The sequence below is a fragment of the Salegentibacter profundi genome, assembly GCF_054121475.1.
Genome location: NZ_JBSYGG010000001.1, coordinates 102160 through 159830 on the forward strand (window position 1 = coordinate 102160; position 57671 = coordinate 159830).

Below are 57671 nucleotides of genomic sequence, written 5' to 3' on the forward strand. Positions count from 1 at the left end.
TGTAGTCCGTAGGGGAATCGAACCCCTGTTACCAGGATGAAAACCTGGCGTCCTAACCCCTAGACGAACGGACCATTAATCTTCAATAAAAACCTTTTCAGGTTACAAAACATTCTTCTGTTTCTTTTGTAGTCCGTAGGGGAATCGAACCCCTGTTACCAGGATGAAAACCTGGCGTCCTAACCCCTAGACGAACGGACCATTTTTTCTTTAAATGCGGATGCAAAAATACAACTATTTTTCAATGCCGCAAATCTATGCTGAAAAAAATTAAAATTTAATAGGCCTTAGCAAAAAGTACTCTTCCGGCAGAAGGTTTTCCAGTGAGAATACAGCTACCCGCCTCTTCTTTCCTGTCAAAGGGGATACATCGAATAGTGGCTTTGGTAAGGTCTTTTATTTTATTTTCAGTTTCTGAAGTTCCATCCCAATGCGCTGAAATGAATCCGCCCTTTTCCTTCAGTACTTTTTTAAATTCATCAAAAGAATCTACACGCGTAATATGCTGGTCTCTAAAATTCTTTGCCTTATTAAAAAGATTCTGCTGGATCTCTACCATCAGCTCTTTAACTTTATTTACCACTTCGGTCTGCTGAACAAATTCCTTGGTCAAAGTATCTCTCCTGGCCAGCTCTACAGAGCCTTTCTCAAGATCTTTAGGACCAATCGCCAATCTTACAGGAACTCCCTGCATTTCGTATTGTGCAAACTTCCATCCTGGTTTTTGCGTATCTCGGTCGTCGTATTTCACGGAGATACCTGCAGCCTTTAATTCATCTGCAAGCTTGTTGGCCACCCCGGAGATCTGATTCAATTGCACTTCTCCTTTGTAAATTGGAACTATTACCACCTGTATCGGTGCAAGATTTGGTGGCAAAACCAAGCCATTATCATCGCTGTGGGTCATAACAAGGGCTCCCATTAACCTAGTGGATACACCCCAGGAGGTCGCCCAAACATATTCGAGCTTTCCTTCTTTTGAAGTAAACTTTACATCAAAAGCCTTTGCAAAGTTCTGACCTAGAAAATGCGAAGTTCCTGCCTGTAAAGCCTTCCCGTCCTGCATCATAGCTTCTATACAATAGGTTTCTTCGGCCCCCGCAAAACGTTCACTCTCTGTCTTACTCCCTTTTATTACAGGCATTGCCATAAAATCCTCAGCGAATTCAGCATAAATATTATTCATCTGCATTGTCTCATCAAGAGCCTCCTGTTTAGTGGCATGAGCGGTATGACCCTCCTGCCATAGAAATTCGGCGGTTCTCAAAAATAGACGAGTTCGCATTTCCCATCGAACCACATTAGCCCATTGGTTAATCAAAAGAGGTAGATCGCGGTAGGACTGAACCCAATTTTTGTACGTATTCCAGATAATAGCTTCTGAAGTTGGCCTTACAATAAGTTCTTCCTCAAGTTTTGCTTCAGGATCCACAATCAGTTTGGAAGTATCGTCAGGGTTTGTTTTCAACCTGTAATGAGTTACTACAGCACATTCCTTAGCAAATCCTTCGGCATTCTTTTCTTCTGCTTCAAATAAACTCTTAGGAACAAAAAGTGGGAAATAAGCATTCTCATGCCCGGTATCCTTGAACATTTTATCCAATTGAGATTGCATCTTCTCCCAAATGGCAAAACCATAAGGTTTAATTACCATACAACCTCTAACCGCAGAGTTTTCAGCCAGGTTAGCCTTAACTACCAGTTCATTATACCACTTTGAATAATCTTCGCTTCGTGTAACTATGTTCTTCCCCATTCCAATGATTTGGCACAAAACTTGTGCTATATTTAACACTTATTAATATACAGTTAGTCAGTGTATAACTAACAATTAGCGCAAAACTAACTATTTTTGTAATGTTCAACAATAAAATAAAGGCTAATGATACGCAATTACAACTTTCCGAAAAAAGCAGGGGTCTTAATAACTCCTCTAATATTATTGCTATTGTTAGCATCTTGTGGTTCCACACAGTATTCCGGTTATGAAGACGGAATCTATGGTGACAGAAGTGAGACTTATCCTTCTGAAACCGATCAATCTCAATATGCTACTCAAGACAATAATGCAAGTACTTATTATAAGAATCTCTTTGCTGAAAAATCTGCAATTTATGGAGAAATGGCAGATCAAATGATCTTTACTGATGTGGAGGAGTATACCTCTACAGGCGAGTATGAAGATGAAAGGTATGAAGAAGAAGCAATAAGTTATACGGGCGGATATGCTCCATGGGGAAACGACCCAGACCAATATACAATAAACATTTATAATACCGGATGGCATAGTGGATTCTACAATCCATACTACTGGGGTTGGGGCGCCTCATACTACAATCGCTGGTATGATCCATTTTTTATTGATCCTTACTGGGGTCCCGGCTATTACTATCCCCATTGGGGTTCAAGATTTGGCTATAGCCCTTGGGGCACTCGCATAGGATGGGGCTTTGGCTTCGGTTCTTACTGGGGTAGCTGGTACGGAATGGGATATGGAACGTATTATGGACACCCCTATAATAGATGGGGTTATAATTACCATTTCCGCTCTCCATACGATGATGTGGCCTACAATACCGGTCGCAGAAATTCATATTCCGATTATACCTCAACCCGAAGAGATGCTTCATTAGACAGGGTAAATTCATATTCAAGGAGTATTCGACGAATTAGAGATAACGATGCTTCTGCTCGTAGACAAGCAATCAGCAGAGGTGATAATTCAAGAATTTACAGTAGAACTGCCAGGAATTCAGAACCAACCCGTGTAAATTCAAATGTTAACACACGACGTTCTAACTCTAATTCGACCTATAATAGAAGTCGTACCACTAGAAGCAATAACACCTATAACAGGTCTTCTAGGAACTCCTCGCGTAGTAGCGGCGCAGTAAGAAGTTCATCTTCTTCCAGCCGAAGCTCTGGAACTACAAGGAGTTCAGGCAGCTCACGTAGAAGTGGGGGCGGCAGAGGATAATTTTAACCAGGAATTTGACATACATCACACAACCTTACAGGACTAATCCTGTAAGGTTTTTTTAAAATTTTTCAAGACAAAAAAACAAAATATCGGATATGAAAAAGTTAGCCTTTTTACTAATAACCTTACTGGGTTTCTCATATACCCAAGCCCAAAATATAACCGATGCTTACAGATATTCCTCTGAAGATCTTACAGGAACAGCACGCTTTCGTGCCATGAGCGGGGCTTTTGGAGCACTTGGTGGAGATATGTCAGCGATATCAGTGAACCCTGCAGGATCGGCGGTCTTTCTTAATAGTTTTGGAACAATTACCCTTGATTTTAACAATAGGAACAGCGATGTAAATTATTTCAATAGCTATACCACCACTGAGGAATCTGATGTTTATTTTAATCAGGCCGGGGGAGTTTTGGTTTTCGAAACTGCTCCTAACAGTTCCTGGAAAAAATTCAGCCTTGCCATGAATTATTCTAAAACAAAAAATTTGGATGATAGTTTTATGGTCGCAGGTACAGGGAACACTTCGATTGATCAATATTTCTTAGGGTATGCTGATGGAATTCCATTGGATTTACTACAAACCATGGACGGGGAATCGGCTTCAGAACTATACACTTATTTAGGGGAGAACGAAGGTTTTGGAGCCCAACAGGCAATGCTTGGCTACCAGGGCTATGTTATTGACCACGATCTTGATGATCCTAGTAACACTACTTACAATTCTTTTATTGCTCCTGGAAATTTTAATCAGGAATTTGCTTCTTATGCCACAGGTCTCAACGGAAAGTTCACTTTTAACTTTGGCACACAGTATCAGGATTTTCTATACTTAGGTGCTAATCTCAATACGCATTTCATCAACTACGAAAGGGCTACACGATATCTTGAGACCAATAATAACAGCGGGAGCGCGACCAACGAAGTCCTTTTCAACAATAATTTAAGTACCAATGGAAACGGATTTTCCTTTCAACTTGGGGCTATCGCCAAGGTAAATGAAAACGTTCGGGTAGGAGCTTCGTACGAATCACCAACCTGGTTCAATATCGAAGAGCAAACTACTCAATATCTTGAAACAAATAACGACCAGAACGAAAAAGTCACAGTAAATCCTAATGTGTTAAATGTATATCCAGATTATACCTTGAAGACTCCTTCAAAGTTGAACGGGAGTATTGCCGTGTTATTTGGACAAAAAGGGCTTATAAGTTTTGATTATTCCTATAAGGACTACTCCACCACAGAATTCAGGCCGAAGGAGGATCCCGATTTTAGCTATCAAAATTCTCAAATTGCCAATAACTTAAATTCAGCTTCCACTTTTAGATTCGGAGGGGAGTACAGAATTCAAAATTGGAGTCTACGTGGTGGTTATCGCTTTGAGGAAAGCCCATATAAGGACGAAATCACAGTTGGTGATCTTACTGGTTATTCAGCAGGCTTAGGGTATAACTTTGGAAATATAAAATTAGATCTGGCGTACACCAATGCGCAGAGGGATGAAAATCCCCCAATGTTTGATGTGGGTCTAACAGATACTTACCGAATAAACCGCGACCTTTCCAGTGTGGTCTTATCTCTTAGTTTCGGACTTTAGGAGATAAAAAATAAGAATCCAAAGCGCCTTCTGGGCGCTTTTATCTTTTAAGGGTAAAATGAGATTTAAACTTGTGGGTTTTTCCGGTATTTTCATTAAGATATTCCAGCTTAAACCAATAATCATTCGCTGGTAATTCCCGGTCTCCATAGGTGCCATCCCAACCGGCACCGTTTGGATTTAATTGCTTTAAGAGTTTTCCGTATCGATCGAAAATAAAAAGCTTGAGCACTTTAATACCCTGACCTTCTCCAATTTTCCAGGTATCATTATAACCATCGGAATTTGGAGTAAAGAATCTTGGGTAACCCACCAGGTCAAAATTTGCTGAAGTAGTTGCCCCGCAACCATTAATTTCTTTAGCTGTGATATGGTGCGGGCCAGGAGGAACATTTTTAAATACATTACTTTCCTGCCAGGCTCCGTTATCCAGCTGGAACTCATAAACCGCATTAGCTGAAATTCCAGCGATGACTTCTGCAGTAATGGTGTAACCCGTCTCAAAATCATTTCCTTGAATTTCTATTTCCACAGCTTCCGGAGCAGAAAATGCTAACATTTCTGCTTCAAAATTCCGTGAACATCCTCCTATATTATCAGTTATTCTAAGCTTAAGTTTATCCCCAGGAGAAATTTCATCCAGTACAAGAATTGCCTGGGTTGACACCAATTCTTCTTCTAAGAACCATTCATATTCATAGTTTGGTCCAAGATTCTCTCCTAGTGCAATATTTTCCAAAACTTCCCCCTGAAGATCTGTACATATTATTAGGGTGTCCTCCAAAATCCCATCAGGAATTATATCCACTTGAATTTTAACTTTAACCGGATTGGAATAACACCCACTTTCGGACCTAATCCTAGCGAATAGCTCCTGGGCTTCTACCTTAGCATAATTTTCTGGATCAGCAATAGCCCTATCCTCTTCAATATGTTCTTGAGATTCATAAAAAATCACTTCCAGGTTTTCGGTTGATGAATTACCGGAGGTTATCTCAGGATTTAACCCCGTGAGATCTATATAATCCTGGTCGCTATCACAGATATAAAGATCTTTAGGCTTGTTGGCAACAGGTTTGGGATAAAAGCCTACAAAAACGGTATCTTTAATAACTTCTGAAAACCTATTGGAAACGCTAAGTTGATAGGTTCCCTCCTCTACAACTTCCAAATATGCATCGGTTTCCCTCTCCATTTCTATAAAGGATCCATTTTGTTCTACAAACCAGGCATATTCATCGGCAAATAATACCGTCCCGTCTACTAGAATCGACTCTCCCTCACATCCATAAATCTCATCTTCGAGTCCTCCTTGAAAACAATCGGTGGACCCGGCACCTGGCTCGCCGGCATTCACCTGTTCAAGCTTTATATAACCCTGGGTCTCACTAAAGTTTGTGATGACCACAACATAGATTTCTCCAGCTTTAGTTTCTCCAAGATCCATCCTTTCAATACTATCGGGTTCGTAGGAACTTCCAACAAGATTTTCCTCACTGAGCATATCGTAATCACAGATATCATCAGAAGGAGAGAATGGACCCCATACCGCATAATCCACATCCAAAATTTTACCGCTGCCATCATCATTTTCGGTTTGAGAGATCAGGAATTCAAGCTTCCCACTTTCCTGGACTTGTAAGAAATACCAACTTGGATATGGTTGCGTAGTGAGATCACCATAATATGGACCTTCCTCAGCATATTCCCGCTCACTATTATCTTTATGGCTATTTTCAAAAACATATTCCTCACCTCCAGCACAAAAAGGCTCAATATTTGCACAAACTTCTCCCTGAGCCCATACTGAAGGAAGGCTTATTAAAAAGAATACGAATAGCGTTAAGACATGTTTCATAGCTACTACAGCAAGATATATAAATTTAAAAAATAAGGAAGAATCTTCAGATTATAGGACGAAGGGAAAAAACTATTAAAATTGTATCTTTGCAAGCTGAAACCACTGATTACGACAATTATTGTAAAACGGGATGAAAATAGACAAAATTTTGACGGAAATTGATGAAATGGGGGATGCCCATGCGGGCAGCAGTGCAAACACACCAATACGCGAAGATGCTTTTGAACTCAGTAATATTGAAAAAGTTGCCCTCATCAAGGATGATGTAAAAAAAATCATGGAAACTCTGGGACTGGATCTAACAGATGACAGCCTTCAGGGGACCCCCCAACGGGTGGCTAAGATGTTCGTGAACGAAATATTTTCCGGACTTGATCCTGCTAAAAAACCTAAGGCCTCCACCTTTGAAAACAAATACAAGTATGGAGAGATGCTGGTAGAAAAAAATATCACCGTTTATTCTACTTGTGAACACCATTTACTACCTATCGTTGGAAAGGCACACGTCGCTTATATCTCCAAAGGAAGAGTCATAGGGCTTTCCAAAATGAATCGTATCGTCGATTATTTCGCCAAACGCCCACAAGTTCAGGAACGAATGACCATGCAAATAGTTCAGGAACTGCAAAGAGCTCTTGGAACACCTGATGTTGCTTGCGTGGTGGATGCTAAACACCTGTGCGTTAACAGTAGGGGAATAAGAGATATTGAAAGCAGTACTGTCACCAGTGAGTTTGGAGGAGCTTTTAAAAATAAAGAAGTAAAACGTGAATTCCTTGATTACATCAAACTAGACACTTCTTTTTCATAATATTATTTTTCCATTTTAATTAACCAACTACCTATGGCGCTTTTTGATGAACAAGGCTTAAAACTGTATAATTCAATGAGTGGGGAGAAAGAAGTTTTCACCCCAATTAATCCGGGAAATGTAGGCATGTATGTTTGCGGTCCAACTGTTTACAGCAATGTTCATTTAGGAAATTGTCGTACTTTCATTTCTTTTGATCTTGTCTTCAGATATTTAAAACATCTGGGGTATAAAGTAAGATATGTAAGAAATATAACCGATGCAGGTCATTTAGAAAATGATGCCGACAGCGGGGAGGACCGGATCGCCAAAAAAGCAAGGTTAGAACAAATTGAACCTATGGAGGTAGTACAACGGTACACCATAGATTTTCACAGTATCCTTCAAAAATTCAACAATTTACCTCCGAGTATCGAACCTACTGCTACTGGCCATATAGTGGAACAAATAGAAATTATAAAAGAGATCCTAAATAAAGGGTTTGCATACCAAGCTAACGGATCGGTATATTTTGACGTGATGAAATACAATGAAAGTCATCACTATGGAAAATTGAGCGGACGTTCACTTGATGATATGATCGCCAACACCAGGGAACTTGCCGCTCAGAGCGACAAAAAGAATCCACAGGATTTTGCACTTTGGAAAAAGGCAGAACCCCAACACATTATGCGCTGGCCTTCACCCTGGAGTGACGGATTTCCTGGCTGGCACTTAGAATGCACGGCCATGAGCACCAAATATCTCGGAGAGGAATTCGATATCCATGGGGGTGGAATGGATCTTAAATTTCCGCATCACGAATGTGAAATAGCCCAGGGAGAAGCCTCCACAGGGAAAAACCCGGTTCATTACTGGATGCATGCCAATATGCTCACTCTTAACGGCAAAAAAATGGCTAAAAGTACCGGGAATAACATTTTACCTGAAGAGATATTTTCTGGCAATAATAATATACTGGAAAAACCATTTTCTCCAAATGTGACAAGGTTTTTTATGCTCCAGGCGCATTATCGAAGTGTACTGGATTTCTCGAATGAAGCCCTTTCTGCAAGTGAAAAAGGTTTTAACCGGCTGATGGATGCCTATCATCAAATAAAAAAACTGCCGGTTAGCAAATCATCATCTATCTCGATCAGCGATTGGAAACAATCCTGTTACGATGCTATGAATGACGATTTTAATAGCCCTATCCTTATCGCAAAACTATTTGATGCCGTAAAATTCATCAATAGTGTTAAAGAAGGTAAAGCCGAAATCTCTTCGGAAGACAAGGAAACTCTGCTTCAAACCATGAAAGCTTTTATGTTTGATGTTTTAGGACTTCTGGACAAAGCTGCAGCCAATGAAGAGAGCACGCAAAACCAACTTTCAGCAACCATCGAGCTTCTTATAAAACTGAGAGCCGAAGCCCGGATAAATAAGGATTTCGCTCTGAGCGATAAAATCAGGGATCAGCTACAGGATATTGGTATTCAGCTAAAAGACGGTAAAGAAGGTACGACTTTCAGTCTAGATTGAAAATGCTAAAAAAAATACTCGCATATCCTTTTATATTATTGGTGAAATTTTACCGCAATTTTATTTCGCCAATTACCCCGGCGAGCTGTCGCTACACGCCTACTTGTTCGCAATATTCCCTGACTGCTTTAGAAAGATTTGGAATATTTAAAGGAGGCTGGTTAAGCATTAAAAGGATAGCTAGCTGCAATCCATGGGGAGGGAAAGGCTATGATCCTGTTCCACCAAAAAAGGATAAGTAGCTACCTTCAGAAAGCTTCAAATATGTATCTTTACCTTATTAACAATTAAATCTACTTCATGTATTTAAATGCAATTACCTGGAACCCATCTGAAGGTTTAGATTTAGGGTTCTTAACCCTTCATTATTATAGTTTAATGTTTCTTATTGCTTTCGGATTAGGATGGTATATAATGAAAAGTATCTATACGCGGGAAGGTATTGCAATTGAGAAACTGGATTCTCTATTTATTTACACCGTACTGGCAACCCTTATTGGAGCGCGACTGGGGCATGTGATCTTTTATGATTGGGACTACTTTCAAGACCATTTACTAGAGATCTTTTTACCCGTAAGATTTGAACCGGAATTTGAATTTACTGGTTTCAGAGGACTGGCAAGTCATGGTGCTGCCATTGGGATTATTATAGCAATGTATTTATACCGCAGGAAGGTCCTTGACAAACCAGTTCTCTGGATTCTCGATAGAATAGTTATTCCAGTTGCCAGTGGTGGTATTTTTGTAAGAATAGGTAATTTTATCAATTCTGAGATAGTAGGAAAGCCCACCAATTCAGATTATGGGGTCATTTTCGCCAAACTCGGGGAAGATTTTCCGAGACACCCCGCCCAACTATACGAATCGGTTTGTTATCTTTTAATCTTCATATTACTATGGTATCTATACTGGAAAACTGAAAAGCGATTTAAAGTAGGCTATATCTTTGGTTTATTCCTTGTCCTTCTATGGACAGTTAGGTTTTTTATTGAGTTCATCAAAGAAGCGCAGGTAGAAGAAAGAGCAACCTGGTTATTAAATACCGGGCAATGGTTAAGTATTCCTTTCATAATTGCCGGATTCTATTTTATGTATCGTCCAACAAAAAACCGCAGCCTATGATACACAAAAATCTTATCCTAAGCCTAGGTCTGGCTTCGGCACTCATTTTCTCTTCTTGTAAAGAGGATGGTAAGCCAGAAGAAAAAATAGTCGAAGAAAATATCGAATTTAATAAAGAAGGTGAGCTAAGTCTCATTAAACCCGAAGGGGATACTATTAAAAAATTAAGTATTGAAATTGCCGACAGCCAATACGAACACGAAACGGGTTTAATGTACAGGGACAGTATGGAAGAACTCCAGGGTATGCTCTTTATATATGAAGATGCTCAACCAAGATCCTTCTATATGAAAAATACCTATATTCCATTGGATATTATTTATTACTCTTCAGACAGCACTGCAGTGAGCTATTACGAGAATACGGAACCCATGGATGAAACCTCATTGCCCTCAGGCGAACCAACTCAATTTATCCTGGAAATAAATGCAGGTCTTATTGAAAAATGGAATATTGAAATTGGAGATAAGATCTTTTTTAAAAGAATAGACTAATCCCCGTTATTTTCACTAAAACCGAAACTTCCCTTAGCTGTTATTTCCAGAATTATCTCCAAAGAGAAGGCTCTTAATCTAAAAAATAGGGCTTTCAGAAATAATAGAAACGAGAAGAAGAATAGATAATAGCTCAGGTGGATCTCTTTATAAAAACTTCATGTAAGTGTCTTGTACTTCCAATTGGATAAGGTACGACCTTAGTTGCTGACTTGAATCTGTCAGTAAATCCTGCTTTATCCCCAATTCTTTGATTGGTTCGAACCCTGGTCAATTGGACCTCTGGATTAAAGCTTATCACTTTTGCCTGGTATCAACCTCACTTCCCTGTCACTTCATTTTATTCTGGCCAGCTTAACCCATTAGATAATCCGTTTTAGGTGCTCCTACCATTCAGGTAAAAAGTTTACCCCTCAAGGTAATCCTGATCCCAGACTAATTAGAGACTATACCATATGAAGTGCACCCCATATGAGATCCCAACAACAGGCAAAAAAAAAGCTTCCCATAATGGAAAGCTTTTTCTATAGATATCAAATTTTTCTTTAAACCGTTTGTTCAGTTTCCTCTTCAAGTTTCTTTTTCTTCTGAATCTTCACCTTATCGGTTACACTGTCAAACATAACAGGTGTCGCTATAAATAATGAGGAATACGTTCCTACAATAACCCCCACAATCAAGGCAAACATAAAGCCTCTGATGCTTTCTCCCCCAAAGATAAATATGGCGAGTAGTACAATTAAGGTGGTTAGCGAGGTGTTCAGGGTACGACTAATCGTACTATCCAAAGCCTTGTTGATCGTCCTGTCAAGATTCCATGAAGTATGCTCATTCACATATTCCCTGATCCTGTCAAATACCACTACGGTATCGTTAAGAGAATACCCAATTACAGTAAGTATTGCGGCGATGAAGGCCTGGTTTATTTCCATACTGAAAGGCATTACCTTGTAAAGCAAAGAGAATACACCCAATACAATAATAACATCATGGGCAACAGCAGCCACAGATCCTATACTAAACTGCCATTTTCTAAATCTCAATAGAATATACAGGAAGATTACCACCAGTGATCCTAATATAGCCCAGAAAGAATCATTCTTAATATCATCGGCAATGGTAGGACCAACTTTCATCGATTGCATTATCCCAAGACTTCTATCCGTTCCACCGGCAGCGAACTGCTCAAAACTGAGGTCAGCAGGTAGATAGTCCTGAAGAGCTTCATACATTGTTCTTTGAATCTCTTGATCCACCTCAGAGCCATCGTCATCTACACGATAATTGGTAGTGATTTTAAGCTGGTTATTTGGACCGAAAGTTTTAGCCTCTGCACTTTCAAAAACTGCTACCAGGTCATCCTGAACATCGGTTGGAGAAACATCCTGGTCAAAACGAACAGTATAAGTTCTACCACCCACAAAGTCAACTCCGAGATTTAATCCCTGAACGAGCAAGGATCCTAAACTTATTATGATTAATATTCCAGAGATAACATAAGCAAGTTTTCTCTTTCCTAACCAATCTATTTTTACATTTCTGAAAAGGTTTTTAGTTGCGGAGGTCGCGAACGGAAGTTCTTTTCCACTCTTTGCATAACCATCAATAAAGAGACGGGTTATAAAGATAGCGGTAAATAAAGAAGTTGCAATACCAATTAATAAGGTAGTAGCGAATCCTTTAATGGGACCGGTACCAAGGATCAAGAGTATAAAACCAGTTAAACCTGTGGTGATATTCGCATCAAGAATTGATGAGAGTGCATTATTAAAACCGTCCTTAATAGCATCCTTCTGCATTTTACCTTTTGCAAGTTCTTCTCTAATCCTTTCAAAGATAAGCACGTTCGCATCCACTGAAATACCGATGGTCAAAACAATACCCGCAATACCTGGTAAGGTCAGTACCGCGCCAAGCCCAGCTAATATCCCGAAGATAAAAAGGATGTTAACCGCCAAGGCAATATCCGCATAAATACCGGCTTTCCCATAATAGAAAATCATCCAAAGAAGTACAAAGATAAGCGCTATAGCAAATGACATAATTCCGCTATCGATAGCTTCCTGACCTAAACTTGGTCCAACGATCTCACTTTGAATAATATCCGCTGAAGCAGGGAGTTTACCAGCCCTGAGTACATTAGCCAAATCCTGTCCTTCCGTAATGGTAAAATCCCCTGTAATCTCACTTCTTCCACCTGGGATTGGTCCACTGGAAACCCCTGGGGCCGAATACACAATATTATCTAATACAATAGCAATCTGACTCTGATTGTTGGATGCATATCCGGTCATTTCTTCCCAGATCTTTGCTCCCCTCCCATCCATCTGCATGGATACTGCTATTCGACCTACCTGGTCGAAAGTCTGCTGAGCATCAGTGATCACATCCCCGCTTAATGGCGGAGTCATATTCCGGTTTCCTTTCAGGGCATAAAGACCTACCAGATCAGAATCTCCTTCAGGAATTCCCCATACAAATTTAGCATAACGCTGAGCTGCAGGAAGAAGAGATCTTACCTGAGGTTTATTAAGGTACTCCATGGCCTTAGCAGTATCCCTTGCAGAGAAATAGGCTAAAACCGGACCTCCTTGCGTGCCTGGAGATTTAATAAGGTCGAATAAAGGATTGTTGCCAGTGGCAATATCAGAAGAATCCTCTTCGGCTTCCGCTAAAAGCTCATCAATATCGCTATCCTCTGTAGCAGAAGTATCGATTTCGGCCTGGGCTTCCTCTTTATCTCCAACTAGATCTTTCAGTCGATTATTCGCCTGGGCGAGGAAGTTTCCGAATTCATTGCTTTTATATACATGCCAAAATTCTAATTGAGCTGTACTTTGGAGAAGGTTCTGAACCCTGCTGATATCCTTAGCGCCTGGTAGTTCGACAAGAATTCTTCCTGAATTCCCCAAACGCTGGATATTTGGTTGTGTCACGCCAAATTTATCGATACGCTTACGAAGGACTTCAAAGGCCGAAGTAATAGATTCATCTACTTTTCTTCTTATAATGCCTTCCACCTCCTCATTAGACATTTCTGAGGTAATCTCATCGCTAAGAGATTTATTAAAGAAAGCATCCGGAGAAGCCAATCTTGCATCCGGTATATTATTAAATGCTTCAAAAAACAGGTCTACATAATCTTCCTGACTATCCTTTTGAGCCGCATCGGCTTCATCTAAAGCCCGATTGAAGGCAGGATCATTGGTGTTATTGGCGAGTCCGTGAAGAATGTCCCTTACTGAAATTTGGAGAATTACATTAATACCTCCCTTAAGATCTAGTCCTTTGTTAAGCTCCTTATCCTTGGCGTCATTATAAGTTATGCCCGCAACAATATCATCACCTCCAATAGAGTCCAGATAACGTTTTTCTTCAGCATCTCTTAAAACTGAATAATTATCTACATCTTCACCAATTTTTTGAATGGCAAATTCTTCAGCTTCATTTTCAACTTTATTTGTGATAAATGTAAATGAAAGCTGGTAAATACATACCAGTCCAAATAAAATTGCAAAAACCTTAATCAGTCCTTTGTTCTGCATTATTCCTTAAATTATAATTAATTAGGTCGATTTTAAAAACGGACAAATATAGGGTTTCAAAAATCAAATCCCAATATTTTTTTTTGGAATAATTTAACTTTTAAACCCAAAAAAGGCCCCAAAAACTGAGGCCTTTTTTAAGAAATAATTTAAGCTTTTCTGGATTTAGACTTCCAGCAAAGTATTGGTCTTTTTAACGCCTTCTGCGCTTTCTTTCATTTTATCGCTTTCTGCATCGCTAAGTTCCAATTCAACGATCTTTTCAAGCCCTCCTTTTCCTAAAATAGCAGGCACGCCAATGCATATATCTTCAAGTCCATATTCTCCTTCCAACAATGCTGAACAGGGAAACATTTTTTTCTGATCACAGGCAATAGCCTGTACAAGCGCTGATACAGCTGCACCCGGCGCATACCAGGCAGAAGTACCTAATAATTTTGTCAATGTCGCCCCTCCTACCTTAGTATCCTCAGAGACCTGATCCAGTCGCTCTTGGGATAAAAATGCGGTTACAGGAACAGAATTTCTTGTCGCAAGTCGCGTTAGAGGTACCATTCCAGTGTCACTGTGACCACCAATCACCATACCGTCTACATCAGAAGGCGGACATTCCAAAGCTTCGCTTAAACGGTATTTGAAACGTGCGCTATCCAAGGCGCCGCCCATTCCAATGATCTTGTTTTTTGGAAGATTGGTGCTCTTATGCACTAAATAAGTCATAGTATCCATAGGGTTACTTACAACAATAAGGGTAACATCAGGAGAATGCTTAATGAGGTTGGAAGCAACTTCTTTTACAATCCCTGCATTAATTCCAATCAATTCTTCTCTGGTCATACCAGGTTTACGTGGAATCCCACTTGTTATTACGGCGACATCACTGTTAGCAGTTTTGGAATAATCTCCAGTAGTTCCGGTTATCTTAGTATCAAATCCATTGAGGGTTGCAGTTTGCATTAGATCCATGGCTTTACCTTCTGCATAGCCTTCTTTAATATCCAGCAATACTACTTCAGAAGCAAAATCCTTTATGGCTACATATTCTGCACAACTGGCACCTACAGCACCAGCTCCAACTATTGTAACTTTCATATTATTTTTGTTTTATATCGATTAATATTAATTCCTAGCGAAAATACGAAATAAGGGAAAGCTTTACTAATTCGGAAGAAGTAAAAAACAAGCTCTAAATCCTGAAATGCAGCCCGAGATTCATATTGAAGAAGCTTCCTGCGGTCACCATAGTGCTCACTTTAAATTTATTGAAGTATAAATTAAAACCTATATCTCCTTTGAACTGAAGCTCATTTTCTCCCAGGGTTTCCAGCGCTGTATTAATATCCCCTAAAAACGGTCCACTACCATCCATGGCATATGCAAAGTCGGAATTGGTGGCTCCCAAAGCTCCAAAAATCTCAAAATCCTCGTAACGTTTTGAAGCTAGAGCCTCAAAAAGCCACAAATCACCGTTAACATCAATGAGATCGAGAACAGCTACTTGAGGAATATTCACAGGATCAAAAGCATACTTCACTTCGAATTTACTATAAGTAATCAAAGCCGAAACTTGGAGGTCTTCAGGTTCATTGAATCTGAAATACTGGCTTAAATTATGTTTAACCCCTGCTCCGTAAGTACTAAAATTGACATCATCAACAGTCATTTCGGGAAGGGCCCTAACGGTAAATTCGGACTCCATAGGAAGTCCCATGGTAACCTGTACAAACGGGTGAGGAATTAGTCCTTTATCCACACCTTGAAGTGCCTGAAATTCGAAGGAATTACCCATAACACTACCCTCATAATAAACATCAGTGGTCTCTCCAAAGGCAGTAGGAACTTTAGCATTGGCGGCTCCCTTAATATTTAATAAACTGAATTCATTATTAGAAATAGTACTACTTTTTTTACTTGAAGGAACAATGAGACCATTCCCATGAACAGAAACCTCAAACTTCCAGGGATTAAGGCTTTGTGCAGAAGAAAACCATCCCGCACTTGCCTGGTAAGCGGCTCCGGAAGCAGCAGGACTTGCGAATTCATCAGCTATATGCAATAAATCACCTACTACGGCATCTACATCATTTTGGGCTGTAATAAGATTTGAAGAAAAGAATAAAAGTAGGGTGTAAATAGTTCTGGTTAAGATTTTCACTTGATCTAGGTTTAGTTAATGGAGTAAAAATAGCAAAAATACTTTTGCAGCATATGGATTAATCCCGTAAAAAGACTCAAATACAAAAAGTTTCTTAAAACAAAACACCCGTGATGATCACGGGTGTTTTTGGTTACTTGAGAACATTTTTTATGCATCTATATTTGCATATTTCGCATTCTTCTCTATAAACTCGCGTCTTGGTGGAACCTCATCTCCCATAAGCATGGAAAAAATCCTATCAGCTTCACTACTATTATCAATATTGACCTGACGTAATTTACGTCTTTCAGGATCCATAGTGGTATCCCATAGTTGTTCGGCATTCATCTCCCCCAAACCTTTATACCGCTGGATCTGAACTCCGCCGCTGTAACTTTCAGCGATCTCGTCGCGTTCCTCTTCACTCCAGGCATAACGTTTTTTACCTCCTTTTTTTACAAGGTATAAAGGTGGAGTTGCAATATAAATATGACCGCCTTCGATAAGCTCCTTCATATACCTGAAGAAGAAGGTAAGAATAAGCGTTTCAATGTGGCTACCATCCACATCGGCATCACACATAATTACAATTTTATGATACCTTAACTTATCGGTATTCAAGGCTTTACTATCATCCTCGGTCCCTATGGTAACCCCAAGAGCAGTATAGATATTTTTGATCTCCTCGTTATCAAAAACACGATGTGTCATCGCTTTTTCCACATTAAGAATTTTACCTCTAAGAGGAAGAATAGCCTGAAATCTCCGATCTCTACCTTGTTTGGCAGTACCACCCGCCGAATCACCCTCAACAAGGAATACTTCGCTCTGAACAGGGTCCTGCTCTGAACAATCAGATAATTTCCCAGGCAAACCGCCAATACTCATGGCAGTTTTTCTTTGAACCATATCACGGGCTTTCTTGGCTGCATTTCTGGCCTGAGCTGCAAGAATCACCTTTTGAATTATGGTTTTGGCATCATTAGGGTTTTCTTCAAGATAGTTCTCCAGCATTTCAGAGACTGCCTGAGATACTGCTGAAGTTACTTCACGATTACCCAGTTTGGTCTTTGTTTGACCTTCAAACTGAGGTTCGGCTACTTTCACCGAGATAATCGCAGTCAATCCTTCACGGAAATCATCACCGGTAATCTCGAATTTTAATTTGTCGAGCATACCGGAGGCATCTGCATATTTTTTAAGGGTAGTGGTTAAACCCCGTCTGAAGCCAGATAAATGTGTTCCTCCTTCGTGGGTGTTAATATTATTCACGTAAGAATGTAGATTCTCGTTGAATGAGGTGTTATACACCATCGCAACCTCCACAGGAATATCGTTCTTTTCACCTTCCATGGCGATCACCTCTGAGATAATAGGCTCGCGGTTTCCATCCAAGAATTTGATAAATTCCTTAAGACCTTCTTCAGAATGAAAAGTTTCACTTAAAAATTCACCCTCGTCATCCTTTTCCCTTCTATCTGTTAAGATGATGGTGATCCCTTTATTAAGAAAAGCCAACTCGCGCATACGACTGGCCAGGGTTTCATAATTATAGTCTACTGTTTGCTGAAATATAGAAGGATCAGGTTTGAAAGTAACCACTGTTCCCGATAATTCGGTCTCTCCAACTGGTTTAACGGGTGACATTGGTTTACCCAATTCATATTCTTGCTCCCATATTTGGCCATCACGAAAAACGGTAGCTTTGAGCGAAGAAGAAAGCGCATTTACACAACTAACTCCTACCCCGTGCAATCCCCCAGAAACCTTATAAGAGTCTTTATCAAACTTCCCACCAGCTCCAATTTTAGTCATCACCACTTCAAGAGCGGAAACCCCCTCTTTTTTATGTAAATCAATAGGAATTCCACGACCATTATCTTCAGTCTTCACTGAGCCATCTTCATTGATGGTAACTTTAATGGTATCACAGTGACCAGCCATGGCCTCATCTATAGAATTATCTACCACCTCATATACCAAATGATGCAATCCTCTTACCCCGGTGTCTCCAATATACATCGAAGGTCGCATGCGTACATGCTCCATCCCTTCCAACGCCTGGATACTATCAGCCGAATATTGTTTCTTGGGTTCTTCGCTCATATATTCTTTAATTAAATTCGTCTGTTTTTATATAACGAACAAATATAACAAAACCCTTATTTTCTGCTAGCGGAAGCCTTATTTTAAGCTTTTAAGTTATTAACAATTTGTGCAAAAAAAACCCGTAGCGCAGATGTTTTTTCACCATGCACTACGGGGCCTACAAAACACAGGCTTAATTTATGAAGCATTGGCTAATTCCTCCATTTCTTTTTTGGCTGTTGAGGCCACATGGGAAGTATTTGCCCGTCCACTTGGATCAAGATCCTCCTGCCATTTAGGAACCCATCTTTTTACGGTTTTGGCAGCACTCTCCTGAGGATAGTGGGTAGCAAAAATTTCTCTATAAAAATAAGCTTCTTTAGTTGCCGGGGTGTTATGAGGATATTTATCGGCCGCTTCAGCCATTTCCTGATCACTTACACGAGCTGAAGCATAAGCAATGAGTTCATCTATCCAACTATATCCAACACCGTCACTAAACTGCTCTTTCTGTCTCCAGAGCACTTCCTCAGGCAAAAATGGTTCATCAGGCGTATCAAAAGCTTTTCTTACAATATACTTTTCAACCCCATCATAGGTTTTTGGCATTTTATACTTTGCCTGGGTTTCCATAGCCACCTCTAAAAAATCCTTGTCTAGAAAAGGAACTCTGGCTTCCAACCCATGCGCCATAGTGGACTTATCTGCTCTCAAACAATCGGCCGTGGCCAATCGTTGCACCCTTCGGATCGTTTCCTTTTGGAATTCATCTGCAGAAGGAGCATTCTTAAAATAGAGATAACCCCCAAAGATCTCATCGGCACCTTCTCCAGAAAGCACTACTTTAACCCCTTTTTCCTTGATTGCTTTTGAGAGGAAATACATCGGGGTACTAGCCCTAATAGAGGTTACATCATAAGTTTCAAGATGCCATACAAGTTTTTTCAGGATTTCAATACCCTCTTCCACCGTAAAATATATTTCATGGTGTTCTGTTCCAAGGTACTCTGCCACTTTCCTGGCAGCTATCAAATCAGGAGCACTTGCATCCAGGCCTATTGAAAAAGAGTGCAATTTTTGTTTACTGTCTCTCATCAACCTGGCCGCTATTGAAGAAGTGAGAGAAGAATCCAGACCTCCACTTAACAAAACCCCAAGAGGAACGTCGGCCATAAGACGCTTTTTAGTTGCCGCGATAAGACTCTCTCTAAGCTTTTCTAAGTCAAGATCTTTATCTGCTTTGGTATAATCATACCAATCTGGCTTATAATATTCTACAAATCCGGTTTTTGGAGTATAATAGTGACCTGGAGGGAAAGCTGCAAAATTTGTACATTGGTCCGAAAGCGCTTTCATTTCACTAGCAAACCAGATTGCCCCATCCTCATCAGTACCATAATACAAAGGTTTAACCCCGATTGGATCACGTGCAGCGATGAAATCTTTTCCCTTCACAACCACAAAAGCAAAAACCCCGTCGAGTTTATCTACAAAATCATAACCATATTCTTCGTACATGTGAACAATGACTTCAGAATCTCCAGTTGTTCTAAATTGATGGTTTTTTAGCTCATTCTCCCTTAGTGCTTGGTGATTATAAATCTCCCCATTATGGATCATCCATGCTTCCCCAGTCCCTTTAATGGGTTGTTGTCCAGTTTGTAAATCCACAATAGCAAGCCTTTCATGACTTAACAAATAGCCTTCTTTTGTAATTTCCAGTCCACTTTCATCCGGTCCGCGATGAGACATCCTTTTAGAGATATCGCTCACTTTCTCTTTACTAAGTCGATCTCCGATTACTGCTAAAATTCCACACATAATAATTGCTTTAATATTTCAAGACAAATATGCGGTGAAGGTTTAAGTTTAAAAACAAAAAACCTTATTTACCTATTAATTAGAAACAAAAAAAGCTTTTTTTGCATTAACAAATAAGCATTAAAAGCAGATTTCATCAGAAAAAGTTTAAGTATGTAAATTTGGCAAGATATCTGTCTGAGAATTATTGATGTTTTTTACAGTTTCACTCTGTAATTATTACATTATCTCTTATATTTAATGAAAAAATTAATCAAAACAACTATGAGGAAAATTTTAATCGCAGTGCTTGGAATTATTTATTTAATGGGGATTCCACAAGTAAAAGCTCAGGAAAAAGACACCACCTCCCCGAGTTTCCCGAAAATGGATGCCAGTCCTATGGATCTTACAATCTATCGGGACAATAATAATGATGTAATCGCAAGGGTGCTTTACAGTCGCCCTAAAAAACGCAATAGGGTTGTTTTTGGAAAATTAGTACCATACGGACAAGTGTGGAGAACCGGAGCAAATGAAGCAACCGAGCTAACGCTCTATAAAGACATGAAAGTGGCTGATGTCGTTGTAGAAGCCGGAACCTATACATTATATTCTATTCCGAAAGAAAATGAATGGACTGTCATTCTAAACAACAAGACCCATACCTGGGGTGCCTACGAATATACCGACGAGGAAGATATTGTTAGAATAACAGTGCCTGTAAGGGAATCCTCCTCCAACATAGAGAACTTATCTATGGCTTTTGAGCGCGCCGGTGATAATAATGGAACTAATCTGTTAATAGGTTGGGATGATAAATATGTTAAGGTCCCATTTAAAAATGTAGAATAACCGAAACGAGTTATTAACCATAAACGCCCCTTCCGGGCGTTTTTTTATGGGATATTGAGGTATTTATGGGTTTGAAGAGAGACCTTCCACTTTGGATTTTTCATCACATAATCTACAATCAAGGGCATCATCTTCTCTCTTTTGCTCCATTCAGGCTGAAGATAAAGAATACAATTTTCACCGACTTTAGCGGCTTGCTCTTCAGCAAACTCAAAATCATGTTTGTTAAAGACGATCATTTTAAGTTCATTGGCTAAAGGATAGATCTCCTGGGTTGGAAGTTTTTTCTTTTTTGGAGAAAGACAGATCCAGTCCCACTGACCTGTTAATTTATATGCTCCTGAAGTTTCAATATGAATTTTACTGCCTTTATTTTTCAAACCTTTTGTGAGTTGACCCATATCCCAGGTAAGAGGCTCACCACCCGTAACCACTACAGTATCACTGTGTGCAGTAGCATTTTCTATAATTTCACCAATATGGGTTGGGGGATGCATGCCTGAGTCCCAACTTTCCTTCACATCACACCAGTGACATCCAACATCACAGCCTCCAATCCTTATGAAATAGGCAGCAGTTCCTTTATGGAATCCTTCTCCTTGTATAGTATAGAACTCTTCCATTAGTGGAAGCATAATACCTTCATCAACCAGCCTTCTTGTCTCTTCTGTAATCATAGCCTGCAAAGATAGGGAATATCCTTTTTTTCCTCTTTGCTTTACACCAGGATTATTTTCTGTTGGCTATCATTTAAGAATTAAGGCGTTTTTCACCGCAGAAGGATCTTGGCCAATTTCCACTAAAAATCCGTTGATAACAGCGTATTTGATTTCCCCCTCTTCCATTAAAAAAAAGGTAGGTGTAATCTCTTCTGGCACCTTAAAATTCGAAGAAACGATATTTACAGGGTAATTAGTAAAATCTTTATCTTCCGGCAACTTCTCTACTGGAACATAAGCATAAGCCTGTTTTAATAGCTCATTAAAATCAAGTTTTTCTATGGCTTCAATGTCTTCAAAAGTTTCGGGATAAACTTTTCCAGATTTCAATCTATAACCTGAAAAATCCCTGCTCTTATAAGCATAATTGGTAGAAAGGTCACCTTGGTCCGCCACATAGGCTCTATAGGAATATTCCTGAGGGGTATCGCCAGGCACTTCCCCATGGTTAATTCCAAGATCCACGATATAGTCATTACCCCTAAACTGGTAGGTCACCCGCTTTATTTTGAGGTCATAGAGTTTCGAATCATTTTGGGGAATATTTTCATATTCGGTAATATCAACCATCTTATATTCCTGTTCTGCGATCGCAAAAACTGCAGCTAGAATAGCTACGAAATTGAGTCTTCTTATTTCCTGTTTTTCAGGATCATTCGGATACCCCCCACTTTCAATTAAGATGGTACTTGTCCCCCACTTCTGAATGTTATCCCCGAAAGCACGAGGTTCAAAATCATCATTATAACGACCAACATGCCCAGGAGCATATTGCTGCAACACATCATTCATTAAGACAATGAGTTTCATCGCATTCCCCCTAACCTCATTAGTGGATTTTTTATAATCATAGGCAGGCGCTAAGAAAGAAATGGTTGCAGGTTTTTCAGTTCCTTCCGCATTATAATACCTGCTCTGATCATGTAGATTAAATCCAAAATCAGCATTTAGACTATCGCGGACTTTTTTAAGGGTTTTACTTTCCGGAGATTGTAATCGAAGCGCATCGCGATTGATATCTATCCCTATAGCATTTCTTCTTTGAAATTTTTCGGCACCATCAGGATTGAGCATTGGGAGAAAGTGCAAGGTAACCTTCTGCAGCAATGCTGTTTTTTCCTTTTTATAATCATCATCATTCAAAAAATTAAAAATATCAAATAGAGCCATAGTGGCCGTAGATTCATCTCCATGCATTTGTGACCATAAAAGCACATCGGTCTGACCGGACCCAATACTCACAAGATTTAAACTTCTCCCTTCTATGGACTCTCCTACTTTTTTAATCCGGAAAGCACTGTTATTTTCCTGTTTTTTAATCAGATCTAAAACCTGCTTATGAGTAAATCTTCTCTGGTTGATGCTTTCTTCCTTATAACTGGGGTAATTTTCATAAAGATTCTCATAAAATTTATCTTGTTGAGCCAAAAGGCCAAAGCTAATTAGTAGAAAGAAGATGGAAATAATTTGATTTCTTTTCATTTTTCTAAAGTTTTAGATTTGGGAACAGGTTTAAAATTAAATTTTTTTGTCTCATCTCTGACAGCATCCATAAAATCTATTCCCGGATCGGTTTTATGGGTACGGTATTGTCCATCTTGTTCCCTCCAAAGCGGATGATCTTCAAAGTTGGTATATTCATAATGCCCAATGAGATAATCGATATCATATTTTTCTGCTAAGTAATGCACTAAATAAATATTTGCATCGAGCTGCGCCGGAGTCAAAGGTGCATCCTTAGTGCCCCCCACGTTCTCAATACCTATTGCTACATGATTGAGTCCAATAACATGTCTGGCCATAAGGTTTTCGGGCATGAGGCGGTAAATCTCTCCGTTGCGATGCACTAGAAAGTGCGAAGAAACATTGAGAGCCCCAGCTTTCTTGATATCAATTCTTGCCCCGGGTAACCTTACAGGGTCAAAAGCGTTGAAAGAAGCCTCAAGACTTGGTATGGCTGTCCAGTGCAAAACGATCATTTTCGGTGTAATCTTCGGATTCCTTCTTTGAAGATTATAACGATCATTCATATAACTGAGGCTAAGTTCCCTACGCTCTTCATTAAAATTTATAGGCTTGTCTATAATAAAATACTCAGGATTTCTATTGGTGCCGCAGGAAACAAGTAAGATTATGATGCTGATTAACACAAGATTTTTCATTTTCTTCAGGGATTAAAAAAGGGCTACTTAGATAAGCAGCCCTTCTAAATTAATAAATTTAAATTTTATTCATCCCAGAAAATGCGATCAAGTAAAGTTACCGAAGGCACATTGCTTCCGTTTCTACCTAATTCTGAATCAGGATACCTTAGCCTTCTCAAGAATTGACCGTTAAGATTTGGGTTAAGGTTAGCCGGAAGTTCAAAATTCTCATAGGCATAATCAAATCTTCTTGCATCATTCCAGGCCTCCGGGTGTAAAAATAATGCCACCCATTTTTCCTTGAAAATATCGGCCATTGTAAAGGCTTCCACTCCCATCCCCACTTCTGGATTATTTAAGTAGACCTCAATTTCAGAACTTTCAACGCCTACCTTTGTCATATGCGCTCTGATTCCATCAAGATATGCTTGGTAAGCCCGAGCCTTATCTATACCGAAGGCAGCTTCAGCCTCGATAAATTTCTGTTCTGCGTAGGTCGCAATTAATACTGGAGATGTAGGCGAAGTATAAAAATCACCTGTTACCAGGGTTGAACGTTCACCTTGCTCAGAGGCACTACCCCTACCAGCACCGTTTGGTACTCCAATATACTCCCCTTCATCGGTGGTTCCGATCATATAGGGTAATCTCGGATCTTCAACGCCAAAAGTCGTTCCATCGGTTGCCTCAACAAATTGTTCAGATATCCAACCTCCAAGCAATAAATTCTCATTATTAAGAGCTACCTGGAACCAGGGGTTTCGGGCTTCCTCAAAATACTCAACCTGAGCATCATCTTCGTTAGATTCAAATCCTGAATCCAGGGCTGAAAGTACTTCGGAAGGACTGTAGGCTCCTGTTTTACTCAAATGGTTCAGATAGCGAGCTTTTAACATGTTAGCAAACTTAATCCATTGATCGGTATCACCTCCATAGATGAAATCATCTCCTCCCATAGTCAGGTCACTCTCCTGCGACAAATTAGCTATTCCAGAATCCAAATTACTGAACACCTGAGAATATAATTCAGCATCGTCATCATAAGCTGGAGTAATAGTTTCAAAGTTAAAACTTTGACTAAAGGGCACGTCTCCGAAAAGATCTACGGTCATGGCTAAATTAAGAGCCATTAAAATCTGCCCGGCTCCCTCGTAATGAGGAGCTCCGCTTTCTCTTGCTTCTAAGATCAAATCATTGAGATCAGTCATCACATCATACAGGTTTGACCAGGTATTATCAAAACTTAGGTCATCCATGACATCCGTTCCACTTGCAGGATTGGGCGAAGCAAGTTGTTGCACATAGAACGAGGTGGTACTTCCAATTCTGTATGTGTTTTGTGCAGTCTCATAACTGGCATTTGACATAAGCCCTGCCAGGGGCGCATCAGTTGGATTATTTGGATTATCATTGATATCCAGGTAATCGTCGCAGCTGGCAAAGGTTAAAAAAACCATAACCAGCGTTATTAATTTAGATGTTTTATTAAAAATCTTCATAGTCATTATTTTATAGGCCTAAATTAAGGGTGAAGAAGAAGCTTTGAACTCCTGGATATCCAAGACCGGTAAATCCGGTAGCATTTCCTCCGGCACCAGCACTAAAGGATTCCGGATCAAATCCATCCCAGGGAGTATAGAGAATAATGTTATTGGCTGCTACTGAAACTCTTGCGGTTTCTATAGGGAGATAACCAAGAAGGTTTTCACCAAAATTATAACCCAGGCTAATATTTCTCAATTTAATAAAAGAAGCATCGTGTACAAAGTTTTCACTCATTCTTCTATAAGTATTCCGATAGAAACCAGCGCCATAATCTCTCCCATCAGGGCCTTCACCCTGTCCTAACCAAACTTCCTGAGTATTTGGTGTACCATCTGCAAGTACTCCTTCGAAAACCCGTGTTTCATTTCTGTCAAGGGTATATTCCGCAATACCAAAAGCCGCAAAGAAATTGTCGTATTGGCTATACTGTTCTATTCCGGTTCTAAAATCAACAAGGAAGGAAAGATCCCAATTCTTGTAATTAAAATTATTCCTTAAGCCTCCAATCCATTTTGGTGTTGAATTTCCTAATACTTTTAGATCAAAATTCAAAACAGGAAAACCATCTTCTCCAATCACTATTGGAAGATCTCTGTTAAGGTAAATATCATCTTCAGAAGCTCCATAGCGTTCATAACTACTTCCATAAAGATTTCCATAGGGTTCACCCTCGGTAAGAATCGTGTACACTCTACTACCAGCATATCCAAACTGGCTTCCAAGCTGAATCTGCTCTATACCTTCCCGAATACTAACCACTTCATTCTGATTATAAGCAGCATTGAAAGCAATGTCCCAGGAAAAATTCTCATTTCTAACCGGTTTTGCATTGATTACAAATTCCACTCCCGAGTTTTCTATTTCTCCGGCATTAGTAATAAATGTCGAGAAGCCTGAAGTTTGAGAAACGGGTACAGGGATGATCTGGTCTTTGGAATTTGTTTTATACCAAGTAAGATCAAGGCCCAACCTGTTGTTAAAAAATCTAAGGTCAGTACCTAATTCCAAAGAAACGGTTCGCTCTGGTAAAAGCGCAAGGTCACCAAACTGCCCGTTCCTAGAAAATCTAACCTCACCGTTCAATGGAACTCCTACCGAATTATAAGTTTGACCAATTCTGTAGGGATCGGTGTCCTTACCTACTTCAGCATAGGAAGCACGAAGTTTCCCGAAGCTAAGAAAGTCCGGCTGTTCGAATGATTCAGTAAAAACATATCCCAGGTTTACCGAAGGGTAAAAGAACGAGTTATTACCGATGGGTAATGTGGAAGTCCAGTCATTACGTGCAGTAATATTTAGGAAAAGCATTTCATCATAGTCAATACTTAGATCCCCGTATAAGCCTATTAACCTTTTTTTCCTTAAATACTGATCATTGGAAATCTGACTGGCATAATTTAAATGATAAAATCTGGGAATAACAAAGTCGGTTCCGGTAGCATCTACTCTTTCATAATCTCTTTCAAAGATATCATTACCCACTCTAAGGGTTGTGCTTAACTTTTCACTCCAATCATTTTGAAAAGTTAAGAAAAGGTTAGAGTTAAGATCGCGGCTATCTATTCTGGTTTCCGTAATAAATCCCGTACTACTCAAAGGTACTTCTCCTTCTATACCAAGCGGTCCTGGTGTGATCTCCGTCCTTGAATCGCTATAATAATCGGTTCCGACAATATAATTCACATCTAGCCAATCAAATGGGGTATATGTAAATCTAAGGTTTCCAGTAATTCTATTCACCTCATCTTCAAAGGTACTAAAACGCGCATCATAGATAGGATTGGTATTTCCACCTACACTCTTCATCGTTCCATCAGGATTCATATAGTCGTTAATATCCTGCATAGGAGAGTTGTACACCATTCTTTCCATGAAACGGTCATGAGGAACGCGATTTCCTCCCGAAACCACATAGTTCATATTCCCAGCGACCTTAAACTGATCACTGAATTTTAATTCTCCATTTAACCTTGCTGAAGTTCTCCCCCAGTCACTAAAAGGAATCACCCCTTCTTGATCCAGGTTGCTGAAAGAAGCATAAAAATTGGCTTTTTCATTTCCGCCTGAAATATTAAAGGAATTCTCAAACTGAACTCCTGTTCGCATGGCTTCTCTCCAGATATCACGAATTTCGGCATCGGGATCCGTCTGCCGTATTTCGTCTATTGATGGTCCCCAGTTGGGCCAGAAAGAATCGGGATTATATACCCCTCCAAATCCCTGACCGTACACGTCCTGAATGTCGGGATATCGATTTATTTCTTCAAATCCAAGACTTGAGTTTAAATTAATTTTGACATCGCCCTCTTTTCCTTTTTTAGTTGTTATAATCACTGCACCATTGGCAGCTCTAACCCCATATAGCGCAGTGGCAGCCGCACCTTTAAGTACGTTCATTGACTCAATATCATTAGGGTTAAGGTCAGCAGCCCTATTGGAAAGACCACGAGGAGTTCCACCACTTTCCGTTGTGGAGTTATCCATTGGCACCCCATCTATTACAAATAGTGGCTGGTTATCAGCTCCCGGGTCCAGGGAATTGATACCTCTGATAATAATACGGGCGCTTTGTCCTGGTGCCCCTCCAGAGTTGGTGATTTGTACACCCGCAGCCTGTCCCTGAAGTGCACTGACTACGTTAGCTTGTTTGGTTCGGGTAATATCTTCCCCACTTACCTCCTGAACGGAATAACCGAGTGCTTTTTTCTCCCGCTCAATGCCAAAAGAAGTAACTACAACTTCTTCTAAACTTTCCAAATCCTCTTCAAGAGCCACGTCTATAGTGGTTTGATTGTTAACTGGTATTTCCCGTCGCTCAAAACCAAGCGAAGAAAACACCAAAACAGCATCAGAGGTCACCTCAATGGAATACTCTCCATCCATATCGGTCACAGTTCCCTGATTAGTTCCTTTGACCAGTACATTTACTCCAGGAAGCGGCATCCCATCACTGGCAATTGTGACAGTACCTGAGACTGTGCGCTCCTGGGCAATCATACTGGAAATCTGAAAAATGGCCAATAAGGCCAAAATTGTAATTTTGTTTCTCATTCCTTTAAGTGTTATAGTGTTGCTAATAATCCTTAAATATATATAAATTGCAATTACCCTATAGCTTTATCTTACCAAAAAAATAATGTTTTGTTAATATTTTAGATAAGCTATATTTGAAAAAACAATATTTATAAAAAGCTAAACTAAAATTACGATTCATTAAAAATTATTAAAGATGAACTTTCGCACTTTATTGCTCTTTGGATTAATTTTATTTTTAGGTTCCTGTTCAGTTTCAAAGAGAGTTGCAAAAAATATAGATCATAGTATGAAGCAATCGCCTGCTTTTAAACAGGGATTTGTTGGATTTATGGTGTATGACCCTGAAAAAAAACGAGTAATATATGATCACAACGGAGAAAAATATTTCACCCCTGCTTCAAACACTAAATTATTCAGTTTTTATACTGGCTTAAAAATCCTGGGGGATTCCGTTCCATCCCTTAAATATACTATCCAAAACGACAGTCTTTTCTTTACCGGTACCGGAGATCCCTCGCTTTTAAATCCTAACTTACCCGATTCACCGGTAATTCCATTTTTAAAAGAACAAAACCAAACCCTTGTGATGGTTCCTCCAGTGTATACCGAAAAACTCCAGGGACCGGGTTGGGCCTGGGATGATTTTAATTCCTACTATTCCGCCGAAAGGACACCTTTCCCTATATATGGTAATTTAGTCCAATTCACTTTTACTTCAGGTAAGGAAAAACCAGAGATTAAGCCAGGGATATTCTCTGATTCGATTGTTAGTTCTGAAAATGAAAAAACAAGAGTTAGAAGAGCAGTTCGCAGCAATAGGTTCATGTATCAGAATACAAAAAGAGAAAGCAATTTCCGCCAAAATGTACCTTTTCATTATTCCACGCAAATGGTGGCCAACCTTTTAGAGGACACACTTAAAAAGCCTGTTTTTATTAAGAATGTTCCCGAAATGGAATTTTCACAAACGCTATACAGCATTCCAGTAGATAGTATGTACAAAAGAATGATGGAGGCAAGCGATAATTTCATTGCAGAACAAATTTTACTGATGAGTGCACAGCAGATTAGCGATACCTTAAAAAGCGATATCTCCATCAAATACATGAAGGAAACCTTTCTTAAAGACCTTCCTGATGAACCTTATTGGGTAGATGGATCAGGCTTGTCTCGATATAACCTTTTTACTCCTCGTTCCATGATAAGCTTACTACTTAAAATAAAAAAGGAGGTGCCAAAGCATCGATTGCTTTCTTTACTGGCAACTGGAGGTCAATCCGGAACGTTAAAGAATTTTTACAAAGCAGAGACCCCTTACGTTTATGCCAAAACCGGCACCCTGCGCCACAACCATAGTCTCAGCGGGTATCTCCTCACAAAAAAAGGAAAATTACTGGTTTTTAGTTTTATGAACAGCAATTATACTGTCCCCACTTCAGAACTTAAAGAAGCCATGGAGCAGGTTTTACTAGAGGTCAGGGACCATTATTAAAGAAAGGGAAGTAAATTAAAATAGCTATTTTCGGTTTTATTTAAATTCCAAAGGATGAAAAGAAGAACTTTCGTACAGAATATAGGACTCGGAAGCCTTGCCTTCCCACTGAGTTCTTTTTCAGATAAACTAGATTTCTCTGAAAAAAAAACTTCTGAACTATTAATCCCAGAAGCTTTAGAACCCGGCAATACCATAGGAATTGTCAGTCCCGCCAGCGCAATTTTTGAAACAGAACCCTATGAGATTGCCAAGGAAACCTTTGAAGCATTAGGACTCAAGGTTAAGTTCGGAGACCACGTCAGGAATCGTTATGGGCATCTAGCCGGAAGCGACAAGGAACGAGCTGAAGAGTTGAATGAGATGTTTCGCGATCCGGAGATACATGCCATCATTGCCCTTAGAGGAGGTTCTGGAGCAGCAAGAATACTTGACAAACTGGATTATGAAGCGATTGCAGAAAACCCAAAAATTTTCATAGGATATAGCGATATCACGGCTCTTCACCTGGCAATCTTTCAGAAAACCGGGCTGGTTACCTTTCATGGGCCCGTCGCTGTTTCCGTTTGGAATTCCTTTAGCAGCGATTACCTGAGGAAATTGCTTTTTGAAAAAAAGGCAGTTCTGTATGAAAACCCAGAGGACAAGGGAGACCAACTCGCACAAACTCAAAATAGGATCAGAACCATTACACCAGGAAAGGCGACTGGGCAATTACTGGGCGGAAATCTTTCTGTGATGACAGGAATTATGGGCTCAGAATATTTCCCTGACAATTGGGAAGGAAAAATTCTGTTTCTTGAAGACATTGGAGAACAAATTTATGCAGTCGACAGGATGATGTCCCAGCTATATTTAGGCGGGGTACTCGATAAATTAAGTGGATTTATCTTCGGAAAATGCAGCAATTGTAAACCAGGAGGAAGCGGTTATGGTTCCCTTACCCTGGAAGAAGTGATTGATCACTATATCAAACCCCTTAATATTCCGGCCTTTTCTGGAGCAATGATCGGCCACATAGATGACAATGCTACCATACCAAATGGAATAACTGCCAGAATGGATGCCGAAAAGGGCACATTTGAGCTGGTTAACCCGGCAGTTCAATAAAAACTAGAAAAAACATTTTCATACATTTATAAAAACTTCATTTAGGGTGGGAAAATCAAAAGATTTTATTCAGCATATTCAAAATGGTTACAGACCAAAAGGAGATTACATTCACCTTGGAGCGGCTATGTTTGAAGGTAATACTTATGCTGATGCCGCAGTGAAGATACCCCTTAAGACCATCAATCGTCACGGACTGATCGATGGTACTACGGGACCGGGAAAGACTACGAAACTAGTTCTCTTTATCGACGAAGCCCATCTTATTTTTAAAAATGCTTCAGATGCGCTTTTAGATCAAATTGAAAGCATTATAAAACTAATTCGATCCAAAGGAGTTGGGATTTATTTCGTAACTCAAAACCCTTCTGATGTACCTTCAGAAGTATTAGGTCAACTGGGTTTGAAAATTCAGCATGCGCTTAGAGCATTTACTGCAAAAGACCGAAAGGCTATAAAATTAACAGCAGAAAATTATCCACTTTCAGACTATTACGATACCAAAGCAGCATTAACCTCGTTAGGTATTGGGGAAGCACTGGTCTCTGCTTTGGATGAAAAGGGGAGGCCCTCTCCCCTTGTTGCTGCTGCCACTATGCTTAGAGCTCCCATGAGCAGAATGGATGTACTTAGTATCTCCGAGTTAAAAGAAAAGATAAATTCCTCTTCTTCAAAGAATAAGTATAAAGAAGGGATGGACCATGAAAGCGCATATGAACTTCTTAATAAAAAAATTAACGAAGCCAAAACAGATAGCGCAAGAGAGAAAGCAAAACAGGAGGAGTTGAAACGACAAAAAGAAGCTTCCGGGACTCATCGAGGTACAAGAAGAAAGAACAAAACAGAAGGAGCTATCATCAAGGTATTAACCAGTGCCGTATTTATTAGGGGAGCTATAGGAATACTCAACAAATTATTAAAATAAAACCGATAAACACATATGAAAATCAAGTTCTTATTTATATCAATTATTGCATTAAGCGTTATTTCATGTCAAAAAGATGAAGACAATCCATTCTTAATCACCGCTAACCAGGTAGGACCACTTAAGAAGGATCTGCGAATAAATCAATTGGACTCTATTTTTCCTAATGATTCCATCATCACCCAAACCAGTGGGGGACAACAATTGCGCTCCACCGATGAGATCAAAATCTTTGAAAAGGGAGGCAACCCACTTCTTATATTGGAACCCCTACAGGAATTTGACTCTACCAGTACTATTGGATATATAAGAGTACTTGACCCCCGTTATAAAACCAAAGCGGGTATAAATACCAAAAGCACTTTCAAGGATATCGTGGAGAACTACAACATTTCCAGAATAGAAAACACTCTTAATGCAGCCGTGGTTTTCCTCGATGAGATTAACGCGTATATCACCATAGATAAACAGGAACTCCCCTCAAATCTGCGTTATGATACCGACTCCAGGATCCGAGCCTCTCAAATTCCAGATGAAGCAAAGATTAAATACTTTATGATTTATTGGGATTGATATGCTAAAAAGACAAGATGAGAAACGATAAGATCAGGATAAGAGTCGTGGCAATCAATCAAACTTGAAAAAAAGTAGAAAAACAATTAATCACCGCCTTAAAAGAGCAGCAAACATATTAACACTCAATCCTTAAGAAATGTTAATCATATTCCTAGTGTAAAATCTTTAAGTAACTTTATATTCTAACCAAAACACTATGTTATGATTAAAATCTTAGGAATCATTATGACAGTTGGCGGGGCAATTGCGCTGGTTATGGGTATTCTTGGAGTATTTGGCAGCTTTGCATTAATGCTCAATCCCTGGGCCTTAACAATAATTGGATTCATATTCTTTTTAGCAGGGATTTCCCTTATTAAAAGACGAAAAGATACCGAGGATATTGAAGCGGAAAAACAATAGTCTTCAATCCTGAAATACAAAAAGGTGCCTTATGTGGGCACCTTTTTTTATGAGCAGTAATTAAAAAACCTAATCCACATTATCATGAAGAAACGAGTTGTTCCTTCTGAAATGCAGTTGGTCATTTTCATCCTTTCCCAGGCTGGTACGGGATAACTTCTCTTCTCCAGGATTATCCTGGTCAAGATCTACGCCCTGCCTTTTATAAGCCGGTTGCTTTTCAAACTCATCAACCTGGGCTGCATTACTTCGAAACTTATAATTAAACTCTTTCATTTTAGCTCTCCTCTCGGCAGCCCGCTCTATTAATACTTCAGAAATAGGATTGTTGAAAGGGTCTTCATTATCTTTTTTCTCTGTTTCTGGTTTTGGAGCCACTGTTTTCTTTTCAAAAGCAATAGTCTCATCTTTAGGTTCTTCCTTTTTGGATACCTTTGAATCCTCAAGAGATCGTTCCAGTTCCATGTAATCATCAAGACTATATCTCTTAACCCCTCTGGCTGAACTTTCATTCACAGGGACAATTTCTACAGGTTCATTCACTTCAATCTCCTTAGAACTTTCAAAAAGGTCGTGTTTTTTTACTTCTGGCTCTTCTTTTTTAGGAGAAGAACTTTCACTAGCCGTTTGTTTCTTAGGTTCCTCCTCCTTTTGGTTGTTTAAAGGAAAATCAAAGGTGAACATTATTTGTTCCTCATTTTCAGATTTCTCATCCTCAAACTCATTTACACCCTTAATATCACCTTCATTCGGAGTCTCGTTTATGACAAAATCATCAGGGCTCACCTCATCATAGGTGACATCAAGGTCTCTGGCGGCCTGTGGAGTTTGAAGCATTTCATCCTCTTTTTTCTTTATATTTCCAATCTCGTCAACTTCTTCCAGCTTGTCATCCAGAGTATGAACGATTTTCGGATCCGGGGCCTTGTCCTCGCTTTGCATTTCAGGATTTGTGCTATTGACAGAAGAGATACCCCCAGTTCTTTTAGGGTTCAGATCCTGCTCCGCTCGTTGATCATCCTCGAGGGTATGAATGATTTTTTTAGCTTCAGTATTTACGATTTCATTTTGCTGTTCTACATTGAATCCTGTAGCGATAATCGTGACCGAAATAGCTTCATCCAGGGCTTCATCTTCCCCTACCCCCATGATAATATTGGCGCTATGTCCAGCCTCGGCCTGAATATGATCGTTAATCTCCCCGATCTCATCAATAGTTATCTCTTCTGAGCCTGAAACGATTAGCAGTAATACGTTTTGGGCCCCCGTAATTTTGTTATCATTTAACAAAGGGGAATCAAGGGCTTTGCTTATCGCATCCTGTGCCCTACTGGCACCTGTTGCCTGTGCAGATCCCATAATAGCGGTTCCACTATTGCTTAGCACCGTTTTAGCATCTCTAAGGTCAATATTTTGGGTATAGTGATGCGTAATCACTTCCGCTATTCCTCTAGATGCAGTGGCGAGAACTTCATCAGCCTTGGAAAATCCGGCTTTAAAACCAAGATTGCCATAAACTTCTCTAAGTTTATTATTGTTGATCACAATCAAAGAATCCACATGACTGCGGAGTCGCTCAACACCGATCTGGGCCTGTTCATTCCTCATTTTTCCTTCAAATTGAAAAGGAATGGTTACAATACCCACGGTTAGAATATCCATTTCTTTTGCCTGTTTGGCGATCACAGGGGCTGCTCCGGTGCCGGTGCCCCCACCCATCCCGGCGGTGATAAAAACCATTTTGGTATTGGTATCGAGCATCTGCTTGATCTCATCAAAACTCTCCACTGCGGCCTGCTGACCAATTTCTGGATTTGCGCCCGCCCCAAGACCTTCTGTAAGGCTAACACCCAATTGGATCTTATTAGGAACTGGGCTGTTCTCCAGTGCCTGGGAATCGGTATTGCAGATAACGAAATCTACTCCTTTAATTCCCAGCTGGAACATGTGGTTTATGGCGTTGCTTCCGCCGCCGCCTACACCAATAACTTTTATGACGTTCGATTGATTCTTTGGTAAATCGAATGCTATGTTTCCGAATTCTGTACTGCTCATAAATTCTGTTTTACTGGTTCTCTCTTTTTACTCTGCGTTATCTAAAAAATCTTTAAATTTCTCCGCCCACTTGTCAAAAATACTCTTGCGAGTATGCTTCCCAGGGGCATTTGGATCGGGCTTGAGGTCCTCTTTATTCTCAATATCCTCATCAAAACTTTCCTTAAGTTCTTCTCGTTGTTCTTTACTCTTGAGCACAGCCTCTTCCTGAAACTTTTTGGCTCCATGCTCCAAACTATTCATCACTAAACCTACCGCTGTAGCATATACCGGGCTTGTAGTTTCTGAATCATTGGTTCCCGCAAGGTGTTCATTAGGAAAACCTATCCTTGTATCCATACCGGTTATATATTCCGCGAGCTGCTTGATATGTTTAAGTTGCGCACCCCCGCCTGTAAGGACCATTCCGGCAATTAATTTCTTCTTTTGTTCCTCGTGACCATAATTTTTAATTTCCAGGTAAACCTGTTCTATGATCTCTACCACCCTTGCATGGATTATTTTGGAAAGATTCTTTAAGGTTATTTCCTTAGGCTCCCTTCCGCGTAATCCTGGAATAGAAACTATTTCATTATCCTTGTTTTCACCTGGCCAGGCAGAACCGAATTTTATCTTTAATAATTCAGCCTGTTTTTCAATGATCGAACAGCCCTCTTTGATATCTTCGGTAATAACATTCCCGCCAAAAGGAATTACCGCTGTATGGCGAATTATCCCGTCTTTAAAAATAGCAAGGTCGGTGGTACCTCCACCAATATCAATTAGGGCTACACCGGCTTCCTTTTCTTCCTGGCTTAAGACCGCATTGGCCGAAGCCAAAGGCTCAAGGGTCACTGCGGAGAGTTCGAGCCCGGCACTTTTCACACAACGCCCAATATTTCTTATCGAAGAAACCTGTCCGACCACCACATGAAAGTTTGCTTCTAGCCTACCTCCATACATCCCAATGGGTTCTTTGATTTCTGCCTGCCCATCAACTTTATATTCCTGGGGCAAAACGTGTATGATCTCCTCTCCCGGTAACATCACCAGTTTATGGACCTGATTACAGAGGGTATGAATATCATCGGCATCAATTACCTCATCTGGGTTTGGGCGTGTAATATAATCACTGTGTTGCAGGCTTCGGATATGTTGCCCAGCGATACCTACAACTACATCTTTAATCTTAAGTCCAGAATCAGCTTCAGCTTCCTGGATTGCCTGTTGAATTGATTGAATGGTTTGAGTAATATTATTCACTACCCCACGATGAACACCAAGACTTTTGGATTTACCAATCCCCACGATCTCCACCTTGCCGTATTCATTTTTACGACCTATCATAGCCACGATCTTCGTGGTTCCTATATCTAATCCTACTGCAATGTCGCTTTGTTCCATAATTTACTTTTTCGTACAAACAACCTGGTTTCCAAATTGTAAGTTCACTTTTTTATAGGTATCGAGTTTGTTGTCTTTAAGTGCCTTTTTATAAAAGACTTTGAAATTGTTGAATTTCAAAGGGATATCTTCAGGCTTTCCGAAAAATACATTAAAACCAAGTTTGCGCATTTCCAGCTCAAAATTCCCTCCGCTTAACCTGTTTATACCTGTAATATGCTGGGTTAAAAATCTATCATTCTTTATGTAATTGACCAACGGATACACTTGAAAAACATTGTCTTCATCAAATCCAAAAAGCAACGGTACTCTGGCCGAATAATAAGGTGATAGTGGCATTACTTCGCCATTTTGATCCAGATAGAATGAAGCACCTCCCACCACACGTCCAATAGGCTTGCGCTGACTGATATCGGCATTGAGTTTGCCGTCAAGGTTCAGGTAAACTTCTGCGTTTTCAATCATATCGTGGTTCCTCAGTAGGATTTCTACCCTATTCAAATCTAAAGTTTCTTTATCTATGCTCGTAAGCTCCAAATTATTTTGTATTAACAACTTATTAACCGCTTCCTCAGTGATATAGAGGTTTTCATCCTCTACAAATTCAATTTTCACCTCACTGATTTTTCGGGATTTGTGCCGGTGCTCGGCAAAACCATAAAAAAAAGCCACTAACACCAGTAAAAACATGCCTTTCATGTAGCCTATCTTACTTTTCATTGTATAGAATCTTTTTTAAGGGTTCTACTTCTTCTCCAATATCTCCGGCACCCATCATCACAATCACACTGGCATCACTTTTTATCACTTGCTCGGCAAGCTGGTCTTTTGTAATAAGTCGTTTGGAATTCATTTTTATTTGGTCGAACAACCACACGGAATCAATTCCTTCAATTGGTTCTTCCCTGGCAGGATATATATCCATTAATAATAATTCATCAAATTTTGCCAGGCTTTTAGCAAACTCATCTCCAAAATCACGAGTCCTGCTAAATAAATGCGGTTGAAATACTGCCAATACTTTTTTCCCAGGATGCATTTCTCTAACTGCTTGGTAAACGGCTTCAATTTCGGCAGGATGATGTGCATAATCATCTATGAGCACCAGGTCTTCTGTTTTTATTTTGTAGGTAAACCTACGCCTAACCCCTTTGAAGCTATTTAAAGCCCTGGCGAGTTTTTCATCGGTTGGGGAGCCGTATTGAATAGCCATCGCCAGGGCTGTAATAGCATTTAGCAAATTATGTTTGCCAGGTAGATTAAATCTTAATTCTTTAATTTTTCCATTAGGGGTTCTAAGACTAAAATAGTAGGCCCCATTTTCAATTCTAATATCTGTAGCGGCAAAATCGGCATCATCCTCAATACCCAATGTTTTTCCGGCAATGGGAAGACCATTCCTCACAAATAGCATCCCGGAGTCTGGAACCAGAGCTGCAAAATCCCTGAAAGTCTTTTCCAACTCCTCTCTTTCTCCATAAATATCGAGATGATCAGCATCCATTGAGGTAATAGCCGCAATATTGGGAGCAAGTTGCATAAAGGAGCGGTCAAATTCATCTGCTTCTACAACGATAACCTCATCTCCTTTTAGAATCAGATTGCTTCCGATATCTTCACTAATGCCCCCCAGGAAAGCTGTTACCGGGGCTCCTGTTTCTTTCAGCAAATGGCCAAGAATTGCGGTAGTTGTAGTTTTCCCATGGGTACCGGCCACGGCAAGTGTTTGTTTACCTTTTGAAATAAGGCCCAGAACTTCCGCTCGTTTCTTTAATGGAAATTCACGACTGATAAAATACAACCATTGTTTATGTTCTTTAGGAATAGCTGGAGTATAGACCACTAATGTACCTTCAAGATGGGTGAAATCCTCTGGGATACTCCCTACAGCCTCATCATATACCACTGTAATCCCTTCGTCTTCCAGGCTTCTGGTAAGAGAGGTAGAAGTTTTATCATAACCGGCAACATTTTTTCCCTGAAATTTGAAATAACGCGCCAAGGCACTCATTCCAATCCCGCCAATGCCGATAAAATAAATATTCTTTATGTGGTTTAAATCGATCAAAATTATCTTTCTATTAATTTTTCTATTTCGTCTACTATTGCCGCAGTGGCATAAGGCAAAGCCAATGCTTTAATGTTTCTACTTAATTCTTTTTGTTTTTCCTCAGAGTTCAGCAAACTAAACATCTCATTCTCAAAATTTTTTCCTAATTCATTTTCATTGAATACATAAGCAGCGTTTCTATCAGCAACTGAACGTGCATTTTTAGTCTGGTGATCTTCTGCTACATTAGGAGAGGGAATAAACATCACCGGTTTCCCAACAATACATAATTCTGAAACACTTATTGCACCAGCACGGGAAATGATCAAATCGGCTGCAGCATAGGCCAGATCCATCCTGTTTAAAAATTCGTGGGGCTGTACGAATATGCCCTTGTATTTTTTATACTCCCCGAAATACAACTTCCCGATTTGCCAGATTAACTGGATTTCTTGTTTCTCAAATTTATCTGCCAATTTCTCCATCAATTGGTTTATTCTTCTTGCCCCGAGACTCCCGCCGAGAACCAATACAGTTTTTTTATCTGCATCTAGCTTAAAAAAATCCAGTGCTTCGGCGCGCTTGGAATCTACTTCCAGCAAATCCTGCCTAACCGGATTTCCTGTAATCACAGTCTTTTCTGCAGGAAAAAATCGTTTTACCTCCTCATAAGCGGCACATATTCGGTCCACGGTTTTTGAAAGAATCCTGTTGGTTATCCCGGGATAGGAATTTTGCTCCTGGATCAAAGTGGGAATATTTTGAGAACTAGCCACTTTTAACAACGGCCCACTTGCGAAACCTCCCGTACCAATCACTACATCTGGTTTAAAGTCCCTGATAATTTTCCTTGACCTTTTCAAACTACTCAGAAGCTTTAAGGGAAACATAAAGTTCTTAAGGCTAAATTTTCTTTGAATGCCACTGATCCATAACCCTTCGATCTTATAACCCGCCTGAGGTATTTTTTCCATTTCCATTCTGTCCTTAGCCCCAACAAAGAGAAATTCTGTTTCAGGATATCGCATTTTTATCTCGTTGGCAATAGCAATTGCCGGATAAATGTGGCCTCCTGTGCCTCCTCCAGATAATATGACGCGTAGGTCCTTTTTCATTTTATATCGCTTCACTTAAAATATCAAGCGGATTTTCTTCTTCGTTTAATCGCTCTTCAGCTTCCTTAATTTCTTCACGTTTAGCGCTTACACTAAGAATAATCCCCAGGGCCATACAGGTCATCCAAATTGAGGTTCCTCCGCTACTGATAAGCGGTAATGTCTGCCCTGTTACTGGGAACAATTCCACAGCCACTGCCATATTAATCAAGGCCTGGAAAATAATCGGCAAACCTACTCCCATTACCACAAGCTTCCCAAACATCGTATTAGCCTTGGTTGCCACAATTATAATTCTGAATAAAAGCATAAGATATGCACTCATTACCCCAAATGCTCCTATCAATCCCATTTCTTCGACTATTATGGCGTAAATAAAATCGGAAGAAGACTGGGGTAAAAAATTTCGTTGTACACTCTTTCCAATTCCCGCACCTGTAATTCCACCCCTGGCGATAGCGATTTTTGCTTTTTCTATCTGATAGTCCGCTTCGGTATCTTCATCATTAGAAAAGTTTTCAATCCGGCTTGCCCAGGTATCTACCCTGTTGGGCAAAAGACCGGGAAAAGCTTTGGCTGTAAGAATAAACAAAGTGAGCATCAGTAAACCAGCCACAATTATAATTCCCAGATATTTTGAGGGGTATCCCCCTAAGAACATCAAAACCAGAACCATAGTAAAGATAATGGCTGTAGTGGAAAAATTGGCGGGCAAAATTAACAATAATACCATGCCAACAGGCACCCATAGTGGTAAAATTGACTCCTTAAAGCTTAATTTTTTATGGGTCATTTTTGAGAGATACCTCGCTACATAAACCATCAAAACCACGGATGCCAGTGTTGAGGACTGAAATGAAACTCCTAAGACAGGAATCTGAATCCAACGGCTTGCGTTTGCCCCATCGATAATAGTTCCCTGTAATGCGGTATACAATAATAGAACAATCACCACCGGCAACATTAAAATAGACAAACCACGGAAATAATGGTAAGGAATTTTATGAATGGCAAAAAGCAGTGAAAAACCAAGTACCAAATGAAAAAAGTGAACAACAACGTACTTAAAGGTACTTCCATCTCCATAAAGATATGCAAGGTTACTACTGGCGCTATATACCGGCAAAAACGAAAATATTGCCAACAAGCCGGCAGTCGCCCAGATTACCTTGTCTCCTTTAAGATTTGAAAAAAAGTTGCTCATGGAGTTGATGCTCTTTCAGGTTTTAATCTTTATAGGTTTCTTACCGCTTCTTTAAACTGTCTTCCACGGTCTTCATAATTTTCAAATAGATCGAAACTGGCACAAGCAGGAGACAGCAATACGGTATCGCCTTTTTCCGAAAGCCTGTATGCGATTTTCACCGCTTCAGCCATAGATTGGGTTTCCACAATTGTTTCCACACAGTTACCAAAGGTGTTTTGTAATTTGACATTATCTACACCTAGGCAGATTATCGCTTTTACTTTCTCGTTCACTAAAGGGAGCAGGTCATCATACACATTCCCCTTATCTACCCCGCCTACAATCCATACGGTTTCAGATTCCATACTCTCCAAAGCATAAAAGGTGGCATTAACATTTGTTGCTTTGGAGTCATTTATATATTGAACATTATTGATCTTTAAAACCTTTTCAAGCCGATGTTCTACCCCTTGAAAATTCTCCATACTCTCGCGTATGGTCTCTTTCCTAATTCGTAACAATTGTGCTACCGTTGCGGCTGCCATGGCATTTTTAGTATTGTGTTTACCTTGCAGGCCTAATGTTTTTGTTGGCATATTAAAATGATCGTTATTTATGTTTATTACAATATTTTCGCGTTCTATACAAGCTCCATCCTCTGCTTTCTTCTTCAAAGAAAATGGAAGCTTCTGGGCTTTTACCGGATGGTTATTTAACCACCCTTTTATAATCTCATCGTCGTCATCGAAAATGAAAACATCATTCTCATTTTGATTTTGGGTAATTCGGAACTTGGAGGCTACATAATTATCCAATTTATAATCATACCTGTCCAGGTGATCCGGGGTAATATTAGTCAGAACAGCTATTTCAGGTCTGAAATTTTCAATCCCGTCCAGCTGAAAGCTGCTTAATTCCAGTACAAACCACTCAGGCTGAGATTCAGCCACTTGCCTTGCAAAGCTATCTCCCACATTTCCAGCCATTACGACTGATATTCCGCCAGCTTTAAGGATATGGTGAATAAACTTTGTGGTTGTCGTCTTGCCATTACTTCCTGTGACCCCTATTATTTTTGCTGAAGTGAAAGCCCCAGCAAATTCTATTTCAGAAATCACCGGAATCCCTAACTCGGTTAGTTTGATTACCAGAGGCGCTGTATCTGGAATACCCGGGCTTTTCATGACCACATCAGCATCTAGGATTCTTTCCTCCGTATGCTGTGCTTCCTCCCATTTAATTTCAATATTTTCAAGAACATCCTTATACTTATCTTTAATCTTACCTTTATCAGTAACAAAGACATCAAAATCAAGTTTCTTACCTAAAATGGCCGTCCCTGTTCCGCTTTCACCTCCCCCCAGGACAACCAATTTATATTGCCCAGGCTTACTTATATTTCGCCATCCCTTCTTCATTATCTAACCTTAAGTGTGATGATCGTTACAATGGCCAGAAAAATCCCTACGATCCAGAACCTCACCACAATCTTACTTTCATGATATCCTCTTTTCTGATAATGATGATGCAGAGGTGACATGAGGAAAATTCTTCTTCCTTCTCCATATTTTCGTTTGGTAATTTTAAACCAGGCAACCTGTAAAACCACCGATAAGTTTTCCATTAAAAAAATTCCGCATAACACAGGGATTAACAATTCCTTACGGGTAGCAATAGCCAAGACGGCAATTATCCCGCCGATGGTAAGGCTTCCGGTATCTCCCATAAAAACTTGCGCCGGATAAGTGTTATACCATAAAAAGCCCACCAGGGCACCGGCGAAAGCAGTGATATAAATGGTCATTTCTCCTGAACGTGGGATGTACATTATATTCAGGTAATCGGAAAAAATAATATTCCCCGAAACCCAGGCAAAAATCCCGAGTGTTAGAACTATAATGGCTGAGGACCCCGCAGCAAGACCATCAATACCATCAGTTAAATTGGCACCATTGGAAACTGCTGTGACAATAAAAATGACGATAGGAATAAAAATAATCCAGGCGTAATTTTTAAGTACAGGATTTATCCAGGTAATGAGGCTGGAGTAATCAAATTCATTATTCTTCACAAAGGGAATGGTAGTAGTTGTTGTTTTTTCCTCAGGTCCCATAACGATCTCATCGGCCTCAACCAGTAATTCCTGCTGCGAATTTGCAGGCTTATTAGTTTCTTCCTTGACGGTTATACCGGGATGAAAATACATGGTGGCTCCAACAATAAGTCCAAGTCCGACCTGGCCAATAACCTTAAATTTTCCCTGTAGCCCCTCCTTATCTTTTTTAAAGGTTTTAATGTAATCGTCAATAAAACCAATTGATCCCATCCAAAGGGTAGTTACAATAAGTAAAATCACATAGATATTGTCTAATCTGGCAAATAGCAATACCGGAATTAAGGTGGCTATTATGATGATAATACCCCCCATAGTTGGTGTGCCTGTTTTTTCATTCTGACCTTCAAGACCAAGATCTCTTACGCTCTCGCCAATCTGTTTGGTTCTTAAATAATTGATAATCCTTTTTCCATAAATTGTAGAAATTGCAAGAGCAAGGATAATTGCCATTGCAGACCTAAAAGAAATATACTGGAAGAGGCGCGCGCCTGGCACCTGGTATTCTGCATCTAGATATTCAAATAGGTAGTATAACATATCCTTATTCGGCACCTGCCTTAACTGGCTCGGTTTTTATTTATTTAATTGCTTTAAAAATTCAGCTACAATTTTTAGATCATCAAAATCAAATCGCTCTCCATTGATCTCCTGATAGGTCTCATGCCCTTTTCCTGCAATGAGAATAATATCATTCTTGGAAGCCATCTGGCAGGCCGTACGAATCGCCTGCTTTCTATTGGTAACAGCGTTGGTTTTTTTAAAATTCTGAGGCTCCACACCTGTCTCGATCTCCGCTATAATTTTATCGGGATCTTCAGTTCTGGGATTATCGCTGGTAAAGATCACATCGGTACTTAAGGCTGATGCTATGTGGCCCATCTTGGGCCTCTTTGACTTATCCCTGTCTCCTCCACAGCCTACTACTGTAATTAATTTTTCATTCTTTGTTCTTATGCTGTTAATTGTTTCAAGCACATTTTTAAGGGCATCTGGAGTGTGGGCATAATCTACGATAGCAGTTATTTTTTCTTTATCGGAAATCAAATATTCAAATCTTCCACTTACCGACTCCAGTTCGCTGATGATTTTCAGGGTTTCAAGGGTTTCCAGGCCAAGTAACTGCGCAGTGGCATAAATTGCCAGAATGTTATAAGCATTGAAATTTCCTATAAGTTTAGTCCAGAGATCTTGCCCATTTACTTTCAACAACAATCCAGTGAACTGATTTTCAAGTATCTGGGCTTGATAATCTGCGTAAGATTTTAATGCGTAAGTGTATTTTACAGCCCTTGTATTTTGAAGCATTACCATCCCATTCTTATCATCGGCATTGGTCAGTGCAAAAGCTGAGGCCGGCAACTCATCGAAAAATCTTTTTTTCATATCACGGTATTCCGCGAAATCCTTATGATAATCTAGATGATCATGGGAGAGGTTGGTGAAAATTCCACCTTTAAATTCCAGGGCACTCGTTCGGTGCTGGGCAATCCCGTGAGAACTGACTTCCATAAAACAGAATTCTACACCTTCCTCATTCATCTGACCGAGATAGGAATTTATGCTGAGAGAATCGGGAGTTGTCCTGACGGCCTGAAAACTCCTATTCCCAACCATAACTTTAACTGTAGAAAGCAACCCGACTTTATAACCGGCTTTGGTAAAAAGTTCATACAGTAAGGTTGCAATTGTAGTTTTACCATTAGTTCCGGTAACTCCTACAAGCTTTAGTTTCCCAGAAGGGTTCCCATAGAAATTTGCTGCCATATACGCCAACGCCTTTTGAGAATCCCCGACTTGCACATAAGTAACCCCATTGACAATATCTTTTGGTAACTCTTCACAAATCACCGCTAGAGCTCCTTTGTTTACCGCCTGTTCTATAAATTTATGTCCATCGGACACCAATCCTCGGATGGCGACAAAAACATCATTTAACTCTACTTTACGTGAATCAAATTGAATGTTATTAACCGCAACAGAGGTATTCCCGGTTACGGCCTCCATAGAAACCCTGTATAATATGTCTTTTAAAATCTTCAACTTAAATGCAGATTTACCTTCTGATTATTTTTTATTTTCTGACCAGCTGAAACAGACTGGGCCTTAACCTTTCCCTTGCCACGGAATCTCACTTCCAATCCAAGGTTCTCTAATAGAGATACGGCGTCCATTGCCGGCATGCCAACGACATCCGGCATAATTATATTTTCATCCTGAATCTTGGTATAATATTTTTCGAAATCATCTTCAATATTTTCATTTTTCACCTCGATAGAATTCAATTCATCTTCTATTGGGGTATCGGTATAGATCTTTTGTGCAATACGTTTAAAAACCGGTCCACTAACATCCGCACCATAATAACCCACTTTATTGTCTGGTTTATGAATGACCACAATGCTGGTATATTTTGGATTTTCAGCAGGGAAGTAACCCACAAACGAAGAGATATATCGTCTGTTGGAGGCCCAGTCGTCCATCCAGTATTCAGTTTGCGCAGTTCCAGTTTTACCCGCCATGGAAAAATTCGGGGAATAAAGACTTTTAGCCGTACCGCGTTCCACAACATTTTTAAGCATCTCCTGTACCTTAGAAAGGGTTTCAGGAGAACAGATAGCAGGATTGATTACCTCTTTATCAAATTTTTTAATGGTTTTATCCCATTCTTTTACCTCCTTAATAAATCGCGGTTTTACCATCTCACCATTATTGGCTATGGCATTATAAAAAGCAAGGGTTTGCAGAGGGGTCATCTGGATACTGCCATACCCGTAAGCCATCCATGGTAAAGAAAGGCCTGACCATTTTTTATCGCCAGGTTGGGGTATATAAGGCACACCCTCTCCTTTTATATCCAAACCTAGCGGTTCATTAAGATGCATAGCATTAAGCTTATCAATAAACTTTTGAGGTTGGTCTTTGTAATTATCGTAAATGATTTTTACTGTTCCAACATTTGAAGAAACCTCAAAAGCTCGCGCTACACTAATATCACCATATCCTCCGTGTTTTGAATCTCGAACCATTCTGCCGAGGATAGGTAGTCGTCCATTTCCAGTTTCAACGATGTCCCCTGTGTCAACCACTTTATGGTCCAGGGCAGCTACCATTGCCATTAATTTAAAAGTTGAACCAGGCTCATGTAATTCGCCCACGGCATAATTAAGTTTTTCGTAATAAGTGCCTCGGGAGGTTCTTCCTAAGTTAGAGATAGCCTTAATTTCGCCAGTTTCGGTTTCCATCACCACCACACTGCCGTGATCGGCTTCATATTTTTCTAATTGCTTAAGGAGAGCATGATGGGCTATATCCTGAATATTAACATCTATGGTTGAAATTACATCGTAGCCATCTTTAGGCTCCACTTCATTATTATCACTAATGGGTTTCCACTGACCTTTGGCTATTTTTTGTTTAAGGCGCCTACCATCGGTTCCTCTTAAATAAGAACTATAGGCTCCCTCAAGCCCCACACGGGTAAAATAACCTTGTTCATCCTGGCGCTCATACCCTACGGTCCGCTCTCCCATTTTTCCCAGCGGATGCTCCCGCACGGTTCGCTGCTCTACGATCATACCGCCTTTATATGTTCCTAGATTAAACATCGGAAACTCTTTTAGTTTAAGAAATTCTGAATAACCAAGGCCTTTAGCTATTAAAAGATAACGCTGCCTGTTAGCTCTGGCCGCGCGAAGTTTTTGAGCATAATAGGAAGCAGAATTACCCAGCATTGCAGACAACTTCTTAGATAAAGGTCCTATATTCTCTTGGAAATCCTTATCAGAAACAGTGACAGCATCAAATCTTATATCATATTTAGGGATAGAGGTAGCAAGTAAATTACCATTGGAATCATATAAGTTCCCACGATTAGAGGGTATTTTAAAGTTTCTGTATGTTCGTTCCTCAGCTAGTTGTTTATAATGTTCGCCATCGACAAACTGAATATCAAGAAGCTTTACAGCCACACCAACGGCAAACAAAAACATACAGGCTGCCACGAAGTACAATCTGTTTAATATGCCTTTTTCGGTTATTGCCATTTTATTCAGTGATATTTACTCTTATTTTATAGGGTGGTGTTTCTGACGGTCCGACACCCCTTTCACTCATTTTCCTTGTAATTGTAGATTCCATTTTAATTTTCATCAGTGCTGAACGCCGATCTACGAATTCACTTCTCAGTTCACGGACCTCATCATGTAGCTGAGCAATTTCATGAACTTTTCTCTCTGCACTATGAGAACTAGCAATCATGATAATGGCCAGCAGCGTACAAAACACAATGAACCTCCAGTTATTAACCGCATCGCGACTAATCAGAAAATTTGCTTTCAGAAGATTATAAAAACCCTTTTTCATTACTTTCTAAGAGATTTCAAATTCTTTTGGCCACCCGCAATTTTGCGCTGCGTGCACGGCTATTTCTTTCAATTTCCTCCTTTGAGGGAACGATTAATCCTCCTACCTTTTTAAAAGGAACCGAAATATTTCCGAAGAAATCTTTTTCCGGTTCTCCTTCAAACAATCCGCTTCTAATAAAGCGTTTTACCAGACGGTCCTCCAAAGAGTGATAAGAGATTAAACTTATCCGGCCACCTTCCACCAAAAGTTCCTCAGTTTGTTTTAAAAACTCTTTAAGAACCTCAATCTCCTGATTCACCTCTATGCGGATAGCCTGGTAGATCTGAGCCAGGATCTTATTTTCTTTTCCTTTAAAAAGATGTGGCTTCAGCAGATCATTAAGTTGCTCACTGCTTTCTATAGCTTTCTGCTCCCTTGAACCCACAATGATTTTTGCAAGTTTTGGAGCATTCTTAAGATCAGCATATTGATAAAACAACTGTCTCAAATGCTGTTCAGGATATTGATTGACAACCTCTAAAGCACTAAGCTTACTATCTCGGTTCATCCTCATATCCAGTTTAGCATCATAACGGATTGAAAAACCACGCTCTGCTTCATTAAACTGGTGGGATGAAACTCCGAAATCACCCAGGATACCATCTACCTGCTTTACCCCGTAAAACCTCAGGAAACGTTTGATAAACCTGAAATTTTCACTGATAAGGGTAAATCGTGGATCCTCTATCTTATTGCGCAAAGCATCTTTATCCTGATCGAAGGCAAAAAGTCTTCCTTCTGGTCCTAATCGCTTAAGGATCTCCCGGGAATGCCCTCCACCGCCGAAGGTTACATCCACATAAGTCCCGTTTTTCTTTATATTGAGACCGTCTATAGATTCCTTTAATAAAACTGGATTATGATATTCCATCGAGCTCATCATTTCCCATTACCTCTTCAGCCAGTTCGGCAAAATCATCGGTAGACTCATAAATAGTCTTCTCGTACTGCTCTTTATCCCAAATCTCGATAATGTTAATTGCGGAATTAAGAACGATTTCCTTTTCAATTCCAGCGAAACCTAAAAGATCCTTTGGAATTAACAACCTCCCGCTACCATCCACCTCTACACTTTTCACCCCGGCAGTAAATCTTCTTATAAAATCGTTATTCTTTTTCTTGAAACGATTAAGACCATTCATTTTCTTCATCAGCTTATCCCACTCTTCCATCGGATACAACTCCAGACAAGATTGAAAAACCGCTCGTTTTAGCACGAATCCCTCCTGCAACATAGGCGCAAGTTGTTTCTTTAACGCTGAAGGCACCATTAAACGGCCTTTAGCGTCCACCTTGCATTCATATGTACCGATGAGATTTACCACTAATTAGATTTTCAAAGTCAAATATATTGAAAATATTACCACTTTTTACCACTTTCTACCACATTGTTGATAAATTTTTCCCTCCTATTGCACTGAAAGACTTTTCAATACACCTATGAGGTTAAATTTCAGAGGCTTGGTTTTATCCTAAAATTTTGTGTTAAAAATGGGTGCTAATCCTGTTAAATGCTGTAAGGAATTGCCTTTGCTATTTCTCAAAAATGATTATACTTGTATCGAAATCGCTATATTTGCGATTGCTAACCGCAAAGGCTATCAATGAAAAATAATTTAAGGCAAGAGGGTAAATTTACATACCTGGAGAAAGGAGAAGGAACTCCGATAGTTATTTTACACGGACTGATGGGTGGCTTGAGTAATTTTGATGGTGTTATTAATTATTTTCCTCCTAAGGGCTATAAAATTTTAATTCCTGAATTGCCTTTATACTCCATGTCTCTGCTTAAAACAAGCGTGGGTACTTTCGCAAAATATATCAAAGAGTTTGTTGATTTTAAGGGCTTAGACAAAGTGATTTTGTTAGGAAATTCCCTGGGAGGTCACATTGGACTTCTTACTACCAAACTTTATCCAGAGATGGTAAAGGCACTGGTTATAACAGGAAGTTCCGGTTTGTATGAAAACGCAATGGGAGAGAGCTATCCTCGACGTGGTGATTATGAATTTATAAAGAAAAAGGCACAAAACGTATTTTACGATCCCCAAGTGGCCACCAAAGACATTGTCGATGAAGTGTATGAAACGGTCAGTGATCGCAACAAACTGGTAAAAACTCTTGCTATTGCAAAAAGTGCAATCCGCCATAATATGGCTAAGGATTTACCAAAAATGCGCACTCCAACATGCATTATCTGGGGTAAAGACGATAATGTTACTCCTCCAGAAGTTGCAGAGGATTTCAAACGCCTTTTACCTGATGCCGATCTTTACTGGATCGATAAATGTGGCCACGCTGCTATGATGGAACATCCAGAACTTTTTAATGAGCTCCTGCATGGATGGCTAAAAGAACGTAATTTCTAATAGACACATATTTTTGGTGTTATAATTTATTCCTGATGAAAATCAAATCGGCTGAATTTGTGGTTAGCAACTCAAAGGTGGACAAATGTCCTGATTCCAACTTGCCTGAGTATGCTTTTATTGGCCGAAGCAATGTGGGAAAATCCTCGTTAATCAATATGCTTACAGAGCGCAAATCTTTAGCGAAAACCTCAGCAAAACCGGGGAAGACACAACTTATCAACCATTTTCTTATTAACGAAAACTGGCATTTAGTAGATTTACCGGGATACGGCTATGCAAAGGTCTCTAAATCTGCCAAAAGAACTTTTCAGAAATTTATCACTGCTTACTTTGGGAATCGTAACCAAATGCTTTGCGCCTTTGTGTTAATCGATAGCCGCCACAAACCTCAAAAGATTGATTTGGAATTTATGCAATGGCTTGGAGAAAACCAGATTCCCTTTTGTATCATCTTTACCAAGGCTGATAAGTTAAAACCAAAGGTTCTGGAATCCAATATTCAGAATTACCAGTCTGAAATGCTTCATTACTGGGAAGAAATGCCGAAATTTTTTATTAGTTCGGCTACCTCAGGTATAGGCAAGGAAGAAATTTTGGATTATATCGAATCAATTAATCAGCATCCTTGATTATTTAAGAACTCGTTCTATCTTCAAGAAGAACAATTAATTCCTTTACGTTATCCAATTCCTCCAGCTCCTCGGTTGAAATTAAAACCCCCATTTCTCCTTGATCCTCCCATAAAACTATAGGGAAGGTAAATTTATATCCGAATTTTGAGGCATACTTTTTCTGAAATTCATCCAAATGCAGATAATCCATCTCAATATCCGAATTCCTTATAAAATCCTTCCATACCTTTTTTTGTGAAAAAACTCCATGGGTAAGTTGACATAAATTACATGTCTTAGAATTGGAGCCCATGAGCTTAAGAACGGCATCTAAAAAAGCATTATGGCTACCCGAAAACGCATTATAAACAAAGACTAACTTATCCAAATAAGCTCAATTTATTTCTTGGTAATTTCCAGCTTTTCCGCAAAATAATCGCAGAAATCCTTCATCGTATCAGTCATTTTCTGATCCTGGGTAGCACGATTAAAGGTATCACTCATAGAGACAAGCGTCTGATGGAAGAACTTTTTCATTTCATCTACTGGCATATCTTTAGTCCAGAGGTCTATTCGCAGGGTTTCCTGTTGTTTACTGTCCCAAACAGAGAGCATCATAGCCTTAGCTTCTTCTTTATAAACATTCCCGTCTTCGGCACTCCAGTAAAGCTCCTCTGGCACCTGATTTTCATCAGTTACTACTTCTATATTTATTTCAGATTTTTTGTAAGCCATTATTTTCTGGGTTTATAATTTGCATTATTAAAAATTGTTTCAGCTTCGGTTTGTAACATTTCTTCTACCGAAACTTCATTTTTTTTCATATAATTTCTAATGATCTGCCAGCCAATATATTGCCCCAACCGGTCTGGTGATTCATTATCAAGGGCAAGGTAAAATTTACTAAAGGGTGCCGGATATAAAAACCGAGTACTCAATTCAGAGTCAGTATCAAAGATCATCTCCTTATCTACAAAATATCGCCAAATTTGTTCTTCATTGTTTTGCGCCCATTTTAGTTCCTCCGCAGTGTAGCCAATTTTATCGGCATCACTTCTTAAAGGGATCAACAGATCTTTAAGATAAAGCATTTTCCCGTAGTAGATCATATGCGCAAGAAAAGTGCGGGCCTGGGGCCTGGGAACATATCTTTTAGCATAGGCCTGGGCCACATCTGGAAGTATTTGAGACCTACGAAAATTCTTTTTCAGGTATTCCTGTAATCCGATATAGAAATGATGGTCTTCCCCAAGGTAGGTATCCAGGGCGATAAAAAGCTTATCCTCTGAAATCACCACTTTATTCTTATAATCTACTTCAGAAGTAATGGTAATCACATCCGGGGCTTCGAAACTGGGGAAATAATATTTTAAATGCTGGAATAACCTGTATAATTCATCTTCTTCCTGAGAAAACGAGGGAAAGGTTTTGGCTACTTCTTCGTTAATTTCCAACTGAATAGTGTCTGTCATTTTCTCTCTCCATACCTGATCGCTAAACTGCTTTGGAAAAAGATAGGGATATTCTGCTTTCAATTCGGATAAGTTTTCCGGGATAGCTTCAGCAAATTCCTTATCAAACCGAATGGTCTCAAACTCCACTTTTATCTTCTCAATCTCCCTTTCAGTTTCAGATTTATTCTCGCAGGAAAAAAAACCAACAACACTGAAAAACAACAGCAATCTCTTGATCATACGATATTCTTATGAAGGCTTTAACGCCAGGGGCTTTTATAAATTACCTTTAAGTGGTAGTTTTGAGGCAAAGGTATTATTTACAAACTAATTCACCCAAAATTATGCAGATTGAAAAAGTAGTAGATCATATTGTTAACTGGTTAAAAGATTACGCTACCAAAGCCAATATGAACGGTTTTGTGCTAGGTATTAGCGGAGGTATTGATTCTGCAGTAACTTCTGCACTATGCGCAAAAACAGGAATGCGTACGCTGTGCCTTGAGATGCCGATTCATCAACAAAAAAACCAGGTTACCAGGGCTCAAAAACACATACAGTACTTAAAGGAACATTTTGCCAATGTAAGTAACCTGGAGGTTAACCTCACCCCTGTGTTTGAAAACTTTAAACAATCTGTTCCAGCTACCGAGTCTTCTGATCACCACTCTTTAAGTCTTGCAAATACCCGTGCTCGGTTGAGAATGACCACCTTATATTATTTTGCCGGAGTACACGGATACCTAGTAGCTGGCACCGGAAATAAAGTTGAGGATTTTGGGGTTGGTTTCTTTACAAAATATGGTGATGGAGGAGTGGATATAAGCCCTATCGCTGATTTAATGAAAAGTGAAGTTTATCAAATTGCCCATTACCTCCAACTTTCTCCTGAAATAATTAATGCGCTACCGACCGACGGGCTTTTTGACAATAGCCCCAGCGATGAAGAACAAATCGGGGCCTCTTACGATGAGTTGGAATGGGCAATGCTACAGGCAGAGCAAGGAAAAACGGAGGATGACTTTTCTGGGAGACATAAAGTTGTTTTTCAAATATACCAAAGACGACACAGAGCTAATTTACACAAAATCAACCCAATACCTGTTTGCGAAATTCCCGTTCATCTTAAAAACTAATCATTTTATCGAATAAGCATTTAAATCTTCTCTTTTTAATACGAAAACAGGTATTTTTAGGTAAGAAAATGTAAGCCTAAGGCCCTACAGGCGTACATTTTATTCCAACACCAACCTGTTTTATGAATACTATATTGATTGCAGATCATCATCCTGTGGTAAGCGAGGGCATCGGTAGCATCATACGTATGAATCCAGCCCTGGAGATTATTGGTAAGGTTACCAATGGTAATGAACTCTTCAAGTTTCTAACGCAGCAAATTCCTACAGTATTAGTTCTCGAATTAGATCTTCCTGAGATTCATGGAATTAACGCCATACGGACCTTAAAAAAAGAATATCCTGCCTTAAGAATACTAATTTTTAGCTACCACGCAGAAGAATTGTATGCTTTGAGTGCAATTAAAGCAGGTGCTTCCGGTTATATTTCTAAAACTACCGATCCAGAAACCTTAGAATCCGCGATTTATCAGGTAGCAAGGGGAGGAATATATCTGAATAAAAAAATAACCGAAAAATTAAACACCGGAATGTCCAAAGGCAAAAGCCTAATTACAAAATTTAAAAAGCTTTCCACCCGGGAGATCGAAGTCCTGAATCTTATTTCTGCAGGAAAACGCAATAAGGACATCGCCGAAACCCTTAATATCAATGAAAAAACGGTTAGTACTTACAAGACTCGTTTGCTGAAAAAATTAAATGTAGATAATGTTGCTGATTTGATTACCAGGTCTCGATTACTGGAAATAAATCCCTCTACATAACACGATTCAGTTTATCAGAAAGCACCTTTTTAAGACTAAGGTAATCCATAATATCCTGAAGTATTGTACTACTATCAATATCAGGATTGGAAGTTTTTACCTGCGAAGACAGTTCATCTATTTTCTGATTGATTAAAAAACGTCTTAGGGAGAGGATGGTTTCAGATACCAGGCGCGAAAGCGTTTCCTTCTTGGTCTTTACAAAAATATTTTGGCGATCCCAGTCATGCAATTCATACTGCTCTTCCTCCATCAAAATATTCGTTATTGTCGCTGCTTTCTCAGCATCAATTTCATTGATGAAAGTCTCCGTAGCAAAAGCATCACTGCTGTTAAGCCTATCGATAAGTTCACTATAAAGTTGCTGGAAATCAGGATTGGCAAAAGCTATTTCATCTTCCTGAAGATCCAGAAAAATCTTTTCAAAAACTTTGGCTTTTTGTATTTCAGGCTCTAGAACCAACTCTCCATTTTCTTTCTCCTTTAAAAGAAGATCTTCGAATTCCTCTTCCTCTTTGCCATATAATAAAAGTAAACTAATAATTTTTTTTTCCAGTTCAAATTGCTCGTCTACTTTGGGAGTAGTTTGTTTTTCCTCCTTTACAACATCAAAAGATTTCCTAACGGGCTTATTTTTGGTTTGCTCAACCGATTTTTTAGTTATCTGAGCCAGACTTGAATACAACACTTCTTCGGAGATATCCATTATCCTGGAACATTCCTGAAGATAAACTTCCTGTTGAATATTATCAGGAATTTTGGAAATGCTTTGCACTATCTCCCTGATTAATCCGGCTTTTTTAACCGGATCATTTTGGGCCTCTTCCATTAAAAGGGATGCTTTAAAGGCAATGAAGTCCTTTGAATTCTCTGCTAAAAAGTCCCTCAATTCCACCTCGGAATTTTTTCGGGCAAAACTATCGGGATCCTCTCCTTCTGGGAAGGTAAGAATCCTCACATTCATTCCCTGTTCAAGGATAAGGTCAATGCCGCGCAGAGAAGCTCTCAAACCGGCTGCATCCCCATCAAATAGCACGGTAATATTCTTTGTAAGGCGATTAATGAGCCGTATCTGATCCGAGGTAAGGGCGGTACCTGAGGAAGAAACTACATTTTCTATTCCTGTTTGATGAAATTGAATTACATCAGTATACCCCTCAACTAAAAAGCAATTATCTTCTTTTGCTATGGCCTGTTTAGCATAATTAATCCCATAGAGCACCTTGCTTTTATGGTATATCTCACTTTCAGGAGAGTTGAGGTACTTTGCGGCTTTTTTATCGCTGGAAAGAATTCTTCCCCCAAAACCGAGCACTCGACCCGACATTGAATGAATAGGAAACATCACCCGGCCTTTAAACCTATCAAAGGGATTTTCTCCTTTTTTAATACTAAGCCCGGTTTTTTCCAGAAATTCAAGTTTATAACCTTCAGCCAGGGCTTCTTTGGTAAAAGCATCCCACTCATCAAGACAGTAACCCAATTCAAATTTTTTGATGGTTTCCAGAGAGAATCCACGCTCTTTGAAATAACTTAACCCAATTGCCTTTCCCCGATCTGTTTTATGAAGAATTTTCTGAAAATATTTATTAGCGAATTCTGAAACCAGGTACATGCTTTCCCTCTCGTTGGCCTGAACCTTTTGTTCATCGCTTTGCAGCGTTTCCTCAATTTCGATCCCGTATTTCTTTGCCAGATATTTTATAGCTTCGGGATAGGTAAAATGCTCGTGTTCCATAAGAAAGGCTACCACGTTACCACCCTTCCCGCTTGAGAAATCTTTCCATATCTGTTTTACGGGTGATACCATAAAACTAGGAGTGCGCTCATCAGAAAATGGACTTAAGCCCTTAAAATTCGATCCCGATTTTTTAAGCTGAACAAAATCGCCGATAACCTCCTCAACCCGGGCGGTTTCAAACACATTGTCTATGGTTGTTTTTGAGATCAAATTCAAGGCTTTAAACCTCACAGGTTTTGATCACCTGTGAGGTTCGATAATTTAAAACAAAATTACTAAATAAAAAGTGGCTAAATCGAATGTTTTAAAAAGGAAGAATATTAATTGGATCCCACTATCCAGCGGGAATAATTCGGCCATCGCTATTTTGTACCCTCAAGTTTCAAAAAACAAGACTCATTAATCCACATCGAATCGAAGTCCGAGGGAGAAATTATGTAATTCCCGGTTTGGATCCTTGAATATTGGGTTCAGGTCGTATTTCCCGTACAAGGTAGCACCACCCCAGCCCAGGTAAGCACTTATACCGTAAACCAAATCGTTGGTATTATAATCGTTTTTAAGCTTTTCTTTTACCCTTTCACCATCTACTTCATATTTGAGCTTTTGGCGTTCCCCTATATTAAATCCGGCATAACCTCCCAAACCTATTTTTAATTTCCCAACGGTAGAATAACGTATCCTGTCTTCATATTCATTCCTGGTAGACGGGCCAAACTCAAAATGTACCGGGACAACCAGATTATCCATCCTAAACTTTGATTTTTTGAGATCATAATTAAATTGGGATAAATAAGTTTCATCGCCGTCCTGTTCAAAAATCCTATTATCAACCGGTTTCAACCCATTAAACTGAAAGGAAACCCCATACTTTAATCGAAGCCAATTAGATTTCTCAAAAACGCGTGTCTTCCATGCCCAACCGATTTCAAAAAACCTGCTCCCGGCCAATTTGAAATCGGAATCGTTAAGGGACTGACCTTCTTCAAGCGCGTTATTAAATCCGGCCGCGATTACGATGTCGTTGGTAGTTCTTTTATCGTATTTATTGGGATTCGTTTCCAATCCTCCCACTTTCCCTTCTTCCCCAAGGATTAACCAAACACTTTTATCATTAGGAGAATTTCTGGATTCCAGAGCAAATTGGTTTTCTAAAATTGCGATCCGGTTTTCAATATTTTTGGCATGTTTTTCGGCAGCGGCCTTCTTTTGAAGCCTGGCCGATTCCGCAGTTATTTCTCCTTTCTCAACGAGACGGTTCAGGGAAGAAACTCTAACTCTTAACTGCTCTTTTTCCTCAGCAATGATTTCTTTCTTTATTCTTTCAAGAGTTTCATTCTGTTGGTAAACAGAATCCTTTGATTGAGCATACATTTCCTGGAATATCAGAGAACTTAAACTTAATACTAGGTAGATGATTACTGTTTTCATAAAAATTGATTTGATTATTGATGAATGACCCCAAATGGGGATGATGGTTATTTATTACGATTAGAAAATGCATAACTCGCTTCTTCAAAGCCTTCTTTTAACAGTTCAAAAATCTTCTTTCTAAAAGAATGATCGAGTTCTGTTTCAACATCGGCCAGAAGGGCAGCTGCATTTACGCTTCCATTTTTATTAAATGTCTGTTTGCGGGTAAGTTGATTTGCGGCTTCTAGCAGCAAAGCGTCAACTTCAGCATCGGTGAGATCTTTTTCGGCTTGTTCAGAAACAACCATTGTAATGGCCTCTTCCAAATCATTTTCCTCTATAGCTGTCTCCTGAAATGAGGGTTCATTATTTATATTTTTAAGCCCGAAATGGAGATTTTCAACTTCAGCGGAAGCAACTACTAATTCTTTCCGCGTTTTATCTTCTCCCTTTTTTTGCGGGGTTTCACCAGTAGAAGCTATTGCTTCAGGTTGCCCGGCTTTGGTTTCTTTTCCTTCAGAAGCGAGCTCCACCGGTTCAATAAATTCTTCAATAACAGGAGAATTTTCAGGACCTTTTTTGGTGGGCTCTTCCACAATATCAGGGGATCCAGGGGTCGTTCTAAAAAACAGGTTTCCTGCCAGGAAAGCCAATACCAGCAGTGCGGCTACTAAAGGCCACCAAATTCTGAAATTTTTCTTTTTCTCATCTCTGCCCAGGTTGGCCTCGAGTTTCTCCCAACTTCCCGCTGAAGGTGTAATTTGGCGCTCCCTCAACTTCTTTCCTGCCTGCTCTTCAAATCTATGTAGTGCCATAAGCTGTGTTTTGTGCGATTAATTTTTCCTGTAATATTTTTCTTGCTTTAAAAAGCTGAGATTTGGAAGTTCCTTCAGTAATCTTCAGCAGTTTGGCTATTTCAGCGTGTTTATAACCTTCGATAGCATACATCACGAACACCATTCGGTAACCTTCCGGGAGTTCATCAATTAAAGCTTGAATCTCTTCCACACATAATTCTGAAGAGACCGTTTCGGGAATTTCAGGTTGTAAAAACTCATCCTCTAAGAATTCTAATTTCTTGTTTGATCTTATGAAGGATATGCATTC

48 protein-coding genes, 2 tRNA genes and 1 pseudogene (1 of these 51 running past the window's edge) are annotated in these 57671 nt (G+C 39.6%); 17 read left to right on the top strand and 34 right to left on the bottom strand.

The genetic code is table 11. The annotated features are described in order from the left end of the window. Window positions 1-2: 2 nt before the first annotated feature. The 3 genes from ACW6NC_RS00520 to proS form a co-directional block, all read right to left on the bottom strand. A tRNA-Glu gene (locus tag ACW6NC_RS00520) sits at window positions 3-74 on the bottom strand. 55 nt (window positions 75-129) lie between these two features. Beyond that, window positions 130-201, bottom strand: a tRNA-Glu gene (locus tag ACW6NC_RS00525). 76 nt (window positions 202-277) lie between these two features. Continuing rightward, window positions 278-1756 carry a proline--tRNA ligase gene (gene proS, locus ACW6NC_RS00530; protein WP_457863018.1) on the bottom strand — a complete coding sequence of 493 codons (1479 nt, stop codon included), beginning with the start codon at window positions 1754-1756 and terminating at the stop codon, window positions 278-280. A gap of 126 nt (window positions 1757-1882) precedes the next feature. Here proS and ACW6NC_RS00535 point away from each other — a divergent pair, with 126 nt between their 5' ends. Together ACW6NC_RS00535 and ACW6NC_RS00540 are read left to right on the top strand one after the other, a co-directional pair. Next, complete coding sequence (locus ACW6NC_RS00535) at window positions 1883-2977, top strand: hypothetical protein (protein ID WP_457863019.1); 1095 nt, start codon at window positions 1883-1885, stop codon at window positions 2975-2977. Window positions 2978-3075: 98 nt separating this feature from the next. Further along, window positions 3076-4581 (top strand): OmpP1/FadL family transporter, encoded by a 1506-nt coding sequence (locus ACW6NC_RS00540; RefSeq protein WP_457863021.1) that lies wholly within the window; start codon window positions 3076-3078, stop codon window positions 4579-4581. 40 nt (window positions 4582-4621) lie between these two features. Here ACW6NC_RS00540 and ACW6NC_RS00545 read toward each other — a convergent pair whose 3' ends face one another. Continuing rightward, complete coding sequence (locus ACW6NC_RS00545; protein WP_457863023.1) at window positions 4622-6439, bottom strand: T9SS type B sorting domain-containing protein; 1818 nt, start codon at window positions 6437-6439, stop codon at window positions 4622-4624. A 133-nt stretch (window positions 6440-6572) separates the two neighbouring features. Here ACW6NC_RS00545 and folE point away from each other — a divergent pair, with 133 nt between their 5' ends. Genes folE through ACW6NC_RS00570 form a run of 5 tightly spaced genes read left to right on the top strand, consistent with a single transcriptional unit; the run spans window position 6573 to window position 10390 of the window. Then, window positions 6573-7253 (top strand): GTP cyclohydrolase I FolE, encoded by a 681-nt coding sequence (gene folE / locus ACW6NC_RS00550; RefSeq protein WP_457863025.1) that lies wholly within the window; start codon window positions 6573-6575, stop codon window positions 7251-7253. A gap of 33 nt (window positions 7254-7286) precedes the next feature. After that, window positions 7287-8774, top strand: a complete 1488-nt coding sequence (gene cysS / locus ACW6NC_RS00555; RefSeq protein ID WP_457863027.1) for a cysteine--tRNA ligase — start codon at window positions 7287-7289, stop codon at window positions 8772-8774. 2 nt (window positions 8775-8776) lie between these two features. After that, window positions 8777-9016, top strand: coding sequence for a membrane protein insertion efficiency factor YidD (yidD, locus tag ACW6NC_RS00560; RefSeq protein WP_457863029.1), 240 nt, complete (start codon window positions 8777-8779; stop codon window positions 9014-9016). A gap of 58 nt (window positions 9017-9074) precedes the next feature. Continuing rightward, window positions 9075-9896 carry a prolipoprotein diacylglyceryl transferase gene (gene lgt, locus ACW6NC_RS00565; protein WP_457863030.1) on the top strand — a complete coding sequence of 274 codons (822 nt, stop codon included), beginning with the start codon at window positions 9075-9077 and terminating at the stop codon, window positions 9894-9896. Further along, the gene (locus ACW6NC_RS00570) at window positions 9893-10390 is read left to right on the top strand and encodes a DUF192 domain-containing protein (protein ID WP_457863032.1); all 498 of its coding nucleotides are present in this window, start codon (window positions 9893-9895) and stop codon (window positions 10388-10390) included. Before lgt ends, ACW6NC_RS00570 begins: the two co-directional genes overlap by 4 nt. Before the next feature lie 545 nt (window positions 10391-10935). Here ACW6NC_RS00570 and secDF read toward each other — a convergent pair. The 5 genes from secDF to asnB all read right to left on the bottom strand — a co-directional run bounded on the left by secDF (window position 10936) and on the right by asnB (window position 19981). Then, complete coding sequence (gene secDF, locus ACW6NC_RS00575; RefSeq protein ID WP_457863033.1) at window positions 10936-13935, bottom strand: protein translocase subunit SecDF; 3000 nt, start codon at window positions 13933-13935, stop codon at window positions 10936-10938. Window positions 13936-14100: 165 nt separating this feature from the next. After that, window positions 14101-15027, bottom strand: a complete 927-nt coding sequence (locus ACW6NC_RS00580; RefSeq protein ID WP_457863035.1) for a malate dehydrogenase — start codon at window positions 15025-15027, stop codon at window positions 14101-14103. A 94-nt stretch (window positions 15028-15121) separates the two neighbouring features. Then, on the bottom strand, window positions 15122-16090 hold the full coding sequence (locus ACW6NC_RS00585; protein WP_457863036.1) for a DUF6588 family protein: 969 nt from the start codon (window positions 16088-16090) through the stop codon (window positions 15122-15124). A 150-nt stretch (window positions 16091-16240) separates the two neighbouring features. Then, window positions 16241-18178, bottom strand: coding sequence for a DNA topoisomerase (ATP-hydrolyzing) subunit B (gyrB, locus tag ACW6NC_RS00590; RefSeq protein WP_457863038.1), 1938 nt, complete (start codon window positions 18176-18178; stop codon window positions 16241-16243). 180 nt (window positions 18179-18358) lie between these two features. Continuing rightward, a complete protein-coding gene (gene asnB, locus ACW6NC_RS00595) occupies window positions 18359-19981 on the bottom strand; it encodes an asparagine synthase B (protein ID WP_457863040.1) in 1623 nt (540 codons plus the stop codon). 264 nt (window positions 19982-20245) lie between these two features. On the opposite strand from asnB, the gene ACW6NC_RS00600 reads away from it, so the two are divergent. Continuing rightward, window positions 20246-20815, top strand: a complete 570-nt coding sequence (locus ACW6NC_RS00600; protein WP_457863042.1) for a DUF2911 domain-containing protein — start codon at window positions 20246-20248, stop codon at window positions 20813-20815. 44 nt (window positions 20816-20859) lie between these two features. Here the strand turns inward: ACW6NC_RS00600 and ACW6NC_RS00605 are convergent, their stop codons facing one another. The 5 genes from ACW6NC_RS00605 to ACW6NC_RS00625 all read right to left on the bottom strand — a co-directional run bounded on the left by ACW6NC_RS00605 (window position 20860) and on the right by ACW6NC_RS00625 (window position 28274). Next, a complete protein-coding gene (locus tag ACW6NC_RS00605) occupies window positions 20860-21492 on the bottom strand; it encodes a 7-carboxy-7-deazaguanine synthase QueE (RefSeq protein WP_457863043.1) in 633 nt (210 codons plus the stop codon). 69 nt (window positions 21493-21561) lie between these two features. Further along, window positions 21562-23016 carry a M14 family metallopeptidase gene (locus ACW6NC_RS00610; protein WP_457863045.1) on the bottom strand — a complete coding sequence of 485 codons (1455 nt, stop codon included), beginning with the start codon at window positions 23014-23016 and terminating at the stop codon, window positions 21562-21564. Then, complete coding sequence (locus ACW6NC_RS00615) at window positions 23013-23696, bottom strand: N-acetylmuramoyl-L-alanine amidase (RefSeq protein WP_457863046.1); 684 nt, start codon at window positions 23694-23696, stop codon at window positions 23013-23015. Before ACW6NC_RS00615 ends, ACW6NC_RS00610 begins: the two co-directional genes overlap by 4 nt. A 65-nt stretch (window positions 23697-23761) precedes the next feature. After that, window positions 23762-25177, bottom strand: a complete 1416-nt coding sequence (locus tag ACW6NC_RS00620) for a SusD/RagB family nutrient-binding outer membrane lipoprotein (protein ID WP_457863047.1) — start codon at window positions 25175-25177, stop codon at window positions 23762-23764. A gap of 10 nt (window positions 25178-25187) precedes the next feature. Next, window positions 25188-28274 (bottom strand): SusC/RagA family TonB-linked outer membrane protein, encoded by a 3087-nt coding sequence (locus ACW6NC_RS00625; protein ID WP_457863048.1) that lies wholly within the window; start codon window positions 28272-28274, stop codon window positions 25188-25190. A gap of 178 nt (window positions 28275-28452) precedes the next feature. Here ACW6NC_RS00625 and ACW6NC_RS00630 point away from each other — a divergent pair, with 178 nt between their 5' ends. The 5 genes and pseudogenes from ACW6NC_RS00630 to ACW6NC_RS00650 all read left to right on the top strand — a co-directional run bounded on the left by ACW6NC_RS00630 (window position 28453) and on the right by ACW6NC_RS00650 (window position 32764). Next, complete coding sequence (locus tag ACW6NC_RS00630; RefSeq protein ID WP_457863050.1) at window positions 28453-29751, top strand: D-alanyl-D-alanine carboxypeptidase/D-alanyl-D-alanine-endopeptidase; 1299 nt, start codon at window positions 28453-28455, stop codon at window positions 29749-29751. A 54-nt stretch (window positions 29752-29805) separates the two neighbouring features. Next, on the top strand, window positions 29806-30861 hold the full coding sequence (locus tag ACW6NC_RS00635; RefSeq protein ID WP_457863051.1) for a S66 peptidase family protein: 1056 nt from the start codon (window positions 29806-29808) through the stop codon (window positions 30859-30861). Between the two features lie 214 nt (window positions 30862-31075). Further along, window positions 31076-31786: pseudogene (locus ACW6NC_RS00640) on the top strand (helicase HerA-like domain-containing protein); the annotation flags it as partial. Window positions 31787-31801: 15 nt separating this feature from the next. Next, window positions 31802-32359 carry a hypothetical protein gene (locus ACW6NC_RS00645; protein ID WP_457863052.1) on the top strand — a complete coding sequence of 186 codons (558 nt, stop codon included), beginning with the start codon at window positions 31802-31804 and terminating at the stop codon, window positions 32357-32359. Window positions 32360-32563: 204 nt separating this feature from the next. Continuing rightward, on the top strand, window positions 32564-32764 hold the full coding sequence (locus ACW6NC_RS00650) for a hypothetical protein (RefSeq protein WP_457863053.1): 201 nt from the start codon (window positions 32564-32566) through the stop codon (window positions 32762-32764). Between the two features lie 69 nt (window positions 32765-32833). Here ACW6NC_RS00650 and ftsZ read toward each other — a convergent pair whose 3' ends face one another. Genes ftsZ through mraZ form a run of 13 tightly spaced genes read right to left on the bottom strand, consistent with a single transcriptional unit; the run spans window position 32834 to window position 48398 of the window. Further along, a complete protein-coding gene (gene ftsZ, locus ACW6NC_RS00655) occupies window positions 32834-34819 on the bottom strand; it encodes a cell division protein FtsZ (RefSeq protein WP_457863055.1) in 1986 nt (661 codons plus the stop codon). Between the two features lie 27 nt (window positions 34820-34846). Then, window positions 34847-36202, bottom strand: a complete 1356-nt coding sequence (ftsA, locus tag ACW6NC_RS00660; protein WP_457863057.1) for a cell division protein FtsA — start codon at window positions 36200-36202, stop codon at window positions 34847-34849. A 3-nt stretch (window positions 36203-36205) separates the two neighbouring features. Beyond that, window positions 36206-36922 (bottom strand): cell division protein FtsQ/DivIB, encoded by a 717-nt coding sequence (locus ACW6NC_RS00665; protein WP_457863059.1) that lies wholly within the window; start codon window positions 36920-36922, stop codon window positions 36206-36208. Then, complete coding sequence (gene murC, locus ACW6NC_RS00670; RefSeq protein WP_457863061.1) at window positions 36912-38270, bottom strand: UDP-N-acetylmuramate--L-alanine ligase; 1359 nt, start codon at window positions 38268-38270, stop codon at window positions 36912-36914. The genes ACW6NC_RS00665 and murC overlap by 11 nt, the downstream gene beginning before the upstream one ends. A 2-nt stretch (window positions 38271-38272) precedes the next feature. Then, the gene (murG, locus tag ACW6NC_RS00675; protein WP_457863063.1) at window positions 38273-39367 is read right to left on the bottom strand and encodes an undecaprenyldiphospho-muramoylpentapeptide beta-N-acetylglucosaminyltransferase; all 1095 of its coding nucleotides are present in this window, start codon (window positions 39365-39367) and stop codon (window positions 38273-38275) included. Between the two features lies 1 nt (window position 39368). Then, entirely contained in the window at window positions 39369-40571 is a 1203-nt protein-coding gene (locus tag ACW6NC_RS00680) for an FtsW/RodA/SpoVE family cell cycle protein (RefSeq protein ID WP_457863065.1), read from the bottom strand. Window positions 40572-40600: 29 nt separating this feature from the next. Further along, a complete protein-coding gene (murD, locus tag ACW6NC_RS00685) occupies window positions 40601-41971 on the bottom strand; it encodes a UDP-N-acetylmuramoyl-L-alanine--D-glutamate ligase (RefSeq protein ID WP_457863067.1) in 1371 nt (456 codons plus the stop codon). Further along, window positions 41971-43206, bottom strand: coding sequence for a phospho-N-acetylmuramoyl-pentapeptide-transferase (gene mraY / locus ACW6NC_RS00690; RefSeq protein WP_457863069.1), 1236 nt, complete (start codon window positions 43204-43206; stop codon window positions 41971-41973). Before mraY ends, murD begins: the two co-directional genes overlap by 1 nt. Before the next feature lie 36 nt (window positions 43207-43242). Then, on the bottom strand, window positions 43243-44709 hold the full coding sequence (locus tag ACW6NC_RS00695; protein WP_457863071.1) for a UDP-N-acetylmuramoyl-L-alanyl-D-glutamate--2,6-diaminopimelate ligase: 1467 nt from the start codon (window positions 44707-44709) through the stop codon (window positions 43243-43245). Beyond that, window positions 44706-46712, bottom strand: a complete 2007-nt coding sequence (locus tag ACW6NC_RS00700; protein WP_457863073.1) for a penicillin-binding protein — start codon at window positions 46710-46712, stop codon at window positions 44706-44708. The genes ACW6NC_RS00695 and ACW6NC_RS00700 overlap by 4 nt, the downstream gene beginning before the upstream one ends. 1 nt (window position 46713) lies before the next feature. After that, window positions 46714-47031, bottom strand: coding sequence for an FtsL-like putative cell division protein (locus ACW6NC_RS00705; protein ID WP_457863075.1), 318 nt, complete (start codon window positions 47029-47031; stop codon window positions 46714-46716). Between the two features lie 16 nt (window positions 47032-47047). After that, the gene (rsmH, locus tag ACW6NC_RS00710) at window positions 47048-47944 is read right to left on the bottom strand and encodes a 16S rRNA (cytosine(1402)-N(4))-methyltransferase RsmH (protein WP_457863077.1); all 897 of its coding nucleotides are present in this window, start codon (window positions 47942-47944) and stop codon (window positions 47048-47050) included. After that, window positions 47931-48398: a division/cell wall cluster transcriptional repressor MraZ gene (gene mraZ / locus ACW6NC_RS00715; protein ID WP_457863079.1), complete on the bottom strand. Its 468-nt coding sequence runs from the start codon at window positions 48396-48398 to the stop codon at window positions 47931-47933. Before mraZ ends, rsmH begins: the two co-directional genes overlap by 14 nt. Window positions 48399-48677: 279 nt before the next feature. Here mraZ and ACW6NC_RS00720 point away from each other — a divergent pair, with 279 nt between their 5' ends. Both ACW6NC_RS00720 and yihA read left to right on the top strand, forming a co-directional pair. Beyond that, a complete protein-coding gene (locus ACW6NC_RS00720; protein WP_457863081.1) occupies window positions 48678-49442 on the top strand; it encodes an alpha/beta fold hydrolase in 765 nt (254 codons plus the stop codon). 35 nt (window positions 49443-49477) lie between these two features. Then, on the top strand, window positions 49478-50074 hold the full coding sequence (yihA, locus tag ACW6NC_RS00725) for a ribosome biogenesis GTP-binding protein YihA/YsxC (RefSeq protein WP_457863083.1): 597 nt from the start codon (window positions 49478-49480) through the stop codon (window positions 50072-50074). Window positions 50075-50078: 4 nt separating this feature from the next. Here the strand turns inward: yihA and ACW6NC_RS00730 are convergent, their stop codons facing one another. From ACW6NC_RS00730 to gldB, 3 genes are read right to left on the bottom strand one after another with little or no spacing between them, the layout of a single operon-like run. After that, a complete protein-coding gene (locus tag ACW6NC_RS00730; protein WP_457863085.1) occupies window positions 50079-50444 on the bottom strand; it encodes a GTPase in 366 nt (121 codons plus the stop codon). A gap of 11 nt (window positions 50445-50455) precedes the next feature. Continuing rightward, window positions 50456-50791: a gliding motility protein GldC gene (gene gldC / locus ACW6NC_RS00735; protein WP_457863087.1), complete on the bottom strand. Its 336-nt coding sequence runs from the start codon at window positions 50789-50791 to the stop codon at window positions 50456-50458. Next, complete coding sequence (gene gldB, locus ACW6NC_RS00740; protein ID WP_457863089.1) at window positions 50791-51750, bottom strand: gliding motility lipoprotein GldB; 960 nt, start codon at window positions 51748-51750, stop codon at window positions 50791-50793. Before gldB ends, gldC begins: the two co-directional genes overlap by 1 nt. Before the next feature lie 104 nt (window positions 51751-51854). Between gldB and nadE the strand changes: the two genes are divergently transcribed. Further along, entirely contained in the window at window positions 51855-52646 is a 792-nt protein-coding gene (gene nadE / locus ACW6NC_RS00745; protein ID WP_457863091.1) for an NAD(+) synthase, read from the top strand. Between the two features lie 122 nt (window positions 52647-52768). Beyond that, window positions 52769-53410, top strand: a complete 642-nt coding sequence (locus tag ACW6NC_RS00750) for a response regulator (RefSeq protein WP_457863093.1) — start codon at window positions 52769-52771, stop codon at window positions 53408-53410. On the opposite strand, the gene dnaG is transcribed toward ACW6NC_RS00750, so the two are convergent. From dnaG to ACW6NC_RS00770, 4 genes are all read right to left on the bottom strand, one after another. Beyond that, window positions 53403-55361, bottom strand: coding sequence for a DNA primase (gene dnaG / locus ACW6NC_RS00755; protein ID WP_457863095.1), 1959 nt, complete (start codon window positions 55359-55361; stop codon window positions 53403-53405). The genes ACW6NC_RS00750 and dnaG overlap by 8 nt on opposite strands. A 189-nt stretch (window positions 55362-55550) precedes the next feature. Further along, window positions 55551-56582: a hypothetical protein gene (locus ACW6NC_RS00760; protein ID WP_457863097.1), complete on the bottom strand. Its 1032-nt coding sequence runs from the start codon at window positions 56580-56582 to the stop codon at window positions 55551-55553. A 47-nt stretch (window positions 56583-56629) separates the two neighbouring features. Further along, entirely contained in the window at window positions 56630-57379 is a 750-nt protein-coding gene (locus ACW6NC_RS00765) for a hypothetical protein (RefSeq protein ID WP_457863099.1), read from the bottom strand. After that, window positions 57366-57671 carry the 3' portion of an RNA polymerase sigma factor gene (locus ACW6NC_RS00770; protein WP_457863101.1) on the bottom strand. The gene runs 252 nt beyond the window's last position, so only the last 306 of its 558 coding nucleotides appear in the window; its start codon lies off the right edge, out of view; the stop codon is at window positions 57366-57368. Before ACW6NC_RS00770 ends, ACW6NC_RS00765 begins: the two co-directional genes overlap by 14 nt.

Coding starts and splice junctions, on each gene's coding strand:
- proS (WP_457863018.1), bottom strand. CDS start 1,756: ATGGGGAAGAACATAGTTACACGAAGCGAAGATTATTCAAAGTGGTAT.
- ACW6NC_RS00535 (WP_457863019.1), top strand. CDS start 1,883: ATGATACGCAATTACAACTTTCCGAAAAAAGCAGGGGTCTTAATAACT.
- ACW6NC_RS00540 (WP_457863021.1), top strand. CDS start 3,076: ATGAAAAAGTTAGCCTTTTTACTAATAACCTTACTGGGTTTCTCATAT.
- ACW6NC_RS00545 (WP_457863023.1), bottom strand. CDS start 6,439: ATGAAACATGTCTTAACGCTATTCGTATTCTTTTTAATAAGCCTTCCT.
- folE (WP_457863025.1), top strand. CDS start 6,573: ATGAAAATAGACAAAATTTTGACGGAAATTGATGAAATGGGGGATGCC.
- cysS (WP_457863027.1), top strand. CDS start 7,287: ATGGCGCTTTTTGATGAACAAGGCTTAAAACTGTATAATTCAATGAGT.
- yidD (WP_457863029.1), top strand. CDS start 8,777: ATGCTAAAAAAAATACTCGCATATCCTTTTATATTATTGGTGAAATTT.
- lgt (WP_457863030.1), top strand. CDS start 9,075: ATGTATTTAAATGCAATTACCTGGAACCCATCTGAAGGTTTAGATTTA.
- ACW6NC_RS00570 (WP_457863032.1), top strand. CDS start 9,893: ATGATACACAAAAATCTTATCCTAAGCCTAGGTCTGGCTTCGGCACTC.
- secDF (WP_457863033.1), bottom strand. CDS start 13,935: ATGCAGAACAAAGGACTGATTAAGGTTTTTGCAATTTTATTTGGACTG.
- ACW6NC_RS00580 (WP_457863035.1), bottom strand. CDS start 15,027: ATGAAAGTTACAATAGTTGGAGCTGGTGCTGTAGGTGCCAGTTGTGCA.
- gyrB (WP_457863038.1), bottom strand. CDS start 18,178: ATGAGCGAAGAACCCAAGAAACAATATTCGGCTGATAGTATCCAGGCG.
- asnB (WP_457863040.1), bottom strand. CDS start 19,981: ATGTGTGGAATTTTAGCAGTAATCGGAGATCGACTTAGTAAAGAGAAA.
- ACW6NC_RS00600 (WP_457863042.1), top strand. CDS start 20,246: ATGAGGAAAATTTTAATCGCAGTGCTTGGAATTATTTATTTAATGGGG.
- ACW6NC_RS00605 (WP_457863043.1), bottom strand. CDS start 21,492: ATGATTACAGAAGAGACAAGAAGGCTGGTTGATGAAGGTATTATGCTT.
- ACW6NC_RS00610 (WP_457863045.1), bottom strand. CDS start 23,016: ATGAAAAGAAATCAAATTATTTCCATCTTCTTTCTACTAATTAGCTTT.
- ACW6NC_RS00615 (WP_457863046.1), bottom strand. CDS start 23,696: ATGAAAAATCTTGTGTTAATCAGCATCATAATCTTACTTGTTTCCTGC.
- ACW6NC_RS00620 (WP_457863047.1), bottom strand. CDS start 25,177: ATGAAGATTTTTAATAAAACATCTAAATTAATAACGCTGGTTATGGTT.
- ACW6NC_RS00625 (WP_457863048.1), bottom strand. CDS start 28,274: ATGAGAAACAAAATTACAATTTTGGCCTTATTGGCCATTTTTCAGATT.
- ACW6NC_RS00630 (WP_457863050.1), top strand. CDS start 28,453: ATGAACTTTCGCACTTTATTGCTCTTTGGATTAATTTTATTTTTAGGT.
- ACW6NC_RS00635 (WP_457863051.1), top strand. CDS start 29,806: ATGAAAAGAAGAACTTTCGTACAGAATATAGGACTCGGAAGCCTTGCC.
- ACW6NC_RS00645 (WP_457863052.1), top strand. CDS start 31,802: ATGAAAATCAAGTTCTTATTTATATCAATTATTGCATTAAGCGTTATT.
- ACW6NC_RS00650 (WP_457863053.1), top strand. CDS start 32,564: ATGATTAAAATCTTAGGAATCATTATGACAGTTGGCGGGGCAATTGCG.
- ftsZ (WP_457863055.1), bottom strand. CDS start 34,819: ATGAGCAGTACAGAATTCGGAAACATAGCATTCGATTTACCAAAGAAT.
- ftsA (WP_457863057.1), bottom strand. CDS start 36,202: ATGGAACAAAGCGACATTGCAGTAGGATTAGATATAGGAACCACGAAG.
- ACW6NC_RS00665 (WP_457863059.1), bottom strand. CDS start 36,922: ATGAAAAGTAAGATAGGCTACATGAAAGGCATGTTTTTACTGGTGTTA.
- murG (WP_457863063.1), bottom strand. CDS start 39,367: ATGAAAAAGGACCTACGCGTCATATTATCTGGAGGAGGCACAGGAGGC.
- ACW6NC_RS00680 (WP_457863065.1), bottom strand. CDS start 40,571: ATGAGCAACTTTTTTTCAAATCTTAAAGGAGACAAGGTAATCTGGGCG.
- murD (WP_457863067.1), bottom strand. CDS start 41,971: ATGAAGAAGGGATGGCGAAATATAAGTAAGCCTGGGCAATATAAATTG.
- mraY (WP_457863069.1), bottom strand. CDS start 43,206: ATGTTATACTACCTATTTGAATATCTAGATGCAGAATACCAGGTGCCA.
- ACW6NC_RS00700 (WP_457863073.1), bottom strand. CDS start 46,712: ATGGCAATAACCGAAAAAGGCATATTAAACAGATTGTACTTCGTGGCA.
- ACW6NC_RS00705 (WP_457863075.1), bottom strand. CDS start 47,031: ATGAAAAAGGGTTTTTATAATCTTCTGAAAGCAAATTTTCTGATTAGT.
- rsmH (WP_457863077.1), bottom strand. CDS start 47,944: ATGGAATATCATAATCCAGTTTTATTAAAGGAATCTATAGACGGTCTC.
- ACW6NC_RS00720 (WP_457863081.1), top strand. CDS start 48,678: ATGAAAAATAATTTAAGGCAAGAGGGTAAATTTACATACCTGGAGAAA.
- yihA (WP_457863083.1), top strand. CDS start 49,478: ATGAAAATCAAATCGGCTGAATTTGTGGTTAGCAACTCAAAGGTGGAC.
- gldC (WP_457863087.1), bottom strand. CDS start 50,791: ATGGCTTACAAAAAATCTGAAATAAATATAGAAGTAGTAACTGATGAA.
- gldB (WP_457863089.1), bottom strand. CDS start 51,750: ATGATCAAGAGATTGCTGTTGTTTTTCAGTGTTGTTGGTTTTTTTTCC.
- nadE (WP_457863091.1), top strand. CDS start 51,855: ATGCAGATTGAAAAAGTAGTAGATCATATTGTTAACTGGTTAAAAGAT.
- ACW6NC_RS00750 (WP_457863093.1), top strand. CDS start 52,769: ATGAATACTATATTGATTGCAGATCATCATCCTGTGGTAAGCGAGGGC.
- ACW6NC_RS00760 (WP_457863097.1), bottom strand. CDS start 56,582: ATGAAAACAGTAATCATCTACCTAGTATTAAGTTTAAGTTCTCTGATA.
- ACW6NC_RS00765 (WP_457863099.1), bottom strand. CDS start 57,379: ATGGCACTACATAGATTTGAAGAGCAGGCAGGAAAGAAGTTGAGGGAG.